This is a genomic window from Dietzia sp. NCCP-2495 (assembly GCF_026011735.1).
In the GTDB taxonomy this organism is placed as follows: domain Bacteria; phylum Actinomycetota; class Actinomycetes; order Mycobacteriales; family Mycobacteriaceae; genus Dietzia.
The window spans coordinates 1-50,082 of the sequence record NZ_BRVN01000023.1 but is presented as its reverse complement, the minus strand read 5'-3'; the positions used below and the strand labels follow the sequence as shown (position 1 = coordinate 50,082).

The 50,082-nt window shown below is 69.2% G+C and carries 39 protein-coding genes and 5 pseudogenes; 23 read left to right on the top strand and 21 right to left on the bottom strand.

Going from position 1 to position 50,082, the window contains the following annotated elements; translation table 11 throughout:
- Window positions 1–2,606, bottom strand: a 2,606-nt coding sequence (locus OPF83_RS14965) for an Ig-like domain-containing protein (protein ID WP_264888383.1), incomplete at its 3' end; no start/stop codon positions are given.
- Between the two features lie 490 nt (window positions 2,607–3,096).
- On the opposite strand from OPF83_RS14965, the gene OPF83_RS14960 reads away from it, so the two are divergent.
- From OPF83_RS14960 to OPF83_RS14935, 6 genes and pseudogenes are all read left to right on the top strand, one after another.
- Window positions 3,097–5,475: a hypothetical protein gene (locus OPF83_RS14960; RefSeq protein ID WP_264888382.1), complete on the top strand. Its 2,379-nt coding sequence runs from the start codon at window positions 3,097–3,099 to the stop codon at window positions 5,473–5,475.
- 577 nt (window positions 5,476–6,052) lie between these two features.
- Complete coding sequence (locus tag OPF83_RS14955; protein WP_264888380.1) at window positions 6,053–7,471, top strand: Ig-like domain-containing protein; 1,419 nt, start codon at window positions 6,053–6,055, stop codon at window positions 7,469–7,471.
- Window positions 7,472–7,484: 13 nt separating this feature from the next.
- Window positions 7,485–8,609: pseudogene (locus OPF83_RS14950) on the top strand (alpha-hydroxy-acid oxidizing protein).
- A gap of 345 nt (window positions 8,610–8,954) precedes the next feature.
- Complete coding sequence (locus OPF83_RS14945; protein WP_264888379.1) at window positions 8,955–10,574, top strand: Re/Si-specific NAD(P)(+) transhydrogenase subunit alpha; 1,620 nt, start codon at window positions 8,955–8,957, stop codon at window positions 10,572–10,574.
- A 4-nt stretch (window positions 10,575–10,578) separates the two neighbouring features.
- On the top strand, window positions 10,579–12,000 hold the full coding sequence (gene pntB / locus OPF83_RS14940; RefSeq protein WP_264888378.1) for a Re/Si-specific NAD(P)(+) transhydrogenase subunit beta: 1,422 nt from the start codon (window positions 10,579–10,581) through the stop codon (window positions 11,998–12,000).
- A gap of 207 nt (window positions 12,001–12,207) precedes the next feature.
- Window positions 12,208–12,986, top strand: a pseudogene (locus OPF83_RS14935) (aldehyde dehydrogenase family protein).
- Window positions 12,987–13,107: 121 nt separating this feature from the next.
- Here OPF83_RS14935 and OPF83_RS14930 read toward each other — a convergent pair.
- Window positions 13,108–14,430, bottom strand: a complete 1,323-nt coding sequence (locus tag OPF83_RS14930; RefSeq protein WP_264888376.1) for an ammonium transporter — start codon at window positions 14,428–14,430, stop codon at window positions 13,108–13,110.
- A 276-nt stretch (window positions 14,431–14,706) separates the two neighbouring features.
- On the opposite strand from OPF83_RS14930, the gene glnT reads away from it, so the two are divergent.
- From glnT to OPF83_RS14895, 7 genes are all read left to right on the top strand, one after another.
- Complete coding sequence (glnT, locus tag OPF83_RS14925; RefSeq protein ID WP_264888375.1) at window positions 14,707–16,119, top strand: type III glutamate--ammonia ligase; 1,413 nt, start codon at window positions 14,707–14,709, stop codon at window positions 16,117–16,119.
- A gap of 58 nt (window positions 16,120–16,177) precedes the next feature.
- Window positions 16,178–17,074 (top strand): glutamine amidotransferase, encoded by an 897-nt coding sequence (locus OPF83_RS14920; protein ID WP_264888374.1) that lies wholly within the window; start codon window positions 16,178–16,180, stop codon window positions 17,072–17,074.
- Between the two features lie 61 nt (window positions 17,075–17,135).
- The gene (locus OPF83_RS14915; RefSeq protein ID WP_264888372.1) at window positions 17,136–17,879 is read left to right on the top strand and encodes a protein glxC; all 744 of its coding nucleotides are present in this window, start codon (window positions 17,136–17,138) and stop codon (window positions 17,877–17,879) included.
- 88 nt (window positions 17,880–17,967) lie between these two features.
- Window positions 17,968–19,305 carry an FMN-binding glutamate synthase family protein gene (locus tag OPF83_RS14910; protein ID WP_264888387.1) on the top strand — a complete coding sequence of 446 codons (1,338 nt, stop codon included), beginning with the start codon at window positions 17,968–17,970 and terminating at the stop codon, window positions 19,303–19,305.
- 52 nt (window positions 19,306–19,357) lie between these two features.
- Window positions 19,358–20,014 carry an XRE family transcriptional regulator gene (locus OPF83_RS14905; protein WP_069389466.1) on the top strand — a complete coding sequence of 219 codons (657 nt, stop codon included), beginning with the start codon at window positions 19,358–19,360 and terminating at the stop codon, window positions 20,012–20,014.
- A 159-nt stretch (window positions 20,015–20,173) separates the two neighbouring features.
- The gene (locus OPF83_RS14900; RefSeq protein WP_264888371.1) at window positions 20,174–21,406 is read left to right on the top strand and encodes an allantoate amidohydrolase; all 1,233 of its coding nucleotides are present in this window, start codon (window positions 20,174–20,176) and stop codon (window positions 21,404–21,406) included.
- A 56-nt stretch (window positions 21,407–21,462) separates the two neighbouring features.
- Window positions 21,463–22,653 (top strand): FAD-binding oxidoreductase, encoded by a 1,191-nt coding sequence (locus OPF83_RS14895; RefSeq protein ID WP_264888370.1) that lies wholly within the window; start codon window positions 21,463–21,465, stop codon window positions 22,651–22,653.
- 95 nt (window positions 22,654–22,748) lie between these two features.
- Here the strand turns inward: OPF83_RS14895 and OPF83_RS14890 are convergent, their stop codons facing one another.
- From OPF83_RS14890 to OPF83_RS14860, 7 genes are all read right to left on the bottom strand, one after another.
- Entirely contained in the window at window positions 22,749–23,444 is a 696-nt protein-coding gene (locus tag OPF83_RS14890; protein ID WP_264888369.1) for a GntR family transcriptional regulator, read from the bottom strand.
- On the bottom strand, window positions 23,441–24,268 hold the full coding sequence (locus tag OPF83_RS14885; RefSeq protein ID WP_264888368.1) for an ABC transporter ATP-binding protein: 828 nt from the start codon (window positions 24,266–24,268) through the stop codon (window positions 23,441–23,443). Before OPF83_RS14885 ends, OPF83_RS14890 begins: the two co-directional genes overlap by 4 nt.
- 96 nt (window positions 24,269–24,364) lie before the next feature.
- The gene (locus tag OPF83_RS14880; protein WP_264888367.1) at window positions 24,365–25,246 is read right to left on the bottom strand and encodes an ABC transporter permease; all 882 of its coding nucleotides are present in this window, start codon (window positions 25,244–25,246) and stop codon (window positions 24,365–24,367) included.
- 44 nt (window positions 25,247–25,290) lie between these two features.
- Window positions 25,291–26,247: an ABC transporter substrate-binding protein gene (locus tag OPF83_RS14875; protein WP_264888365.1), complete on the bottom strand. Its 957-nt coding sequence runs from the start codon at window positions 26,245–26,247 to the stop codon at window positions 25,291–25,293.
- Window positions 26,241–27,965 (bottom strand): allophanate hydrolase, encoded by a 1,725-nt coding sequence (gene atzF, locus OPF83_RS14870; RefSeq protein ID WP_264888363.1) that lies wholly within the window; start codon window positions 27,963–27,965, stop codon window positions 26,241–26,243. Before atzF ends, OPF83_RS14875 begins: the two co-directional genes overlap by 7 nt.
- Before the next feature lie 450 nt (window positions 27,966–28,415).
- The gene (locus tag OPF83_RS14865) at window positions 28,416–28,892 is read right to left on the bottom strand and encodes a hypothetical protein (protein ID WP_264888362.1); all 477 of its coding nucleotides are present in this window, start codon (window positions 28,890–28,892) and stop codon (window positions 28,416–28,418) included.
- Between the two features lie 55 nt (window positions 28,893–28,947).
- Window positions 28,948–30,225: an acyl-CoA dehydrogenase family protein gene (locus tag OPF83_RS14860; protein WP_264888361.1), complete on the bottom strand. Its 1,278-nt coding sequence runs from the start codon at window positions 30,223–30,225 to the stop codon at window positions 28,948–28,950.
- Window positions 30,226–30,344: 119 nt separating this feature from the next.
- Here OPF83_RS14860 and OPF83_RS14855 point away from each other — a divergent pair, with 119 nt between their 5' ends.
- On the top strand, window positions 30,345–31,331 hold the full coding sequence (locus tag OPF83_RS14855) for a TIGR03620 family F420-dependent LLM class oxidoreductase (protein WP_264888360.1): 987 nt from the start codon (window positions 30,345–30,347) through the stop codon (window positions 31,329–31,331).
- Window positions 31,332–31,535: 204 nt separating this feature from the next.
- On the opposite strand, the gene OPF83_RS14850 is transcribed toward OPF83_RS14855, so the two are convergent.
- Complete coding sequence (locus OPF83_RS14850; RefSeq protein WP_264888359.1) at window positions 31,536–31,778, bottom strand: hypothetical protein; 243 nt, start codon at window positions 31,776–31,778, stop codon at window positions 31,536–31,538.
- Between the two features lie 9 nt (window positions 31,779–31,787).
- On the bottom strand, window positions 31,788–32,075 hold the full coding sequence (locus OPF83_RS14845) for a hypothetical protein (protein WP_264888358.1): 288 nt from the start codon (window positions 32,073–32,075) through the stop codon (window positions 31,788–31,790).
- Between the two features lie 176 nt (window positions 32,076–32,251).
- On the opposite strand from OPF83_RS14845, the gene OPF83_RS14840 reads away from it, so the two are divergent.
- The gene (locus OPF83_RS14840; RefSeq protein WP_264888356.1) at window positions 32,252–33,673 is read left to right on the top strand and encodes an MFS transporter; all 1,422 of its coding nucleotides are present in this window, start codon (window positions 32,252–32,254) and stop codon (window positions 33,671–33,673) included.
- A 65-nt stretch (window positions 33,674–33,738) separates the two neighbouring features.
- On the opposite strand, the gene OPF83_RS14835 is transcribed toward OPF83_RS14840, so the two are convergent.
- Entirely contained in the window at window positions 33,739–34,551 is an 813-nt protein-coding gene (locus OPF83_RS14835; protein WP_264888386.1) for an alpha/beta fold hydrolase, read from the bottom strand.
- Between the two features lie 1,245 nt (window positions 34,552–35,796).
- Window positions 35,797–36,408 carry a hypothetical protein gene (locus OPF83_RS14830; protein WP_264888355.1) on the bottom strand — a complete coding sequence of 204 codons (612 nt, stop codon included), beginning with the start codon at window positions 36,406–36,408 and terminating at the stop codon, window positions 35,797–35,799.
- Window positions 36,409–36,590: 182 nt separating this feature from the next.
- Between OPF83_RS14830 and OPF83_RS14825 the strand changes: the two genes are divergently transcribed.
- On the top strand, window positions 36,591–37,184 hold the full coding sequence (locus tag OPF83_RS14825; RefSeq protein WP_264888354.1) for a hypothetical protein: 594 nt from the start codon (window positions 36,591–36,593) through the stop codon (window positions 37,182–37,184).
- 239 nt (window positions 37,185–37,423) lie between these two features.
- On the opposite strand, the gene OPF83_RS14820 is transcribed toward OPF83_RS14825, so the two are convergent.
- From OPF83_RS14820 to OPF83_RS14805, 4 genes are all read right to left on the bottom strand, one after another.
- Window positions 37,424–37,975 carry a YceI family protein gene (locus OPF83_RS14820; protein WP_264888353.1) on the bottom strand — a complete coding sequence of 184 codons (552 nt, stop codon included), beginning with the start codon at window positions 37,973–37,975 and terminating at the stop codon, window positions 37,424–37,426.
- Window positions 37,976–38,089: 114 nt separating this feature from the next.
- Window positions 38,090–39,031, bottom strand: coding sequence for an alpha/beta hydrolase (locus OPF83_RS14815; protein WP_264888352.1), 942 nt, complete (start codon window positions 39,029–39,031; stop codon window positions 38,090–38,092).
- Window positions 39,028–39,681: a TetR/AcrR family transcriptional regulator gene (locus OPF83_RS14810; protein WP_264888350.1), complete on the bottom strand. Its 654-nt coding sequence runs from the start codon at window positions 39,679–39,681 to the stop codon at window positions 39,028–39,030. The genes OPF83_RS14815 and OPF83_RS14810 overlap by 4 nt, the downstream gene beginning before the upstream one ends.
- The gene (locus OPF83_RS14805; RefSeq protein ID WP_264888349.1) at window positions 39,678–41,066 is read right to left on the bottom strand and encodes an NAD(P)/FAD-dependent oxidoreductase; all 1,389 of its coding nucleotides are present in this window, start codon (window positions 41,064–41,066) and stop codon (window positions 39,678–39,680) included. Before OPF83_RS14805 ends, OPF83_RS14810 begins: the two co-directional genes overlap by 4 nt.
- 218 nt (window positions 41,067–41,284) lie before the next feature.
- Between OPF83_RS14805 and OPF83_RS14800 the strand changes: the two genes are divergently transcribed.
- The 3 genes and pseudogenes from OPF83_RS14800 to OPF83_RS14790 all read left to right on the top strand — a co-directional run.
- The gene (locus tag OPF83_RS14800) at window positions 41,285–42,040 is read left to right on the top strand and encodes an SDR family NAD(P)-dependent oxidoreductase (protein ID WP_264888385.1); all 756 of its coding nucleotides are present in this window, start codon (window positions 41,285–41,287) and stop codon (window positions 42,038–42,040) included.
- The gene (locus OPF83_RS14795; RefSeq protein WP_264888347.1) at window positions 42,037–42,933 is read left to right on the top strand and encodes an SDR family oxidoreductase; all 897 of its coding nucleotides are present in this window, start codon (window positions 42,037–42,039) and stop codon (window positions 42,931–42,933) included. The genes OPF83_RS14800 and OPF83_RS14795 overlap by 4 nt, the downstream gene beginning before the upstream one ends.
- Before the next feature lie 97 nt (window positions 42,934–43,030).
- Window positions 43,031–43,327 (top strand): annotated as a pseudogene (locus OPF83_RS14790) (LLM class flavin-dependent oxidoreductase); the annotation flags it as partial.
- On the opposite strand, the pseudogene OPF83_RS14785 reads toward OPF83_RS14790, so the two are convergent.
- Both OPF83_RS14785 and OPF83_RS14780 read right to left on the bottom strand, forming a co-directional pair.
- Window positions 43,316–43,723 (bottom strand): annotated as a pseudogene (locus OPF83_RS14785) (NAD(P)/FAD-dependent oxidoreductase); the annotation flags it as partial. The pseudogenes OPF83_RS14790 and OPF83_RS14785 overlap by 12 nt on opposite strands.
- Before the next feature lie 15 nt (window positions 43,724–43,738).
- Window positions 43,739–45,388, bottom strand: a complete 1,650-nt coding sequence (locus tag OPF83_RS14780; RefSeq protein ID WP_264888345.1) for an acyl-CoA synthetase — start codon at window positions 45,386–45,388, stop codon at window positions 43,739–43,741.
- A gap of 135 nt (window positions 45,389–45,523) precedes the next feature.
- On the opposite strand from OPF83_RS14780, the gene OPF83_RS14775 reads away from it, so the two are divergent.
- From OPF83_RS14775 to OPF83_RS17550, 4 genes and pseudogenes are all read left to right on the top strand, one after another.
- Window positions 45,524–46,372, top strand: a complete 849-nt coding sequence (locus OPF83_RS14775) for an LLM class F420-dependent oxidoreductase (protein WP_264888344.1) — start codon at window positions 45,524–45,526, stop codon at window positions 46,370–46,372.
- Between the two features lie 47 nt (window positions 46,373–46,419).
- The gene (locus OPF83_RS14770) at window positions 46,420–47,688 is read left to right on the top strand and encodes a hypothetical protein (protein ID WP_375546277.1); all 1,269 of its coding nucleotides are present in this window, start codon (window positions 46,420–46,422) and stop codon (window positions 47,686–47,688) included.
- A pseudogene (locus OPF83_RS17555) lies at window positions 47,688–48,014 on the top strand (acyl-CoA thioesterase domain-containing protein); the annotation flags it as partial. The gene OPF83_RS14770 and the pseudogene OPF83_RS17555, both read left to right, overlap by 1 nt.
- Before the next feature lie 117 nt (window positions 48,015–48,131).
- Window positions 48,132–48,524 carry a hypothetical protein gene (locus OPF83_RS17550; RefSeq protein ID WP_375546278.1) on the top strand — a complete coding sequence of 131 codons (393 nt, stop codon included), beginning with the start codon at window positions 48,132–48,134 and terminating at the stop codon, window positions 48,522–48,524.
- 54 nt (window positions 48,525–48,578) lie between these two features.
- On the opposite strand, the gene OPF83_RS14760 is transcribed toward OPF83_RS17550, so the two are convergent.
- Together OPF83_RS14760 and OPF83_RS14755 are read right to left on the bottom strand one after the other, a co-directional pair.
- On the bottom strand, window positions 48,579–49,448 hold the full coding sequence (locus OPF83_RS14760) for a TIGR03619 family F420-dependent LLM class oxidoreductase (RefSeq protein WP_264888342.1): 870 nt from the start codon (window positions 49,446–49,448) through the stop codon (window positions 48,579–48,581).
- 97 nt (window positions 49,449–49,545) lie between these two features.
- On the bottom strand, window positions 49,546–50,082 hold a 537-nt coding region (locus OPF83_RS14755; protein WP_264888340.1), incomplete at its 5' end, for a nuclear transport factor 2 family protein.

The following is a 50,082-nucleotide window of genomic DNA, read 5'->3' as shown; positions in this document are numbered from 1 at the left end:
TCGCCGATGGTGAACTCGACGGTGCCCGCGGCGCCAGCCGGGGTGACGGTGGCTGTCAGGGTGGTGGGCTCGTCGACCCTGATCGGGCCGGTCTCCACTGTGACCTCGGTCGTCGTGGCCTCGGCGTCGACGGTCACCGTCTTGCTGTCAGTGCTGCTGGTGTAGCGGTCCGGGTTGGCCGGGACGAATGTGGCCGTCACGGTGTCGGTGCCGGCGGTCGCCGCGTCGAACTCGGCGGTGGCCGAGCCGTTCTCGACGTCGACCGTGCGGGTCTGGTCGCCGTATTCGAACCGGACCTGGCCCTCGGCTTCGGCCGGGGTGATGGCGGCGGTGGCCTGGATGGTGCCGCCGGCGGTCACCTGGATCGGGTCGAGGGTCAGGTCGGTGGCGGTGGCCTCAGACTCCACGGTCACGGTGCCCTGGCCGGTGCTGCCGTCGTAGCGATCAGCGTTGGTCGGGGCGAACGCGGCCTCGACGGTGTGGTCGCCGGCGGTGGTGAAGGTGTGCTCGACCGTCGCGACGCCCCCTGAGACGTCGGCGGTGTAGGTCTGCCCGTCGACGGTGAACTCGACGGTGCCCGCCGCGGCCGCCGGGGTGACGGTGGCCGTCAGGGTGGTGGGCTCGTCGACCCGCGCCGGTCCGGACCCGGAGCTGACGCTGACGGAGGTGGCGATCTTGTCCAGCACGGTGACGCTCAGCGAATCCGTGCTGCCGCTGTAGCGGCCGGTGTCGGCCGGGAGGAAGGTGGCGGTGATCTCCATCTGGCCGGTTGTGGTGGCCTCGATGTCCGCGACGGCGATGCCCTCGGCGTTCACCGGGGCGCTGACCGTGGTCTCGCCGTTGCTGAACTCGACCGTGCCGGCGGCTCCGGCGGGGGAGACGGTGGCGGTGGCCCGGACCGAGTCGCCGGGGATCACCTCGTCCTGGTCGACGGTCAGCACCGTCTGGGTCGCCTCGGCGGTCACGTCCACGGACTTTGTGTCGGTGCTGGTGGTGTACCGGTCGGGGTTGGTGGGGTGGAACGTCGCGGTGACGGTCAACTCGCCGGCCGTGGCGGCGGTGAACTCGGCGCTGGCGGTGCCCTCGTCGGTCACGGGGACGCGGATGGTCTCGTCACCGGCCGCGAACTCGACCTCGCCCTCGGCGCCCGCCGGGGTGACCGTGGCGGTGGCCTGGACGGTGCCGCCGGCGGTGACCGTGAGCGGGTCGAGGGTCAGGTCGGTGGCCGTGGTCTCGGAGTCGACCGCGATGGTGGTCTGCCCGGAACTGGGCAGGTATCGGTCACCGTTGGTGGGGGTGAAGTCGACGACGACGACGTGGTCGCCCGCCTCCGGGAAGGTGTGCTCCAGCGTGGCGACGCCGCCCGAGACGGTCGCGGTGTAGTCCTGCCCGCCGATGGTGAACGTGGCGGTGCCGGCCGCGGCCGCCGGGGTGATGGTGGCGGTCAGCGTGGTGGGCGTGCCGGCTTCCACGGGCTCGGTGCCGGCGGTGACCTCGGTGGTGGTGGGGGTCTGCTCAAAGACGTCGATCGTCTCGCTGTCCGAGCTGCTGGTGTAGCGCTGCGGATCGGCGGGGATGAAGGTGGCGTTCACCGTGGTCTCGCCCGCGGTGTCGGCGGGGAGCTCTGCGGTCGCCTTGCCCTCGGCGTCCACGGGGACGCGGACGGGCTCGCCGCCGGCGCTGAATTCGATGTCGCCCTCGGCTCCGGCCGGGGTGACGGCGGCGCTGGCCTGGACGGTACCGCCCGCGAGGACCTCCACTTTGTCCAGGGAGAGATCGGTCCGGGTGGCCTCGCTCTGAATGTTGACCGTGCCGGATCGCGACGAGCTGACCCACTGGGCCGAATTCGTGGGCGTGTAGGAGGCGGTGACCGACTTGGAGCCGGTGGAGTCGAAGGTCGTGGTGGCCGTGGCGACGCCGTTCACGACGTTCGCGGTGAGCGTCTTGCCGTCCACCGCGAATCGCACGGTTCCGGTCGGGGTGTTGGTGCCGTGGTTGGCGGTCACGCGCGTGGAGAGGGTGACCGTCTCGCCGACCCGCCCGGTGCTCGGGCTCACGGTGACGGCCTGCGTGGTGGTAGCGACCGCAGGCATGTCGAACCAGATGCGGCTTGGATACTCAATCTGATTCCAGTCGTTCGTTACTTCGGCTCGGAGACCGAGGTTGAAGCGCTGCCCTCCTTGCGCGTCTGCGGGGATGCGCGCGCTCAATTGGTATCTCCGGGTCTCGCCGTTATCGATCCTTGTATCGGCTAGATTTCCTCCCACGAAGTTGCCAGATTCGGTGCGCATGTCCTGCATGGTTTCGCCCGAGTGGGATAAATACCCGAACCCGCCAGGGTTGGTGATGACGCCCCACTTGCGCAGGTTCGACCATCGGTAAACCAAGTTGCCGTTGAACTTTGCGGTGTTCTCGATCCACACATTGCCCCCGGGTACAAAGTTGCTCCCAGCAGTGCGAACGCCCATCGTGAACTCGAATCGATCGTGCGTGATGGTCGCCGGATTTGAGATGCTCAACTGCTGAGCCTGCGCTGCAGGAGCGAGTCCCAGCACCAGCGCGAGTGCTGCGAGGAGCGCGGTCGCGATGCGCGCAGGCCGTGACACCGATGGCACGAGGTGCGCGTGAGACGTGGGGGCGTGGGCAGACATCGAGAGACTCCAGAGGGTGCGCAGGGGTCGAGCACCGGTTTGTCCGTGGTTTCGGGCGCTGAATCCGATCAGCAGTGGCGGACAGCCGGGAGAAGGGGAACTGAGCTCATAGTAATGAATCCGTAATATAAGTAAAGCCCCAATCTGATGAATGGTGCCGCGCTCAGAGGTGAACGTCCTGTCGGCGATACAGCGGTGTGACGACGGTAACTCTTCGTGGTCCCGCGCCCCGGAAGACTAGCGCTGACGTCTGGATGAAGTGGAGGTTGAGAGCGCGTGACATTCGGGACAAATCCGCCCAACGTAGGTTTGGTCGGCTAAATGTGCACCTGAGAAGTGCTGTCGACCTGTTGCGCAACTGAGAATCCCCTATATAGTTTCGTCGTACTCCGACATGTGCCCATGTCCCCTCAGGGCGCACCCTTCAAGTTTTTCGAGGAAGCCCATGCGCCGCGTACTCGCGTGGTTCTCAGCCGTCGTCGTCACCCTCGGCGTGGCCACCGTTCCGTCGGTGGCCACGGCGCAGCCGACGCGGTCGACCACATCGTTCGACACCACCTGCCACATTTCCGCGCCCAAAGTCGCGGGCGTGGGCGGTCCGATGGACATCACCCCCAAGAACCCGGTGCAGATCCACGTCACCGCCCCGGAGTCGGTCAACGCGGGCGAGCGCTTCGACGTCACCTTCGAGATCGACCCGATCAACGTCGAACTGGACAGTCTGCCCAGCGCGATCAGTCTCAAGCGCGCCTCGCGATTGAAACTGGACCTGCAGCGGCCGGCTGGGACGAAGCTGGTCGACTACAGCTTCAGTGGCGGCAACATCCCGATCGCCGACGGCCGGGTCATCACCGTGAACGAGAACGGTGTCCCTGATGCGAACGGCACTGTCCTGCGTCTGACCGACAAGGGCCACAACACCATCGGCAACGGCGGGAACACCTCGACCACCAGCCACGCCGGACTGAACATGGACCTGAGCGGGAAGACGGCGCTGGACTTCCAGTTCCCCAAGGTCACTCTGACCTTCGAAGCCGAGCGCGCCGGAACCGCGAACATCGGCGTCCGGACCCAGGGAGCGGCCGCCACCTACGGTGCCAACCCGGCGTCGTATCTCACCCTCCTGGCCTCGGCGGGCGTTCCGCTTCTCGGCGATCAGTGGGTTCCCGGCTACTGCAGCCCCCGCTCGTCGGCCACCGCCCCGATCAACGGCGGCGCCGCGACGATGAAGTCCGTTGAGATCGTCGGCCTGCCGACCTCCAGCACCCTCACCGCCCCGGACCAGGTGCTCCTGCGGGCCCCGGCGGAGTTCGTCACCACGGTCGATCCGCGCATCGCCGGCGAGGTGACCTTCACCAGCGGCAACCAGCGGGTTACCGCCCAGGTCGACACCGCCACCGGTGAGGCCAGGGCGCGACTGACCTTCAACGACCCGGCTGAAGCCGTGGTCACCTCGCGGTTCACGCCCACTGATCCGCGGTACGCCACGGCCACCTCGGAAATCCGGGTCACCCCGGAGCGGCTCCCCACTCAGATGACGATCACCGCCCCCGCGTCGACCGAGGCCAACACCCGGACCCCGATCTCGGTCAGCCTCCCGGGTGACGCGCGGGGAACCGTCACCTTCACTTCTGGCGACCAGGTGCGCGAGGTGGCCGTCCGCGACGGCCAGGCCGCGACGAGCATAACGTTCTCCCAGCCGGGTGAGACCGAGGTGGAGGCGGTGTTCACGCCGTCCGCCACGTCCGCGTACGGCACGGCGACCGCCTCGGCGACGATCCTCGTCGAGGAGAGCACCAATACGTCACTCATCCTCAACGGGCTCGACGCCCCGGGCTACGTGGCCGAGCCGGCCCGACTCGAGGCCGTGATCAACCCGGCCGAGGGCACCACCGATCCGCAGGGCCGCGTGGAGTTCGTGGCCGGTGCGGAGACCCAGATCGTCGACGTGGTGGACGGCAAGGCCGCGGCCGAGTTCACGTTCGGTCGCCCCGGCGATGTCGAGGTGAGCGCGACCTTCCACCCCGCGGGGAGCGATCAGACCCGCGCCACGGACTCCGGCACGCTGGAGATTCTCGACGCCGAGGCCACCGGTTCGGACCTCGTTGGGCCCGCGACCGTGGAGCCGGGTCAGGCCACCGAGTACCGGATCGTCACGACCCCCGCCGGCGTCGAGGGCACCGCGGTGGTGCGGATCGATGGACGGGTCGTGGCCACCGACGTCGAGATCAACGACGGCGAGGGCCATGTCACCCTCACCTTCCCGCCGGCCGTTCAGGAGAGTCGCACCGTCACCGTCGAATTCACCCCGCAGGACCCGCGCATGCAGCGGCCCCACACGGTAGAGCACACGATTCGGGTCGCCTCGGCCGCGGTCGACGAGGACGCACTCACCGTGACCGTCGAGGGGCCGGCGGGTGACCTCGAAGCGGGTCAGGCCGGACGTTTCCGCGTGACGGTTCTCCCGACGGACGAGCTGGCCTCCCCGGCGACGCTCAACGGGTACCTCACGGTGACCAACAACGGTGAGCCCGTCCTGGACGAGGCCGGCGAGCCGGTCCGGATCCCGGTCACCCGCGGTGTCGCTGACACCGACATCACCTGGACCAGCGGCTACCCGCAGGCCAAGTTCCTCCAGTTCACGTACCACTCCCCAGGCGGCGCCGAGCGCGCGTCCGGCTCGATCACCGTCAATGTGATCGGGGAGGGCGACGGGGCCGACGGCGTGTCCGTCACCCCGGGCCAGGGCACCGGCGGCAGTGGCTCACTCGACCTCGGATCCCTCACCGGCTCCGGGAGCCTGTCCGGCTCCCTCGGTGGCTGACGGCCAGGAATAGGACTGACATCTCATGATTCGCAAACTTCTCGCCGTACTCGCGGCCCTCACCCTCATGATGGGGCTCGCCCCCGCCGCTACAGCCCAGACCACAGGGACGGTAACTCAGAATGACCTGCGGTTCACATACTCGATCAACGCCGGTGGAAGTGACTTGCGGCCGGGCGGACATGTGAGGCTGGACATCACGGCCAGGAACACTCTCCCGTCATCGCCTTGGTACAACCCGCTACAGAACAACAGAGTGCTCAATACTTTCGGTTTCACCGTTCCGGCCGGCTACACGTTGCGCTCCAGCGGTGGGAATGACATGCAGAATGTCGGCACTCACGATCAGTCCAACTACTTTGGTGGGCAGCCCGGCGATGTGATCAGCACGAACCGAGTCGTAGGACCTGGATCAACCCGCTCGGGCTGGTTGTCGTTCAATATTCCCGACGACGCGGCAGGGGGCAGCTCGCACAAATTCGGGTTCCGTGCGCATCTAGGATTAAACGGCGATTGGCATCCACTGGTGGAGAACGCACTCGGGTTCACCCTCGGGGCAGTCGCCACCACGACGACAGTGAGCGCCACCCCAACCACCGTCGAAGAGGGCGGCAAGACCACGCTGACCGCGTCGGTGGCGGCAACGGCCGGGTCGAACAAGGTCACCGCCGGCAACGTCGAATTCTTTGTCGGCGGCACCTCGATCGGCGTCATGCCGGTCGGCACCAACGGCCGCGCCGGCATCGAGCACAGCGTGCCCCTGCTCGACAATCGCACCCCGATCACCCAGCAGGTGACCGCCCGCTACCTCGGGGATTCACCCCGGTTCGCGGCGTCGAACTCCGGGACTACGACCATCACGGTGAACCCCGAGCCCAAGGCCGAGGTGACGAGCACCGTCGGGCTGACGGCCACCCGCGGCCTGGCCGAGGACGGGCAGTTGCCCGTCACCCTCGACGTGTCCGTCGACACGAGCAACGGACAGGACCTCCCCGCCGGGGCACAGGTGGAGATCCTGCGGGACGACGTCGTCGTCGCCACTATCCCCGTCGCCGGTGTCACGGCCACCTACACCGACCACCTCGACGCGGAGGTCGCCGAGTCGACCTCCTACCGCTACACCGCGAGGCTCTTGAAGTCCGAGAGCGACGACACGATCTACCTGGGCGCCGAGTCCGAGCCGGTGACCGTGACGCTCGCCGCCGAAGTGACCCCCGAGGTCACCGTGGCTGTGGATCCGACCAGCGTGCTCGTCGGCCGCGCTGTGGACATGACCGCCACCCTCACCGCGGACGGGAACCCGCTGCCCGCAGGAGCCGAGGTGACCATCAGAGCCAACGGCCGCGACATCGGGACCGTCACGACCGGCGACGACGGCACCGCGGTCCTGGCCGGGCACGAGTTCACCACCCCCGGTGACAAGACCATCGAGGCCGTGTTCGGCGGCGCGGTGATCGGCGGCAAGAACTACCGGCCCGTCACCTCCGCCCCGGCCACCCTCACCGTGGAGGCGCTGCCGGAAGCCGACTCCGCGACCGTGATCGAGCTGCAGACCGAGGCCACCGCCGGCGACGAGGTGACCATCACCGCCGTGGTCTCCCGCCCCGACGGCGGCGAGCTCACCGACGCCGCGGCCACGGACCTCGGCTCGGTGTGGTTCTTCTCCGACGGCGAGGTGATCGGCTCCGCCCCGGTCACCATGGACCCCGCCACCGGCGAGGCTACCGCGGTCTTCACCCACCGGTTCGCCGAGCGCGGCGAGTACCGCGTGACCGCGGAGTACTCGGGGATCTCCGGTAACGATGAGGTGATCTCCCCGTCCGAGACCGCGGAGGCCACCGTGGTGACCGTCTCCGCCTCCGGGATCGAGATCGAGGAGCCGGGTCCGCCCGCGCCGGACCCGATCATGATCGGCTCGCTCGACATGGGCAGCATCGAGGGTGTCCTCGGTGAGGAGGGGCTGAGCAGCCTCACGGGGATGTTCGGCGGGAACTGACCCCTGCCGAACGATCCGGCCACGGCACAGGCGGCCCGTCCCCGGGGAGGGGGCGGGTCGCCTGTGCCGTCCGGGCGGGCGCAATGCGTGGGCGTATATATACGGGGCGCCGGGGCCGGGCGCACGATGGACGCCAACCGCGAGGCGTTCGACCGGCGACGGATCATCCCCCGGATGCTGCGCGACACGACCGACCGCGACCTGACGGTGGAGCTGCTGGGCCGGCGGCTGCCCGCCCCGGTGCTGGTGGCGCCGATCGGCGCGGCCGGGCTCATCACCCGGGACGCCGACCTGGACGTGGGTGCCGCCGCCGCGGTGGTTCCAGTTGTACTGGAGCAGCGACGAGGAGCTCGTGGACAGCTTCCTCTCCCGGGCCGAGGAGATCGACGCCGACGCCGTCGTCGTCACCCTCGACACCACCCAGCTCGGCTGGCGCCCGTGGGACCTCGACCTCGGCTCCCTCCCGTTCACGCGGGGCGTCGGGATCGCGCAGTACACCTCCGACCCCCGGTTCTCCGAGCTCGTCGCCGAGCGGATCGCCGCCGACGAGCCCGAGGACCCGGTGAAGGTCACGCCGCAGGCGGTGCGAACCCTGCTCGAGATGGCGCGCAACCACCCCGGCGGCCTACTGGACAACCTCCGCGCGCCCGAGCCCCGCGCCGCCGTGCAGACCTTCCTCGACACCTTCTCCAACCCGGCGCTGAGCTGGGACCACATCACCACGCTGCGGGAGCGCACCCGCCTGCCCGTCGTCCTCAAGGGCGTGCTCCACCCCGACGACGCCCGCCGCGCGGTGGACCTCGGCGTGGACGCGGTGATGGTCTCCAACCACGGCGGCCGCCAGGTCGACGGCTCGATCGGCAGCCTCGACGCGCTCGTCGCGGTCCGCGAGGCGGTGGGGCCGGAGCCGACGGTCCTCCTGGACTCCGGGATCCGCAGTGGCGCAGACGTGGTCAAGGCGATGGCCTGCGGCGCCGACGCGGTGACGCTCGGCCGCCCGCACCTGTAAGGACTGGCGATCGACGGCCGCCGCGGCGTCGGCGAGGTGCTGGACAACCTGCTGGCCGAGATCGACCTGACGATGGGGCTGGCCGGGGTGCGCTCGTGGGACGAGGTCGACGGCGGGCTACTGACCTGAGGCCCACCTCACCTCTATGTGGGATACCTCACAGAACCGCCGGCGGGGGCATTCCCGGGTTCTTTCCCGGCCACATCATCCCGTAAGGTCACACAGAAGTTCTTCCGGCGGTCAAGGCGACACCCCCGTCCGACCCCCGGGAGAGACGCCACAACGGCGGACGATGCACGGGCCACCCTCTTGCCCACGATTGCGTCGCGAGACCTGCGCGAACGACCGTCGACGGGCCCCTCGCGACACTGCGACGCGAGTCGTCGACACAAATGGATACGTCTCGCAGACATTACGGACTGAACCGGCGCGTGCGTGCCGGTTCTCATAACAACGCTGTCAAAGGAAACCCTTATGGCCTCGAGCCTTGAAGAGATCCCCGAAGTGACGCCTGATTCCGAAGTCCGGGAGACGGCCGAGGGGCCGTCGGTGATCGGTGTGGTCGCGGAGTCGAACCCCGCGGAGAATCGCGTGGCGGCGACGCCGGCGACGGTCGAGAAGCTGATCGGGCTGGGTTACAAGGTCGTGGTGGAGTCGGGCGCGGGCGCGCGCTCCGAGTTCGCGGATGCCGCCTACACCGAGGCCGGTGCCGAGGTGGTCGACGGCGACACCGCGTGGTCGTCGGACATCGTCATGAAGGTCGCGGTGCCCACCGAGGCCGAAGTCGGCCGGATGCGCCGCGGCGCCACCCTGGCGGGCCTGCTCGCGCCGGCGCAGAACGAGAAGATGATCGAGCTGTTCGCCGAGCGCGGCGTGACCGCGCTGGCCATGGACGCGGTGCCGCGCATCTCGCGCGCCCAATCCATGGACGTGCTGTCGTCGATGGCCAACATCGCCGGCTACCGCGCCGTGATCGAGGCCGCCCACCACTTCGGTCGATTCTTCACCGGCCAGGTCACCGCCGCCGGCAAGGTCCCGCCGGCGAAGGTCCTCGTCGCGGGCGCCGGTGTCGCCGGCCTGGCTGCCATCGGTGCGGCCTCGAGCCTCGGCGCGATCGTGCGTGCGACCGACCCGCGGCCCGAGGTGGCCGACCAGGTCAAGTCCATCGGCGGCGAGTACCTGCCCGTCGAGGTGCCGGACGAGGAGAAGGAGGTCTCCTCCGACGGCTACGCCAAGGCCACTAGTGAGGCCTACGACAAGGCCGCCGCGGATCTGTACACCGCGCAGGCCGAGGACGTCGACATCATCATCACCACGGCCCTGATCCCGGGCCGTGCGGCCCCGCGCCTGATCACCGCTGCCGACGTGGCGCTGATGAAGCGTGGATCGGTCATCGTCGACATGGCTGCCGCACAGGGTGGCAACGTCGAGGGCAGCGTCGCCGACCAGGTCGTGGTGACCGACAACGGCGTCACGATCATCGGCTACACCGACCTCGCCGGTCGTCTGCCCGCCCAGGCATCGCAGCTCTACGGCACCAACCTGGTGAACCTCACCAAGCTGGTCACGCCGGAGAAGGACGGCCAGTTCACGCTCGACATGGACGATGTCGTCCAGCGCGGCGTGACCGTGGCCCGGGCCGGGGAGATCCTGTGGCCCCCGCCGCCGGTCCAGGTCAGCGCCGCCCCGGCGCCCGCCGCGGCCGCCGCCGCCCCTGCTGAGGAGCCGGAGGAGAAGAAGGCGATGTCGCCCGGGCTGAAGTTCGGCCTCATCGGGCTGGGCATGCTGGCACTGCTGGTGCTGGTGGCCATCGCGCCGGGCGAGATCCCGCAGCACCTGACCGTGTTCGTGCTGGCCATCGTGATCGGCTACTACGTGATCGGCAACGTGCACCACGCGCTCCACACCCCCCTGATGTCGGTGACCAACGCGATCTCCGGCGTCGTGGTGGTGGGCGCCCTCCTGCAAATCGGCATCGACAACACCGTCGGCCTGATCCTGGCCGCCGTGGCGATCCTCGTCGCCTCCATCAACGTCTTCGGCGGATTCGCCGTGACCCGACGCATGCTCGGCATGTTCTCGAAGGGAGCCTGAGACCATGTCACTCGTGACCGCCGCCAACGCGGCCTACCTGGTTGCCGCGCTGCTGTTCATTCTGTCGCTGGCCGGACTGTCCAAGCACGAGACCGCCCGCCGCGGCTTGAGCTTCGGCATATTCGGCATGGGGATCGCGCTGATCGCGACCGTCGTGCTGGTACTCGACCACCAGCCCGCCCCGATCGGCATCATCCTCATGGTGGTCGCCGTGGGCGTGGGCGCCGGGATCGGCCTCATGCGCGCCCGCAGCGTGCAGATGACCGAGATGCCCGAGCTGATCGCGCTGCTGCACTCGTTCGTCGGCCTGGCCGCCGTGCTGGTCGGCTGGAACGGCTACCTCGATCCCGAGCTTCACGGTGAGCTCGAGGGCTCCCTGCTGGGCATCCACTACGCCGAGGTGTTCATCGGCGTGTTCATCGGCGCCGTGACACTGACCGGCTCGATTGTGGCCTACCTCAAGCTGTCGGCCAAGATGAAGTCGGCGCCGCTGGTCCTGCCGGGCAAGAACCTGATCAATGTCGCGATCCTCGTCGCGTTTGTGGTGCTGACGGTCTGGTTCATCATCAGCCCGGCCCTGTGGATGCTCGTCGTCGTCACCATCCTGGCCCTGGTGCTGGGCTGGCACCTCGTGGCCTCCATCGGCGGCGGCGACATGCCCGTCGTGGTGTCGATGCTCAACTCGTACTCCGGCTGGGCCGCCGCCGCGACCGGCTTCCTGCTCGGCAACGACCTGCTGATCGTGACCGGCGCGCTCGTCGGCTCCTCGGGCGCCTACCTGTCCTACATCATGTGCAAGGCGATGAACCGCTCGTTCATCTCCGTCATCATGGGCGGCTTCGGTATCGAGGCCTCCTCCGGCGAGGGCAAGGACCACGGCGAGCACACCGAGATCGACGTGGACGCCGCCGCCGAGATACTGGCGAACGCCAGCTCCGTGATCATCGCCCCCGGATACGGCATGGCCGTGGCCCAGGCCCAGTACCCGGTCGCCGACCTCACGCAGACCCTGCGCGACCGCGGCGTCGACGTGCGGTTCGCCGTGCACCCGGTGGCCGGCCGCCTGCCCGGCCACATGAACGTACTGCTGGCCGAGGCCAAGGTCCCGTACGACATCGTGCTGGAGCTCGACGAGATCAACGACGACTTCGCCGACACCGACGTAGTGCTGGTCATCGGCGCCAACGACACGGTCAACCCGGACGCCGCCGAGGACCCGGGCAGCCCGATCGCCGGCATGCCCGTGCTGCACGTGTGGGAGGCCGAGAACGTGATCGTGTTCAAGCGGTCCATGGCCGCCGGCTACGCGGGCGTGCAGAACCCGCTGTTCTTCCGCGCGAACTCGGACATGCTCTTCGGCGACGCCAAGGACCGCGTCGGCGAGATCCTGACCGCGGTCCGGGAGAGGCAGGGCGCGAACGCCTGACCTGCTGGCCGGCCGGCTCATCGTCCAGAGGGTTCGGACCACATCGCTCGAGTAGATGTGATCCGAACCCTCTGCTCGATGGTGGGGCCGCGTGCCAGGTGCCCCGCCCGCCCGTCGCGGAGGGCACCGCGGGCGGGGGTCGGGTAGAAACGGGGCCATGACCGCTACCCCTCGAAGCGACGCCCCCGGCGGCACAGCCGCCACCCCGTGATCCGGAAGATCACGTTCACCGGCTCGACGGTCGTCGGCAAGCAGTTGGCCGCGATGGAAGGACAGCACATGAAGCGCAGTTCGATGGAGCTCGGCGGCCACGCGCCGGTCATCGTCTGTGACGACGCCGACCTCCGGCTGGTCCTCGACGCCATGGGCCCCATGACGTTCCGCAACGCCGGCCAGGTGTGCATCTCTCCGACGCGGTTCCTGGTGCAGAACGGCATCCGCGACGAGTTCGCCCGCGAACTGGCCCGGCACGCCGGGCAGATACGGGTCGGCAGCGGACTCGAGGACGGCACCACCATGGGTCCCCTCGCCAACGATCGTCGACTCGCAGCGATGAGTCAGTTCCACTCCGACGCCGTCGAACGGGTGCGGAGGTTCTCACCGGCGGTCACCGGATCGGCGAGGCAGGCAACTACTGGGCTCCCACCGTGTTCAACGAGGTGCCGACCGAGGCGCGGTTGTTCAACGACGAGCCGTTCGGGCCCGTCGCCGCCATCCGGGGGTTCGATCACTTCGACGAGGCGATCGCCGAGGCCAACCGCCTGCCCTACGGGTTGGCCGGTTACGCGTTCACAGGGTCGCTCGCGGCCGCGGACCTCCTCACCCGCAGGGTCGAGGTGGGGATGCTGTGGGTCAACATGCCGTCGATGCCGTCCGCCGAGCTGCCGTTCGGCGGGGTGAAGGACTCGGGTTACGGCTCCGAGGGCGGTCCCGAGGCCATGGAGTGCTACCTCAACACCCGATCGATCGCGATCCGGAACGTCTGACCCGCCGTCAGGGCACGACGAATCGGGCCACGACGAACCGGGACACGACGAACCCCGGGGCCCGCAGCCGAGTCGGATCGAACCGGCGGCAGACCCCGGGGTCATGCAGTCGCGTGAGGTGTCAGTTCTTCGTCGTGTTCGCCATCTCCTCCGGTGAGTCCTCCGCGGCGGCGGCGGTTCCGAGACCGTCCTGGAAGTACGCCATCTCGCGGTGATAGGCCTTGTCGAGGCCTTCGAGTTCGGCCTCCTCGGTGACGCGCAGTCCCATCGTCTTGTCGAGAACGACCGCGATGAGCAGCGTGACCAGGAACGAGTAGGCGACCACGGCCACGGTGGCCAGGGTCTGCGCCCCGATCTGCCCGAACCCGCCGCCGTAGAGCAACCCCGCCTCACCGACGGGGGAGGCGGGATCGGCGATGACGCCGATGAGCAGCGTGCCGACGACGCCGGCGACGAGGTGCAGTCCGGCCACGTCGAGCGAGTCGTCGTATCCCAGGCGGAACTTCAGGCCGACCGCATAGTGGCACACCACGCCGCAGATCAGGCCGATCGCGATGGCGCCGAGCGGGCTCACCGACGAGGCGGCCGGGGTGATTCCGACCATGCCGGCGACCAGCCCGGACGCCACACCCAGGGTGGTGGGGTGCTTGGCCCGGACCTGTTCGGTGATCATCCACGCCAGGGCCCCGCACAGGGCCGCGACGACGGTGTTCAGGGCGGCGACGCCGGCCGTGTTGCCCGCGGCGACCGCCGAGCCGGCGTTGAAGCCGATCCAGCCCGCGAACAGCATCCCGGCGCCGAGGAAGGTCAGGGGGACGCTGTGTGGCCGGCTCACCGTGGGGAACCCGGCGCGGCGACCCAGTACGAGCACCAGGGCGAGTGTGGCGATGCCGGCGTTGATGTGGATGGCGGTACCGCCGGCGAGATCGATCGCGCCCAAGCCGTTGGCGATCCACCCGCCCACGACCGAACCGTCCTCGGAATCGAACGCAAACACCCAGTGGGCGACGGGGAAGAAGACGAGCAGAGGCCACACCAGGGCGAAGACCAGCCAGGTGGAGAACTTCATTCGATCGGCGACGCCGCCGGCCACCAGTGCGACCGTGATACCGGCGAACAGCAGGAGGAATCCCGCGAAGAGGGCGGGCGGCAGTCCCGGTGTCGCCGGCTCGGCCATGATCCCCCTCAGCCCCAGGTACTCCAGGGGGTCCCCGAGGAGTCCGAGCCCGCCGAGCGAGTTGCCGAAGGTGAGGGAGTACCCGACGACGACCCACAGAACTGCCATCACCGCGACCGCGCCGATCGTCATCATCATCATGTTGAGTGTGCTGCGGATGCTGACCATGCCGCCGTAGAACAGGGCGAGACCGGGCACCATCAGCGCCACGGCGACCATGGCCGCGAGCACCCAGGCGGTGTCCGCCGCCGCGATGGCTACGTCCATCTGTCTCTCTTTTCTCTGCAGGCCGCCGGGGGCGGCTATGGGGATAAACGAACGTTTCACAGTGTGATCCTGTGGTGCTCACCGCCGCGTATCGCGATGGTTTCCATCTGGTTACCGGATTCCCCGGAGGATCACCCCGCTACAGCGGCTCGTCCCATCGCCGCAGGTGAGCGCTGCGCACGATGCTCCGGGAAGCCGTAACGCGGCGGTAACCACCACGGGGTTTCCGCGCAGTAGGTTAGGGACACCACGCAGAAACAAGCGCCAGGAGGGCCCATGACAGTGACCGCAGATCCCACCGTCGGGGTCGCCGCTTCCCGGAACGGCTCGGCCGTCCACCCTCCGGTCGCGCCGATCAGCACGGGGGCCGACCAGGGGCCGGGCCCCCTCGCCAGGGTCGTTGCCGAGACCGGGACGCGATTCATCCTCGCCGTCTTCACCAACCTCCGTGGCAAACCCTGCGCCAAGCTCGTGCCGGCCTCGGCCGTGGACCAACTCGAGGCCCGAGAGCTCGGCTTCGCCGGTTACGCGGCCGACGCGATGGGCCAACAACCGGAGGACCCCGACCTCGTCGTCGTCCCCGACGCGCGGTCCTTCACCTCGTTGGACTTCATCAAGCCCGGGTTGGCCCTCGTGCACTGTGACCCCTGGGTGGCCGGTCGACCGTGGCGCTTCGCGCCACGCGTCATCCTCGGCCGGGTGCTCGCCGACGCCGCCACCGACGGCCTCGAGCTCAAGGTGGGCGCCGAGGTCGAGTACTTCCTGGTCCGCCGGAACGCCGACGGCACGCTCCGCACCGCCGACCCGAAGGACGACGAGTCCCACCCCTGCTACGACGCCCGCGGCGTCACCCGCATGTACGAGCACCTCGCCGGGGTCTCGGAGGCGATGAACACCCTCGGGTGGTCCAACTACGCCAACGACCACGAGGACGGCAACGGACAGTTCGAGCAGAACTTCGCCTACGACGAGGCCATGGTCACCGCCGACCGGGTCATGACCCTGCGCTACATCATCTCGATGCTGGCCGAACAACGCGACATGATCGCCACCTTCATGCCCAAGCCGTTCTCCGACCGGACCGGCTCGGGGATGCACCTGCACATGTCGCTCTGGCGCGGGGGCGACGCGGTGTTCCCCTCCGAGAGCCCGGACCGGTACGGGCTGGCGCTCTCCCCCACTGCCTACGCCTTCATCGGCGGCATCCTCACCCACGCCTCCGGTATGCACGCGGTCCTGTGTCCGACGATCAACTCCTACAAGCGCATCGGTGCACGCACAACGACCTCCGGTGCTACCTGGTCGCCGACCAATGCGACCTACGGCGGCAACGACCGGACCCACTACCTCCGCGTCCCCGACGCGAACCGGATCGAGCTGCGCGGCGGGGACGGATCCGCGAACCCCTACCTCGCGATGGCGGTCCAGTTGGCAGCCGGACTCGACGGCATCCGACGCGACCTCGACCCGGGACCGCCCGCCACCGTCACCGACACCACCCACACCCTGCCGCCGACGCTCCTGCACGCCGTGGAGGCGATGGTCGCCGACGACGTAGTGCGCGCGGCCCTCGACAGCTGTGGAGACGGGGTCGCCGACTACTACGCCAGCCTCAAGCGCGACGAGTTCACCGCCTGGCACAACACCGTCACCCAGTGGGAGATCGACGAGTACCTCACGGCGTTGTGAGCCGCCGACCACCCTGCGTCACCCACCCACCCGCTCTCACTACACCTCAGGAGAAACCATGTGCGGCATCGTCGGACTCCACCTCCGCGACCCCGGCCTCGAGCCCCGGCTCGGCGAACTGCTCACCACCATGCTCGGCGAGATGACCGACCGGGGCCCCGACTCCGCAGGGGTCGCCGTGTACGGCAACCGGGACTGGACCCCGGCCGGATCCGCGACGGTCACCGTGCTCGCCGACGGCGTCGGCGTCGACGCTCTCACCCAGCGAGTGGGCGCCGAACTCGGCCGCCCGGTCGAGGGACGAGAACTCGGCGCCACCACGTTGCTCAGCGCCGTCACCGACGTCGACTCTCTGGCCGCCGCCGTCCGCATCGCCGCCCCCGAGGTGGTCCTGGTGGGCATGGGGCGCGAGCTGGCCGTGCTCAAGGGGACCGGCCTGCCGCTTGACCTGGCCGCCGGTTTCGGCCTGGCCGGAGCCGGCGGCTGGCAGGGGGTCGGCCACACCCGGATGGCCACCGAGTCGGCGGTGACACCCGCCGGGTCGCACCCCTTCTCCGTCGGACCGGACCAGTGCATCGTCCACAACGGGTCCTTCTCCAACCACGCCTCGGTCCGACGGCAGCTCGCCCGACGCGACATCCGCTGCGACACGCTCAACGACACCGAGGTCGCCGCCAGGTTCGTCGCCGCCCAGATCGCGCAGGGCGCCGGCATCGACCAGGCGCTCGAGGAGATGGCCGGAGTGCTGGACGGCTTCTACACACTGCTGGTCTCCACCGCGGACGACTTCGCCGTGGTGCGCGACCCCATCGCCTGCAAACCCGCGTTGATAGCCGAGACCGACCAGTACGTGGCGATGGCGTCAGAATACCGGGCGATGGCGCACCTGCCGGGTATCGAGAGCGCCCACCTCTACGAGCCCGAACCCGGCCGCATCTACCACTGGCACCGCTGAGCGCGCACCGCCCACAGTCGGACCCCGTCACCGCCCTGGCCCCGTACCCGAAGGACCCACCATGACCGTCATCGCCGATCAGGCTCTCACTTCCGACCAGACCTCCGCGGCCGAGCCCATGACCGCATCCCGCGTGATCAACCTGCACGACGCCTCCCTGCGCGAGGCCAACCGGATGCTGCAGGAGTCCGACGGGACCGGCCGGTTCCTCGTCACGGAACCGAGGGGGGCGCACGCCCTGGCCGTCGGCCTCGACAGCCCCGACGAGGTGATCATCGACGGTCCGACCGGGTACTACACGGCCGGGATGAACGACGGCGCCCACGTGACCGTCAACGGCAACGTGGGCGTCGGCGTCGCGGAGAACATGATGTCCGGGACGGTCCGCGTCCACGGTTCGGCCTCCCAGTCGGCCGGCGCCACCGCGCACGGCGGCCTGCTCGTGATCACCGGCGATGCCGGCGCCCGGTGCGGCATCTCGATGAAGGGCGTCGACATCGTCGTGGGCGGGTCGATCGGGCACATGAGCTGCTTCATGGGTCAGGCCGGTCGCCTGGTCGTGCTCGGTGACGCCGGGGACGCCCTGGGGGACTCCCTCTACGAGGTCCACATCTACGTCCGGGGGTCGGTCGCCTCCCTCGGCGCCGACTGCGTGGAGAAACCGATGCGGTCAGAGCACCACGACGAGCTCGCCGACCTACTCGACCGTGCGGGGTACGCCGACGTCCCGACCGGCGAGTTCCGCCGGTACGGGTCCGCCCGCACGCTCTACAACTTCGACGTCGACAACGCCTCGGCGTACTGAACCAGCCCATCCGCTCGCCCCCGGCGACCCGCACCACAGGAGTCCACCCATGCCCTTCGACGGACCGACCCGAAATGCCACCACCGCCATGCGGCCGCCGGGCACCGACGCCCCGACCCTTCGCGAATCCGCGACCTTCCCGCGGGCGGTCATCCACGAGATCCAGCGAGCTGCCGACACAGGGATCTACGACATCCGCGGCTGGGGCGCCAAGCGTCGACTGCCCCACTTCGACGACCTGCTGTTCCTCGGCGCATCGATGTCCCGGTACCCGCTCGAGGGATACAGGGAGCGCTGCGACACCGACATCACCCTGGGTGCCCGGCACGCCTCGAAGCCCATCCATCTGGACATCCCGGTGACGATCGCGGGGATGAGCTTCGGCGCCCTGTCCGCGCAGGCGAAGGAGGCGCTCGGCCGGGGCGCCAGCGCCGCCGGGACCTCCACGACCACCGGCGACGGGGGGATGACGGCCGAGGAGCGCGGGCAGAGCTCGAAGCTCGTCTACCAGTACCTGCCGTCGCGATACGGCATGAACCCGGTCGACCTGCGCAAGGCGGATGCCATCGAGGTGGTGTTGGGGCAGGGGGCCAAACCCGGTGGGGGAGGGATGCTGCTCGGGCAGAAGATCTCCGACCGGGTCGCGCAGATGCGCACGCTGCCCAGGGGCATCGACCAGCGCTCGGCATGCCGGCACCCGGACTGGACGGGGCCGGACGATCTGGCCATCAAGATCCTCGAGCTGCGGGAGATCACCGGGTGGGAGAAGCCGATCTACGTCAAGGTGGGCGCCACCCGCACCTACTACGACGTGAAGCTGGCGGTGAAGGCCGGCGCCGACGTCGTGGTGGTGGACGGTATGCAGGGGGGCACGGCCGCGACCCAGGACGTGTTCATCGAGCACGTCGGCATCCCCACCCTCGCGGCCATCCCGCAGGCGGTGCAGGCGTTGCAGGAGATGGACCTGCACCGCGAGGTGCAGCTCATCGTCTCCGGCGGAATCCGGTCGGGTGCGGACGTGGCCAAGGCGATGGCGCTCGGGGCGGATGCGGTCGCGATAGGGACCGCCGCGCTCATCGCCCTGGGCGACAACCACCCCCGCTACGAGCAGGAGTACCGCGAGCTGGACTCGGCGGCCGGCTTCTACGACGACTTCCAGGAGGGGCGGGACCCGGCCGGCATCTCCACCCAGGACCCGGAGCTGGCCGCCAGGCTGGACCCGGTCGCCGCGGGAAGGCGCCTGGCCAACTACCTGCACGTGCTCACGATGGAAGCGCAGACCATCGCCCGGGCCTGCGGCAAGTCCCACCTCACACACCTGGAGCCCGACGATCTGGTGGCGCTGACGATGGAGGCCGCCGCGATGGCCCGGGTGCCCCTCGCCGGGACCGACTGGATCCCCGGCCATGCCGGGCAGGGCCTGTGAGATGACCGCCGCGCCGGAGGCCGCCGCCGCATCGGAGACTATCGTCGACGCCATGGGGACCGAGCCGGAGGCCGCGCGCAGGATCGTCCACCAGGCCGCCCCCCGCGAGCTGCCGGTGGACGTCCCCACCGGCGGCGATCTCGAGCGGATCATCGGGTTCCACGTCCGCCGACTCCGTCTCTCCGAGGGACTGGGGGTGGCGGAGATGGCGCAGCGGATCGGCATCTCCAAGGCGATGCTGTCCAAGATCGAGAACGCCCAGACCTCGTGCTCGCTGAGCATGCTGGCGAAGCTCGCCTCGGGGCTCGACGTCCCTGTCACCTCGCTGCTGCGTGGCGCGGACACCCGGAGGGACGCGGTGTTCACCGCCGACGGTCAGGGCGCCACGATCGTGGGCCGCGGCACGGCGGCCGGTCACGTTTACGAGCTGCTCGGCGCGCTGCGGGGCCCGAACAAGCGCATCGAGCCGGTCCTGGTCACCCTGACCGCCGAGTCGGAGGCGCATCCCCGCTTCCAGCACCCGGGCACCGAGCTGCTGTACATGCTGGCCGGCGACATGATTTATCACCACGCAGAGTCGGAGTACCGGCTCCGGCCCGGGGACTCGTTGCTTCTCGACGGCGAGGGGGTCCACGGCCCGGTGGCGATGCTCGAGCTGCCCATCCGATTCCTCTCGGTGACCGCCTACCCGGACGGTGTCGAGGGCTGATCCGGACCCCCGGACCGCCCGCCTGTCGCGTCCACCGCTGACTGCTCGGGCGCTCGCGCGCCGATGCGCCTTCTCCCACCCCACCCGGGCCGCTGCATGCCCGCACCTACCGCCCGTTCCCGGGACGCCCCGTCGTCCCCGAATCCCGAGGATCCCGCCATGACGGCCCCGACCGCTCCCACCGTCACCTCGCTGATGTCCGCGATCCGCGACGTCGGCACCGACCCCACCCGCGGCGGGTACAGCCGGCCCGTGTTCTCCACCGCCGAGCTGGACCTGCGCGAGTGGTTCCTCGCCGAGGCCGCCGCCCGGGGGCTGGACTGCGAGACGGACCGCAACGGCGTCATCTGGGCCTGGTGGAACCCGGCCGACCATCCACTCACCGACGCGGTGGTGACCGGCAGTCACCTGGATTCCGTGCCCGGGGGAGGGGCGTTCGACGGGCCGCTCGGGGTGGCCTCCGCGCTCGTGGCCGTCGACCACCTGGCCGCCCGCGGTATCCATCCGCGCCGGGCGCTGGCACTGACCGTCTTCCCGGAGGAGGAGGGTTCGCGTTTCGGCCGCGCCTGTCTGGGCTCGTTGCTGCTCACCGGGGCCATGGACCCGGCGGTCGCCGCCGCCCTGACCGACGACGACGGCACGACGTTCGGGGAGTTGTGCGCCCTGCACGGACTCGATCCCGCCCGCATGGGTCGCGACGAGGAGGCACTGGGGAGGATCGGTCGGTTCGTGGAACTGCACGTCGAGCAGGGGCGGGGCCTGATCGACCTGGGCAGCCCGGTCGCCGTCGCCTCGTCGATCATCGGTCACGGTCGCTGGCGGGTGACCTTCACCGGTCAGGGCAACCACGCGGGCACCACCGTGCTCGCCGACCGCCGCGACCCCATGATCCCGGCCTCGCGGACCGTCCTCGACGTCCGCCGGATCGCGGGCCAGCACCGGGGGGCACGGGCCACGGTCGGGCGTCTGGTGCCCACGCCCGGCGGGACCAACGTGATCGCCTCCCGGGTGGACCTGTGGCTCGACGTCCGCCATCCCGATGACGCGGTCACCGCGCGGATCGTCCATGAGATCTCCGAGGTGGCGTCGGCAGCAGCGCTTCTCGAGGGCTGCGAGGTCGCCGTCGTGCAGGAGTCGCTGAGCGGGTCGGTCGACTTCGACCCCGTCCTGCGTGACCGATTGTGCGCCGACCTGCCCGGGGTGCCGATCCTGCCAACCGGTGCCGGTCACGACGCCGGTGTCCTGGCCGCGCACGTGCCCACCGCGATGCTCTTCGTCCGCAATCCCTCGGGGGTCTCGCACTCGCCGGCGGAGTACGTCGAGGACGCCGACGCCGAGCGCGGCGCCGAGGCGCTGGCCGACGTCCTGGCCGACCTGCTCACCACCGACTGACCCCGGCCGATCGACCCCGGCCGACCGACCACCCTCACGACAGAAGGAGAACCCCCGTGACCGAGACGGCGCAGTACCTCATCATCGGCGGCGGCCTGGAGGGCCTGTCGATCGCCTGGAACCTCGCCGAGCGCGGTGAGACCGACGTGCTCGTGGTCGAGAAGGACACGCTCTGCTCCGGCATGACCGGCAAGTCCAGCGGTATCGTGCGCTGCCACTACGGTTCGCCGACCATGGCGGCGCTGAGCTGGCACAGCATCCCCGTGTTCGAGAACGCCCGCGAGTTGCTCGGCGACGACATGGGCTTCCGTCAGTGCGGATACGCGGTGATCGTCGGCGAGGAGAACGTGGTCCCGCTGCGCGCGAACGTGGTGATGCAGCAGAGCCTGGGGATCGACACCGAGCTCATCGCGCCGGACCGGATGGCGGAGCTGTGGCCGGGACTCAACGTCGAGGACGTCGCGGCCGCCGCCTGGGAGCCGCGGGGCGGCAGGGGCGAGGCGTACATGACGGGGATGGCGTTCGCGGCCGCCGCGCGTGCCCGTGGGGTGCGCGTCCGTCAGAGCACCCGCGTGGTCTCGCTCCTCCGCGGTTGCGGGGACCGGGTCGTGGGCGCGGAGTTCTCCGACGGCACGGAGGTCTTCGCCGAGCACGTGATCCTCGCGACCGGCGTGTGGGCCCCGCAGCTCGGCACCACGGTCGGGATCGACATCCCGGTCCGTGCGCAGCGCGCGCAGCTCGTGATGGTGGACCAGGGCGAGCCGCTCGGGCAGGTCCCCACGCTGTCCGACCTGGTGGGCCTGCAGTACCTGTGCCGCGAACCCAACGGGGAGATCCTGGCCGGCAACTCGGACCACGCCGCGCCGCAGTACATCGACCCCGACGCCTACGCCAACCGGGCCGATTCCTCGACCGTGGAGAAGGTCGTCGAGCGGCTCATGCACCGCCTGCCGGACATGCCCGATCCGTCGATCACAGGCAGCTATGTGGGGGCGTATGACACGACGCCGGACTACAACCCGATCATCGGCCCGTCGCCGATCGAGGGGCTGTTCCTCGCGGTGGGCTTCTCCGGCCACGGGTTCAAGATGGCGCCCGCGGTCGGTCGGCTGGTCGCCGAGTTGCTCACGGAGGGGACGACGACGATGTCGGGCGTCGATCCGGCCGACTGTCGGTTCTCCCGGTTCGCGGAAGGGCGGCCCACGACGAGCCTCCACCCGTACGTGGGCGCCGGCGAGATGCGCTGACGCGGCGGGCCGGGCACGCCCCCGCCCCCGCGGGTGGCCGTCGTACCCGGTGGCCCGGCACGGGACTACCCGGCGCGGGGCGCCCCGGCACCGGACTACCCGGCGGCGTGGAGTGCACGGTTGGTCAGCGAGCGTCGAGCTTTGTCCTCGACCTCGGCGAGCGAGGATCCGACGTGGCCGCGCAGGAGGTCGACGGCGGTGGTGACGTCGCCGTCGAGGACGCGGTCGAGTACTTCCAGATGTTCGGAGACCGTCGCGTGCACCCGCTCCTCCGTCGAGTAGTCGTACATCCTCATGGGGCGGACACGGACGTTGACGGCGCGGAGCTGATCGGTCACGGCCGCGTTCCCGCAGGCCGAGGAGAGTGTCACGTGGAACGCCTCGTCCCGCTCCACCAGATCCGGTCCCGGGGTGGGGGGTGTCGAGAGGAGCGACGACCAGACCCGGCGCAGTTCGCTCAGCGACCGGAGGTCCGGGCGTAGGTCGGGGTTCTCCGCGATTCGCCGCAGCCCGCTGAGTTCCAACAGAACCCGCAGCTCGTAGAGGTCCCGCAGAGCGGGGAGGTCGTAACGGGCCAGAAAGTAACCGTCATCCCGGCGCTCGAGCAGGCCGTCGGCGTCCAACCTGATGAGCGCCTCGCGAAGCGGCGTGCGGGACACCTCCAGTTGGTCGCACAGGCGGCCCTCGACCAGTCTCTCCCCGGGCGCGAAGCGGCCCGTCGTCACGAGCTCGCGGAGACCGTGCAGCGCACGAGCGGACTGCGAGAGGCCCGCCTCGCCCCGCGAGGTCACGACCCGTCCCCGTGGATGAGGCCGGAGATGGCCCGTTCGTACCTGTTGAACTCCGTGTCGTTGACGTCTCGGGGGCGCGGGAGTTCGATGTCGACGTCGGCGATCACGTGGCCGCACAGGCCCGATCCGGCGCCCCCCGCCATCACGATGACCCTGTCGGAGAGGTTCACCGCCTCTTCGACGCTGTGCGTGATGAACACGGTCGTCGTCCCGGTCTCCCGGTGGATGCGGGAGAGTTCCTCCTGCAGCGAGCTGCGTGTCATGGCGTCCAATGCGCCGAACGGCTCGTCCATGAGGAGCACGCTCGGCCGGTTGGCGAGGGCCCGGGCGATCGCGACGCGCTGCTGCATACCGCCGGACAACTGACCCGGGAAGCGGCCGGCCGCGGTCTCCAACCCGACGAGCGCGAGCGCGTCACCGGCCACCGCCCTGGCCTCCTTCCGCGACATGCCGTTGCGGCGGGGGCCGTACGCCACGTTCTCCAGGGATGTCCTCCACGGGAACAGCCCGTAGTCCTGGAAGACGACCCCGCGGTGGGGACCGGGGCCACGGACGGGGACGCCACCGAGTTCGATGACACCGTCGGTGGCCGTCTCGAAACCGGCGAGGAGCCGAAGCAGGGTCGACTTCCCGCAGCCGCTGGCACCTACGATGCTGACGAACTGACCCGCCTCGATGTGGAGGTCGAGGCCCGAGAGCGCGAGGACGTCGGAGTCCTTGCCGGGGAATCGCATCTCCACCCCTCGCACGGAGATCGCGGCGCCGGGGGCCGAGGTGGTCGATGACGAGGCGGGGACGGGACGGGATTCGAGTGTGGTGGTCATGGGAGGTCCTTTCGGGAGTCGGGGAGCGGGTGGCACGGGGGGTGCGTCGCAGCGGCGGGCGGGCCGCCGCCCGACCGGGTGTCGTGCCCGGGGAGGTCAGGTGAGCCCGGGGCGGCCCCGGGTGACCGTGCACAGCGCGCGGCGCAACAGCGCGTCCGAGAGCAGGCCGGCCACGCCGATGGTGAGCATCCCGGCGATGATCACGTCGGTGCGGCTCATGTCGCGGGCCTGGGTGATCAGCGCCCCGAGGCCGGTGGTGATGCCGACGGTCTCGCCCACCACCAGGACCACCCAGGACAGGCCGAGCGCCACCCGCAGGCCCGAGGTGATCGAGGGCATCGCCGACGGGAGAACCACGTCCACCAGCACCCGGAGGCGGTCGGCGCCCAGCATCTGGGAGGCCTCGAGGAGGCGCGGCGGCACGGCGTGGGCGCCGGCAATGGTGTTGAGGAGGATGGGGAAGAACGCGGCGAGGAAGACCAGGAAGATGGTGGATCGGTCCCCGTACCCGATCAGCAGCAGACTCAGCGGGGCCCATGCGGTGACGGGGATCGGGCGCAGGATGCCGATGGTGGAATCGAGGAGTTCGCGGATCACACGGAGGCGGCCCATGAGGATGCCGAGGGGGATCGCCACGGCCGCGGCGAGCAGGAACCCGTTGAGTACTCGGAGCGCGCTAGCCGCGGTGTGCCGCCACAGCGAACCGGACAGGGCGTCGGAGCCGGTTCCCACCGCCAACCCGATCCAGGTCTGCGCCACCGTCAGGGGATCGCTGAGGAACCGCATGTCGATGCCGAACGGCAGCTGCCACTGCTGACGGACCGCGATCCACCACAGGGCGAGGATGACGAGCGGGATCGGCAGGGCGAGCAGGATGCGGCGGGTCCGGCCCCGGCCGCGCCTGACGGCGGTGGCGGGCACGACGTGGGGTGTCGAGGTGGTCCGGCGCTCGATCGCCGGGGGAGCGAGAGTGGTCATGTCCTGGTCTCCTTCTCGAAAAGCCTGGCTGGGATCGGGGTGCGTCAGTCGGAGTGGACGAACGTGTTGACGTCCGGTGCCGAGGGGATGTGGCCGACGCGGACCATCTGCTCGATCAGGGCGGCGAGCTGGGCGCGGAACTCGTCGTCGATGTCCGATCTGGGCCATGTGTTGGCCACGGCGAGGGCGGTGATCTCCGGGTCGAGGGAGAACTGCTCGACCACCCTGTCCCGCCACTCGGTGCGGTGGGCGTCCATGTACTCGACCGCCTGACGGTGGACGTCGGCGATCCTTCCGACCTTGTCCGGGTCCGCGTCGATGGTCCGTTGGGTGACCCCGAGGCCGATGTTGACCTTGCCGACCGGCGTGTCGTACGGGGAGGCGATCTCCACCGCCCCGGAGTTCTGCCGGGCCGTCGACGGACCGAGCTCCGCGGAGAGGAAGGCGTCGATCCGACCACCGCCGAACGATGTCGCCATCTCGGAGAAGGGCAGATTGACCAGGGTGACGTCGCGGTCGGCATCGAGTCCGTGTCGGGCGAGCGTCAGGCGCAGGAGGATCTCCTGTGACGATCCCCGCGGGTACCCGACGGTCCGGCCCCGGAGGTCCTCGACACTGCGGATGTCGGGTGTGCCGACCAGCCCGGACCCGCCGTCCGCGGCGACGGACAGCAGTCTCAGGTCCTCGCCCGCCGCCGCGCCGGCGAGCAGAGCGGGAATGCCCACCACACCGAAGTCGATCTGTCCGCTGACGAGAGCGTTCTTGATGTCGGGAGAGGAGTCGAACGTGGCGATCTCGATGGCCAGGTCGGGAGCGAACTGCTGGTAGAAGTACGGCGCGAACAGGTGTGGTTGGCCCCGCAGGGTGCCGACGGTGATCCGCTCGAGGTCGCTCTCGCTACCGAGCGTGGTGAACGTGGAATCGATGGTGGAGCAGGCGGTCGTGGACAGCGAGAACACGGCGACCAGCGCCAGGAGTACACGGCGAAACGGGGTCAGCATCGGGCGTCGTCCTTACTGGTGTCGAGGGTGGTGGCGAGGTAGAGACGCCAGTCGGTGTGGTCGGTGATGTCCTCGGCGCCGCCCAGGGCGTCGGCCGTGCAGCCGAACCCGACGACCGACTCACCGCCGTCGAGCGAGACGCGTGTCAAGCTCATCGGGGCCGGGAGCTCGGCGAGCAGGCGCCCGAGAGCGGAGTGCGGGAGGCGGTACAGCTCACCGTTGATCGACCGGCCCGTCTCCTCCGGGCGGGCCGGGACGAGGCCGGGCTTCGGGGGCACCGTCGGCAGGGAGAACAGTCTGTAGTCGGCCGAGGTACGGATGTCGCCCACGAACCGTGCCCCGAGCGACTCGAGTTGATGGTGCAGCGGCTGGCCACGGAGGTGGGCGCCGAAGACCGCGAGCCTCGTGTCCGATCCGGGCCAGATCTCGGGGACCGGCCCCCGGTCCTCCGCAGCGCTGGTGCCGAGCAGGGTGGAGTGGACGCGGGCGGCGAGGTCCGCGGCCACCTGGTCGTGGTCCCGGGGGGCCAGCACCATCACGCCGAAACGTCCCGGGCCGATCGACCGTCCCGGGACGGCGACACCGCACATGTCCAGGAGGTTGCAGAAGTTGGTGAACGTGCCCAGACGTCTGCTCACCTCGAACGGTGCCGCGGCGACCTCCGCGAGGGTGGGGTGGTCGGTGGTCGTCGGCAGGAGCAGACCGTCGATGCCCGTCATGAGGCGGCGAGCGTGGGCTCCGGCGTGGGCGAGGCATTCCAGGTCCCCGACGAACTCCACGGCGCCGGCGTCACGGCCACCGAGGATGATGGCGGCGACGGTCGGGTCCAGGTCCTCCGAGCCCCGGGACACGGCGTCACCGACGGCCGCATAGCGCTCGGCGACAAGGGCGCTGTCGTAGAGCAGCCTCGCAGCGTCCAGGAGCGGGGAGATGTCCACTGTGACGATCTCGACGCCCGACCGCTTCAGCTCGCGTACCGCGTGGTCGAAGGCCTCACGGTACTCCGCATTCAGGGCGGACAGGTCCCGTTCCCGCGGGACGGCGAGTACCGCTCGCGACGGGGCCGCCAGCGGGACATCGTCCCGTCTGGGGCCGCAGCGCGGATCCGCGCCGTCCGGCCCGGCGATGATGGCCATCACCCGGGTGGCCTCGGGCACCGTTCGCGCGAACACGCTCACGCAGTCGAAATCGGCGCACGCGGGCACGACGCCGGTGGCGGGAACGAGCCCGGGGCTGGGTTTGAGGCCGACGATCCCGTTGAAGGCCGCGGGAACGCGGCCGGAACCGGCGGTGTCGGTGCCGAGTGCGAAGTCGACCTCGCCGTCAGCCACGACCACGGCCGAGCCCGAACTCGACCCGCCCGCGATGCGTTCCGGCATCCCCGAGGCGTGCACCGCGCCGTACGGGCTACGGGTGCCGACCAGGCCGGTTGCGAACTGGTCCATGTTCGTCTTGCCGACGAACGTCGCACCGGCGTCGACCAACCGCTGCACCACCGTCGCGTTCCGGGGTGGAGTGGTGGCGAAGGAGGGGCAGCCAGCGGTTGTGGGAACGCCGGCGACGTCGATGTTGTCCTTGACCGCGAACGTCAGGCCCGCGAGCGGAAGGTCCTCGCCGTTCGCGGCACGCGCCAGGGAATTGTCCACTGATCGGGCGATCTCGTCAGCGGCGCGGCGGTGGATCCACGTGGGGTTGCTCCGGGGCGGGGTGGTGAGCATCGGGAATCCTCTTCTGAACTGGGGGGATACGATGCTGTATACGGTGCGGTGTACGAGTTACCGCTCTGGCAGCGGCGTGTGACGGCGGTGTTGCGGCGGGGGCTTCCGCGTTAACAACCGGTGGCAGACCCGGCCTCCTGCAGCGCGGGGAGCAGTTCGCGCTCGGCCAGCTCGAGGAACGGCGACTGGTCCCGCGCGACGTGGTGCAGGTAGATCCGCTCGAACCCGAGTTCCTCGAACTCGCGCAGGCGGCCGACGAATTCGTCGACGGAGTCGGTGACGATAACCTCTCGGCGAGCTTCTCATCGGGGATATGCCGCCCGGCGACGTCGAGCTCCTCCGGGGTGGCCAGGTTCGCGTCGAGGGGCGCGCCGACGGCGTTGTTCTGCCACTGGGCCCGTGCGAGCGGTGGGGGCGGGGCGGCACGGCGTCCCGGGCCGCCCCGCCGGGTCACTTCTTCTTCAGCGCCTCCGTGCAACGCAGACGGAGCTTCTCCAGTTCGCGTCCGTGCTGATCCGCACGCTCGACCAGCTTCTCCAGCGTGGGCCGGGGAAGCCGGGGGTCGTCGATGTCGAGCAGAGCCTTTAAGCCGAGCGTCTTGCCCGTCACGGCGAGGGTCAGTGCCTCGAGCTCGACGAGGTCACTCAGCGGGGAACGCTCGGCGGCCCGGCGGTTGGGCTTGAGCTGTCCGAACTTCTCGGCGGCCTTGGCGGGCAGGTCCTTGAGCATCGAGGGTGACGTCCCCGCCAGCGTCATCAGCTCCTCGAGGATCTTCAGGTCGTCCTCGGTATCGTCGCCGATGCGGGAGACGATCTTCCTGGTCTCCGGATCCCCGTGGTCCTCGGCCACGCGGCGGAACAGGTCGATCCCGGCGGCGGCACCGGCGTGGTGGTCCTGCATGTACGTGTGCAACATCTCGGTGGCCATGACACGACGGTACGAGAGCCGGACGCAGGAGCAACCGTTCGGACGGACCAGAACCTCAGTGCGCGAGGAGCCCCTTGGCGATGTGGGTCACCTGGATCTCGTTGCTGCCCGCGTAGATCATGAGCGACTTGGCATCGCGCGCGAGCTGCTCCACCCGGTACTCGGCCATGTAGCCGTTCCCGCCGAACAGCTGCACGGCCTCCATCGCCACCTCGGTGGCGGTCTCGGAGGAGTACAGCTTCATGGCCGAGGCCTCCGCCAGCGACAGGGGCTTGCCGGCCCGGGCCCGCTCGATGGACATGAAGACCATGTTCTGCACGTTGATGCGGGCGACCTCCATCTTCGCCAACTTGAGCTGGATCAGTTGGAACCGACCGATCTCCTGGCCCCACAGCGTCCGCTCGCGGGCGTAGTCGATGCACAGCCGGCGGCACTCGTTGATGATCCCCAGCGCCATGGTGGCGATCCCGATCCGCTCCGCCGCGAAACTCGCGCGCGCCGACTCCCGGCCGTCCCCGCCGCGGGGCTCTTCGGACTCGCCGAGCAGGCGGTCGCGCCCCAGCCGCACGTCGTTGAAGAACAGCTCGCCGGTGGGGGATGAGGCCAGCCCCATCTTCTTGAAAGGCGCCCCCTGCGTGAGCCCCTCCATGCCCTTGTCGAGCACAAAGGTGAGCACCTTGCGATTCCGCTTGTCCTCGTCCGTCGCGGCGCCGCCCTCGTCGAGCTTGGCGTAGACGATGATCACGTCCGCGTACGGCCCGTTGGTGATGAACGTCTTCTGACCGTTGAGGATGTAGTCCTCGCCGTCGCGCCGCACATAGGTGCGCATCCCGCCGAACGCGTCCGAGCCCGAGTCCGGCTCGGTGATCGCCCAGGAGGCGATCTTCTCCATGCTCGCGATCCCGGAGAGCCACCGCTCCTTCTGCGCGAGCGTGCCCCGCGACCGGATGGTCCCCGCGCCGAGCCCCATGCTCACCCCGAGCGCCGTCACCAGCCCCAGGCTCACGGCGGACAGCTCGCTGGTGACCACGGCCATCATCGAGTCCTGCCCACCGCCGCCGGAGTCTGCGGCGCTGGCGTTGTCGTCGTCGTCCTTCCCGGTGGCTTTCCCTGCGGCATTCCCGTCCGCCTCCGCCCGCTCCCTGGCCAGGGCCTTCTCGGTGCTCTCGCGCGCCATCGTGTCCATGCCGAACTCGGCGAACAGCTTCCGGATGATCGGGTACGGCGTGATCTCGCCGCTCTCCAACGCGTCGATCTGCGGGCGGATCTCCTTGTCGATGAAGCCGCGCACCGCGTCGCGCACCATCAGATCGGTCTCGGACCACTCGAACATCGGCGTCTCGTCTCCTCGATACTGTTCTGCAACACGTTCCAGGCCAGTCTGGACCGGCTCCGGGGGCGGGCGCGGGCGTTTGGCCCAGACAGCTGTCCATGTCCGGCACACTCGGCGCTATGAGTGATCACGTCGACCCGACCGCCAGCACCACCGCGAGCTCCGCCGACCGCGCCCACGCCGACCGCGAAACCCCCGCCGGCCGCGCCCATCTCGGCCGGGTCGGCCTGTGGACCGGCTCGCTCGAAGGGCTGGCGCCCGCGCAGTTGCCCGACGTCCTCGGTGAGCTCGACGACCAGGGCTGGGGCTCCCTCTGGTTCGGCGAGGCCGTGGGCCGCGAGGCGTTCACCGCCGCGCAGATGTACCTCGGCGCGACGCGGCGAATGGCGATCGGCACGGGCATCGCCAACATCTACGGCCGCGACGCCTCCGCCGCCGGCGCCGCCGCCCGGACCCTCGAGGCGCTGCACCCGGGCCGGTTCGTGCTCGGCCTGGGCGTGTCGCACGCGCCGCTGGTCGAGCGGCATCGCGGGCACAACTACGGTCGGCCGCTGTCGGCGATGCGCGAGTACCTCGATGCTCTCGACGGCACGCGCGCCCTCGCCGCCGGGGAGGACACGATGCCGCCGGTCGTGCTCGCCGCGCTCGGCCCCAAGATGCTGGAGCTGGCGCGCGACCGCACCGCCGGCGCCCACCCCTACCTCACGCTTCCGGAGCACACCGCGCAGGCGCGCGAGATCCTCGGCGGGACCGGGGAGTCGGGGCCGGCCCTGGTCGTGGAACACGCCGCGGTGGTTGCTGACGGGGTCGACGACGACGAGCTCTGGCGTTCCCGCGCCCACGACCACCTGAACGTCTATACGGGTCTGCCGAACTACCGGAACTCGTGGACCCGGCAGGGCTTCGACGAGTCGGACTACGTGCGCGGCGGCAGCGACCGCCTAAAGTCGGCCCTGGTCACGCGCGGTCTCGAGGCGACGCGGGCCCGCGTGCAGGAGCACCTCGATGCGGGCGCCTCGACCGTGCTCGTGCAGGTGTTGGGCGAGAACGTGCTGGTCCCGCCGGTGGCCGACTGGCGGTTGGCCGCGCAGGCGCTGCTCGACTGAGTCCCACGCCCACGCCCACGCCCATGCCCGCGCAAGCGCACGCGTGAGCCGTCACTCCGGTACGGACTCCGCTTTGGCGACCTGGGGAAACGCTGATCGGAGTGACGGCTCAGGTCAGACCTGCCGCCTGCCGCCTGCCGCGCGCCGCGCGCCGCCCGCCGCGAGTCCGTGGGACCTGTCCGGGCGCAGACCCGGCGGCGCCGGTTACTCCTCGTACGCGGGGGTCTCCACGGTGATCGGGTCCGCCGAGGCGCCGCCGTTGGTGGTGAGCGTGTACTCGACCTGTCCGGGCCCGGTGGGGATGAGCGTGTCCTTCGGGTGGGCGATGTTGCCAATGGGCAGGAATGCCGGGCTGGGCACCTCCATGACCTTCTCGCCGCTCTCGCCGGTGTCGAGGTTCCTCCACGACACCGTGGCGGTGAGATCGCAGGAGCCCACGCCGACCACGCCGGCGGCCTACGCGACCTGGGAGCTGTGCGGGTAGCCGTCTGGGTCGATCGTCGCGGACATCGCACCGAAGCATGTGCCGGTGGGGGAGCCGCCGGTGGCCACCATTCGGTCCTCGGCGGGGGTCAGCGAGGGCATGGTCTCCGCCGAGCCGCCGACCGACCCCGTATCGGGCATGGTCTGGGCGCCCGCTGTCGCGGGAACGGCGACCGTGGTCGCGAGGGCGAGCCCGGCCACACCGAGAACGGAACGAACACTGCGCTTATCAATCCTTCTGGCACTGGTTCGAATGCTCATGTGCCACATGGTGATACCGGACGTCGTCGCCCACAAGGGTGCCCGCCCGACCGGCCACGCCCGGCCCGGGGCGAGAAGTGCCGATCCCGCAGGTGGGCGCATTAGCGACATGACGATGAGACTGAATCGACACCTGTCTGTAGTGTCCGACGAAGGGCTTCGTGAAGGGATGCGGGATGAGTGCACCAATAACGAACGGCGACGCCATGCCCCGCGACGACCGTGGCCTCGTCTGGGTACTGGCGTTCGGCGGGATCGTCGTGTCGCTCAGTCAGACCCTTGTCATCCCGCTCCTCGCGGTCCTGCCGTCGATTCTCGGCACCAGTGCGGTCAACGCCTCCTGGGTGGTCACCGTGACCCTTCTTGCCGGGGCCGTGGCGGGCCCGGTCATGGGGCGGCTCGGCGATCTGTACTCCAAAAAGAACGTGGTCATCGGAAGCGCGCTGGTCATGGTGCTCGGCTCGGTCGTCTGCGCGCTGTCGGACTCGCTGTGGCCGATGATCATCGGGCGTGCGCTCCAGGGCGTGGGGATCGGCGTGATCCCGATCGGGATCGCCACCATGCGGGAGGTCTTGCCGCCGGCCCGCCTCGGCTCCGCGATCGCCCTGATGAGCTCCTCCCTCGGCGTGGGCGGTGCGCTCGGACTCCCGGCTGCCGCCGCGTTGGCCCAGTACGGGTCGTGGCAGTGGATGTTCTGGGGCTCGGCCGTCCTGGGCGTGGTGGCCGCCGTGGCGATGGGACTGTCGATCCCGCAGCGACCCGCGGCGAAGCCCGACGGCACACTGGACCTGGTCGGCGCGCTCGGCCTGGGAGTCGGACTGGTGGCATTGCTGCTCGCGATCTCCAAAGGCGCCGACTGGGGGTGGGCCTCCGCGACGACACTGGGACTGCTCGCCCTGGCGCTCGCCGCGTTCGCCCTGTGGGCGCGGTGGGTCCTGCGGCATCGATCGCCGATCGTCGACCTCCGTGTGGCCGCCCGACGGCCGGTGCTGCTCACCAACATCGCGTCGGTGACGGTCGGCATGGGGCTGTACGCGCAGCTGCTCATCTTCCCGCAGGTCCTGCAACTCCCGGTCGCGACCGGTCACGGACTGGGCCAGTCAATGGTGGCCATGGGCCTGTGGTCCGCGCCGGCGGGCCTGGCGATGATGGCGGTCTCGCCGATCAGCGGCCGTCTCATCAGTGGCCGCGGACCCAAGACGACGCTGGTCCTGGGCTCGATCGTGATCGCGGTCGGCTACTTCTCCGGACTGTTTCTCATGGGCAGCACCTGGGGCGTCATGATCGCGGGGGTCATCACCAGTGGCGGAGTGGGACTGGCCTACGGTGCCATGCCGGCGCTGATCATGGAGTCGGTCCCCACCACGGAGATGGGCTCGGCCAACAGCGTCAACACCCTCATGCGCTCCATCGGCACCACCACCTCCGCAGCGGTGCTCGGCGTGATCCTCACCCAGATGTCGACCGACTTCCAGGGGCTGTTCGTGCCCACCGAACTCGGCCTGCGGACGGGGCTGGTGTTCGGCGGGGCCATGGCGCTGGTCGCCGCGGGCGTGGCCGCGACCATCCCGCCGCCGTGGGTGTCCGACGAGGAGTGACGACGACGAGCTTCTGCCCGAGCCGTGACGAGTGCGTCGGCGCGGTCGAGCTCTGTCGGCAGAGCTCAGTCGGCCGAGCCCAGGACCCGCCGGGAGATCGCGCTGGCCAGCTCGACTGGCCGCTCCTCGGGAATCCAGTGACTCACGCCGGATAGCTCGACGAACCGGTAGTCGCCGTCGACGAAACGCTCGGTCAGGGCCGCACCGCCGCGTCCGAGCGCTGGGTCGTCGTCGCTCCACACGAACGTCGTGGGCACGGTGACGCGCGCGGTCGCGCCCCGGGGTGAGGCGAAGGGCAGGGCGCGATACCAGCCCAGTCCGCCGCGCACGGCGCCGGCTCCGACCATCTCCTCGCGGTAGCGCTCGATCATTTCGCTCGTCATCCCCATCCCGGCGAGCGCCTTGACGGGCAGCGGGCCCGCCGAGTTCAGGACCAGTTCGGGGATGAACGGCAGCTGGAAAAAGCCCATGTACCAGGACCGCAGCAGCTGATCGGAGGTCACCATCGCCTTGAGGAACGCCGTCGGGTGCGGCACGGAGACGGCGGTCAGCGAGCGGACGCGCTCGGGGTGGTTGCCGGCGATGCCCCACGCGACGGCCGCGCCCCAGTCATGACCGACGATATGGGCGCTGGACAGGCCGGAGTGGTCGAGCAGAGCCAGGACGTCGCCCACGAGCTCGGTCAGACGGTACGGTCGGCGCCCGCGCGGCCGCGCCGAGGCGCAGTATCCGCGCTGGTCGAGGGCGATTGTGCGCAATCCATCGGCGTGCAGCATCGGCACGACGAGGTCCCAGCTTGAGGCGCGCTGCGGAAAACCGTGCAGGAGTACCACCGGCTCGCCGCCGGGCGGGCCCGAATCGATGGCACGCAGCTCCATGCCGTCGCGGGGGATCCAGATCTCGCGGACGGCGGGCGCGGCGGGGCCGGCCGGGCCGGTGGGGTCGGCGGGGTCGGCGGGTGCGGCCGGGCCGGTGGGGTCGCTCATGCCGGGGACGCTACCTGGGTGAGTGCCGCCTGGGCGTTGCTTCCCGAGCGTCTGCGCCGGGGGCGCCGGGGCTTCTCGGCGGGCGTGACTGGTGCCTCTCGCCGGTCGCGTGTGCTGGCGCCGGTTGTTGCCGAGGCCTACCGCCTCTCCTCGCCGGCGCTTAGGCTCGGAAGGCATGAGCCAGGGCAGACGGCGCTACGTCGAGGTGGTGCGGTCGAGCGCGGTCCAGGCGACGCGCGAGCAAGTGTGGGCACGCGTCGTGACCGCGCAGGGGGTCGCCGATGAGTTCGGGCCCCTGCTGACCATGCGGTTCCCGCAGCGATTGGACGGGAAGTCGATCGCCGACCTGCCGCTGGGTGAACCGGCCGGTCGCGCGTGGATCCTGCTGGGTGGGCTGGTCCCGGTGGAGTTCGACGACCTGGTGATCACCGAGATCGACGCGCCCCGTCACTCCAGGAGCGATCCCGGTTGGGGTCGGCGCGGGTCTGGGAACACCGGCGCGAGCTCGACGCGCTGCCGGACGGCATCACGCGCGTCACCGACACCCTGCGCGCGCAGCCACGGGCGCTGGTTTCGACGCCGCTGGTCCGCGCAGTGGTCGGGGCGCTCTTCGATCACCGTCACAGGCGTTTGGCCAGGGCTTTTCGGGGCGAGGTTTAGCCGGGCGTGGCGTTGGCCCGGGTTCCAGACGTGGCGTTGGCCCGGGTTCTCGGTGGGTTTGTTGACACCACTGCGAAAGTGGGGCCCGATTCCCGCAGTGGCGGCGACAAGGATCGCAGTGGTGTCGACAAGGTCGACGTCAGCGCAGTATCGAGCCGGTGCGAGGCTGAGCAGAGGCAGGGGAGGGGCTAAGCAGAGGCTGGGGTGAGGCCGATTCGCGTCCGAGCCGGGGCCAGCGCGCTGCGGGGTTGGGCGCTCATGGGCTCGACGCTCACACCTGCCCTATAAATGAACTCCCGCGTCCGCCGGAGCGGGCGCGGGAGTTCACGGAGCGGAGCGCCTAGTCGGTGACCAGTCGGGCTCCAGCATCAGGCTGCGGCCTTTAGCCAGGCTGCAGCCATGACCAGGCTGCGGCCAGTGTCAGACCGGCGGGCGCGGGGTCCGCTCAGAGTCGCGGGCCCCGCTCAGGCGGTGCAATCAGGAGCCGAACGCGGGCTGCTCGGGCGCGGTCTCGCCGGCCTCGGTGTCGTCGCCCTCGGTGTCATCAGCGGCGTTGTCACCGGTCAGCGAGCCGAGCATGCCAGCGGAGCCGGCGTCCTCGGCGTCATCGCCCTCGTCGGGAGTCTCGGCCTCGATGCCCTTGAGGATGTCGAGCGCGCCGGCGATGTCACCGGTCATCGCGGCCTGGACGGCGGCGTCAGCGTTGGCCTCGCACTCCTCGCCCGACAGGCCGGGCACGGTGCCCTCAGCGGAGCCGAGGAAGTCATACGCCGAGATGGAGCCGCAGAGCTGCTGGGCGATCGCGGAGACCTCCTCCGGGGTGTCCACGTCGTCCGTCGCGCCGTCCTCCGTCGCGTCGTCGCCGGTGGTGGCGTCGGCGGCGTCGTCGCCCTCGGTCGTCTCACCGGCAGTCGTGTCGACCTCGGTGGTCTCGGGGGTCTGGGCCTGGTCGTCGGTGGCGACGTCCTCGGCGGCGGCCAGGCCTGCGCCGGCGAAGGACAGGGCGGCGGCGGAGCCGATTACGGCAATGGTCTTCTTCATCGTGATGTCACCTTCCGTCGAGATGCCCGTGGGAAATCCGCGGGTCACGGCGGCGACCGTAATTGCCGTGAACGCCAGTTTGCAGTGATGACTGTCACAGCACAGGCGACTGACGGGAAACGCTTAACCCACTGCGCAGGACGAATGCTCCCGCGGGGAATTCTTCTTCACTGAGCCCGCCGGCGGAGCTGTCGTTTGCCGGACCGCACTCCGTGGGGGATTCTTAGCGCATGAGTGGAACCGCTGAGATCTATGACGCCGTCCTCGCTCCGGGGAAGCTCGATCTTCTCCGGTCGTGGGTCGGCGAGCAGGTGTGGTTCGACGGCGCCGTCGAGTCCCTCGAGCAGGTGACGGCGTACCGGTTCGTCGATCCGGCCGGCGAGGTCGGCATCGAGTGCTTTCTCCTCTCCGACGGGACGCGCACCTTCCACGTGCCGGTCACCTATCGCGGTGCCGAGCTCGAGGGCGGGGAGGACGCGCTGGTCGGAACCATGGAGCATTCGGTTCTCGGCCGCCGCTGGGTCTACGACGCCCCGGCAGATCCCGTCTACCAGGCCGAGGTCCGTCGTGTCATCAGCCACCGCGACACCGCTGCCGACCATCTGCAGGTCGAGGAGGGCAGCGTCACGCCGTCCCCGGTCAACATCCGCGGTGGCGGCGACGGCCCGGCGGTCGGAGTGGACGCCCCGCAGGTGATCCGCGTGATCTCCGAGGAGAACGACGCGGAGGCCGACCATCCGCTCATCGGTTCGCCCGGGACCCTCAGTGGAACCTGGGAGGATGCCGACGGATCGCACACGGCGGTCCTCGTCGTCGTCGACTGATCCGTCTCTCCGCGCGGGGCGCAAGGGCTTCGCGCGCGGCGCTGGGCCGGCTCGCGCGGCACGGAGAACACAGAACACCGCCCTCACCTGGCTCGCAGGTGAGGGCGGTGTCGTTGAGGGGTCAGCGCGCGGCGGTGGGAAGTGGACCGCCGCGCGCCGGAGGGGCGCCGAAGCGCTGTCGGGGTGCCTGAGAGGTCACCGCGCGTCCGAGGGGTGGCGTGAGACGCCGGGAACGCGGGTCAGGCGCTCTTGATGGCCGAGACCTCGATCTCGAGGGTGACCTTCTCCGAGACCAGCACGCCGCCGGTCTCGAGCGCGGCGTTCCAGGAGAGGCCGAAGTCGCTGCGGTTGATGACCGTGGTGCCCTCGAAGCCGGCGCGGAGGTTGCCGAACGGGTCGGTGGCGGTGCCCTCGTAGGAGAACGGGATGGTGATGGACTTGGTCTGGCCCTTGATGGTGAGGTCGCCGGTCACGTCCACGCCGCCGTCGCCGTTCGGCTCGATCTTGGTGGAGGTGAAGGTGATCTCGGGGTAGTTCTCCATGTCGAAGAAGTCGTTGGACTTGAGGTGGCCGTCGCGGTCGGCGTTGCGGGTGTCGATCGACGAGGCGTTGATGGTGACCTTGGCTTCGGCGCCGGAGATGCCCGACTCGGGGACGGTGACGGTGCCGGTGAAGTCGTTGAACGAGCCGCGGACCTTGGTGACCATGGCGTGGCGGGTGACGAAGCCCAGGCGGGTGTGGGTGTCGTCGAGGGTCCAGGTGCCGGTCAGGTCGTTGAGCTGGGTGGTCATGGTGACTCCTTGGTGGTTGTTCCCGGCTGCGGGGCCGGAGGACTTCTTGTTGTTGTGTCACCAACATTAAGCCCGTGTCCGTGATATGTCAACAAGAAGAGTTAGTGATGTACGTCACGGTATGTGGCGGCGCAAGAAGTGGAGGGCGTGCCGCACGGCGCGATCGTGGCACGGCCGGCCCGAGAACAGGTCGAAGTGGTCGCCCGGGTAGTGCCGGACCTCCGCGCGCGCCGCGAAGGCCGCCGTCGCCGCGGCGTGCGGTGGTGCGGCCCGGTCCAGGTCGGCGATCTGGAACAGCGTGGGGACGACGACGAGGTCGGCCGCATTCTTGGCGGGCCGGAACGAGCCCAGCTCCGCCCCGATCGAGGCGCCCACCTCGTTTCGCCAGGTGGGGCCCGCCACGGACGTGTAGGCCTCCTCGTAGCCTTCGAGCGAGAGCAGGGCGGTCGAGCCGGGCGGGCCGGCCAGCGGGACCATCGGCTCGGGCCGGCCGGCCACGGCCACGGCTCTGGCCAGCACCGCGGTGCCCGTCGCGCGCAGCAGTGCGGTGGGCTTGTGCTGGCGGGCCGCGGTCAGGGCGGCGGCGCGCCCGTCGACCAGCGGGACCACCGCGATCACCGCGGCCACGTCCCGCCGGCCCCGGGCCACCTCGAGCACGTGCCCGCCGGACAGCGAGCAGCCCCACAGCACGATCCGGTCCGGGTCCACGCCGGGCTGTGCGGCCGCGGCGGCGATGGCGGCCCGGTAGTCGTCCTGCTGGCGGGCGGGGGAGACGACCTGGCGGGGCTGGCCGTCGGAGCGCCCGAAGCCGCGGTAGTCGAAGACGAGCGCGGCGTACCCGGCGGCAGCGAACGCCTCCGCGAACGGCATGAGGCCGGAGTCCGCGGTGCCGCCCAGTCCGTGGGCGAGCACAACGCAGGGGCTGCCCGCCTCGCCGGCGCGGGCGGCGTCACCGGCGCTCTCCGCCCCGCCGGCGGCGGGCAGGAACCAGCCCCGACACTCGGCAGCGTCCGGCCCCGACCCGGAGCGGAAGGCGATGTCGACGGGGCTGGTCATGAGGTTCTCCCTGCATCTGACGCGGCGTCCACCGCGGGGTCGGGTCGGCCGAACACCGAGCGGACCCACATGTCGGTGGCGACGGTGAGCAACGGCTCGCGGGGGGCGTCGATCTCGTAGGCCAGCTGCTCGAGCACGGTCTCGTTGATGTGGATCAGTCCCACGGCGAGCGCCTCGGGGTCCACGCCGTCCGGCGCCCGACCGGCGGTGCGCTCGTCGCGCAGGAACGCGGCGATCGGGGCGGCCAGGGCGTGACGGCCCTCGTTCCACAGCGCCCGGGTCTGTTCGTGCTTGCTGCGGGCGGTGAGCAGGGCCCGGTAGATGTGGGCGTTCTCCAACACACGGTCGGTGAGTTTCTCGAGGGCCCCGGCCACGCGTGTGCGGAAGTCCCCCTCGCCGCCCACGATCGTCTCGACCGCCGCCCGGGCCTCGTACTGGACCGCGGCCAGCAGGACGCCCACCGCGGCGGCCTTGGAGTCGAAGTAGAAGTAGAACGCGGACCTGGTGATCCCCGCGGACACCGTGAGGTCGGCCACCGAGATGTCGTCCAGCGCCGTGGTGCGGAGCCGCTCGTCGAGTGCGGCGAGCAGCGCCTCGCGCCGTCGGTCGCCGCGCGGCGAGGTGTTCGCCGGCGGCGCGGCCGGGGTCACGCCGTCGCCCGGGAGGGCAGGGCGGCGCCGAGCGCGCGGGCGCGGGCCAGGCCGCGGGGGATCTCGCGGGTGCGCAGATCCCGTTCGTAGAGGAAGTAGTCGACCTGCTGCTGGTGGCGGGGCGTGTCGAGCATGTGGCCGATGTACTTCTTCTCGTCCTCCACGATCACCCGCTCCATCTCCGGCACCGGCGGGGTGCGGTACAGCCCGGCCGCCCACGCCGCCACCAGCCGGGCCTGGGCCTCGACGAACGGGAAGAGGGTGGGGGTGGACTGGGCGAAGCCGACAAAGGCGAGGTCGTCGATGCCGGGGGAGAACATCCGCTTGTAGAGGGGGATGTGGTTGTGGGCGTCGGCGGACAGGAAGTCCCGGTCGAAGAACGGGAAAGTGGTGTTGTACCCGGTGGCCTGGATGATCACGTCGAACTCGCCGCTGGTGCCGTCGGTGAAGTGCACGGTCCGGCCGTCCAGCCGGGCGATGTCCCCCTTGGCCACCACGTCCCCGGAGCCCAGCCGCAGCGGCAGTTCGACGGACTGCGTGGGGTGGGCCTCGAAGAACTTGTGGTTGGGGGTGGGCAGTCCGTATTCCTCCGGCCGGCCCGCCGACATCGGCTGCATCGCCTGGGTGGCCTTCCGCTGCCACGAGTACGGGATGTACGGGAAGGTCGCGAAGTACTTGTCGGCCGGTTTGCCGGCGATGTACTTGGGCACGATCCACGCTCCCGACCGGGTGGACAGCGTCACCTCGTTGCGCATGACCTTGGACGACAGCTCCACGACGATGTCCGCAGCGCTGTTGCCGAGGCCCACCACGAGGATCTTCTTGTCCATGAGGTGCAGCGGATCCCACGGGTCGACGTAGGCGTGGGAGTGGATCATCTCCCCGGTGAACTCGCCGGGGAAGTCGGCGAAGCGCGGGTCCCAGTGGTGCCCGTTGCCCACCACGAGCCCGTCGAAGTGGAGGGTCGCGACCCCGCCGGCCCCGGGCTGTACGGCCGACCCGGTGCGCGACGTGGTCAGTTCCCACCCGCCGTCCGGCAGGCGCTCGGCATGGTCGACCCGCGTCTCGAACTCGATGGACGGCAGCAGGCCGAACGCCTCGGCGTAGTCGTCCAGGTACTGCTTGATCTGGCTGTGGTGGGGGAAGTCCGGGAACTCCTCCGGCATCGGGAAGTCCCGGAAGCTCAGCTGGTGCTTGGAGGTGTCGATGTGCAGCGAGCGGTAGGCGCTTGAGCTCCCGTTGGGATTGTCGAACGCCCAGTTTCCGCCGATCCGGTCCGACGCCTCGAAGCACACCGCGTCAATCCCGTAGTCGCGGAGCATCTTCAGCGTCGTCAGGCCGCTGATGCCCGCGCCGATCACGGCGATGGTGCAGGTCGATTTCATGCGAACCCCTTCGGCGGATCCCTCGGCGAGGCAGACTCGCCGACAGAAGCTATGGCGCGGATCACACTATGGCCCGTGTTGACGGTCGTCAACAGCTTCCTCCGGCCCGGCGAACCGCCCCGCCGAGGCCGGCCGTCAACCCTACTGGAGGCCCCGTGGACACGGATCGCACACACGTCCCCACCCCTGACCGCGAAAGCAATTCGGACGGTTCCGATGTGGCCGCCCGCGGCCGGTCCGCCGTCGTGGTGGGCGCGGCGTCGGGGATCGGGTGGGCCACCGCCCGCGCTCTCGCCGCCGGGGGGTGGCAGGTCACGATCGGTGACCTCGACGCGGAGTCGACCGCCGCCCGCGCCGCCGAACTCGGCCCGGCGCACCGGGCGTGCGCCGTCGACGTGACCGACGAGGCGTCGGTCGAGGCGCTGTTCGCCGGGAGCGCCCCGGACCTGGTGGTCACGACCGCCGGCGTCAGCACGCTGGGCCTGGTCACGGACCACGACACCGAGGAATTCCGTCGGGTCGTCGACGTGTGTCTGACCGGCGCGTTCCTGGTGTTCAAGCACGGTGGCCGGGCGGTCCGGGACGGCGGGTCGATGGTCGCGATCGCCTCGCTCAACGCGCGGCAGCCCGGTCGGGGGATGGCGGCCTACTGTGCCGCCAAGGCGGGCCTGGTGATGCTCGCCCAGGTCGCGGCCCTCGAGCTGGGAGAGCGGGGGGTGCGGGTCAACACCGTCTCGCCGGGCTTCCTCGTCACCCCGCTCACCGAGCCCGTCCTGCAGATCCCCGGCCTGGCCGAGGAGTACGCCGAGAACTCCGCGATCGCCCACCGCGGGACCGCGGAGGACGTCGCCCGCGCCGTGCTCCACCTCGCCGCGGCGGACTGGATGACGGGGGAGGACCTGGCGATCGACGGTGGCGCCCAGCTGCGCCGCTACCCGGATGTGCTCGGACTGGCGACCAGGGCGTTCGCATGAAATCGCCCAGGTCGGTGACCGCCCTCCGCGGCCCGCGGCTGGCCGGGGCGTCGGCCGTCGTCACCGGCGGCGGGTCCGGGATCGGCGCGGCCCTCTGCCGCGCCCTCGTGGCGGCCGGTGCGCACGTGGTGGTGGCCGACATCGACCTCGCCGCCGCGCGGCGGGTCGCCGAGGGGGTGACGACGACGAGGTCCGGCCCCGGCGCCGGGTCGGCAGCGGCGGGGAGTGCCGAACCGGCGCACCTCGACGTCACCGATGCCGCCGCCGTCTCGGCCCTCGTCGAGGAGATGGTCGCCACCCGGGGCGGGCTGGACCTGATGTTCGCCAACGCCGGCATCACCTGGGGCGGCGACACCGAGAAGCTCACCCTGGAGCAGTGGAACGCGATCATCGACGTCAACGTCCGTGGCGTGGTCCACTGCGTGCACGCCGCGTACCCGCACATGATCGACCGCGGGGCCGGGGCGATCGTGTTCACCGCGTCGATGGGCGGGTTGTGCCCGGCGGGGCTCATCACCAGCTACGCGATGACCAAGCACGCGGTCGTCGGGCTCGGGCTGTCCCTGCGCGCCGAGGCCGCCGGTCACGGGGTCGGCGTGACCGTGGTGTGCCCGGCGGCGGTCGACACCGCGATCCTCGACAAGGGTGAACTCGACGGCTTCGACGGTCGGCATTTCTACCTCGACGGCCAGGGGGTGCGTCGGCCGCTGGACCCCGACCGGTTGGCGGCGAGCGTGCTCGACGGCGTCGCCCGCAACCGCGCTCTCGTGATCGAGCCCGCCCGCGCCCGGGCCACGTGGCGACTGCAGCGACTCGCGCCCGGGGTGATGGACCGGATGATCGCCCGGTACGTCCGCGCCTCCCGCGCCCGGGTGGCACACCCCACCATGTAGATGACGGATCAACTATGCTGCCAGCAGGACCTCATCCGCCGCTGCCCACGATCCCGCGACGCCGACCTCGTCGTCGTCACCCACCCCACCGCACGACGTGGCCTTTGGCCTCGACACCTTCGGCGACGTCACCGTCGACCGCGCCGGCCGCCCCGTCCACCAGGCGCAGGTCCTGCGTGACCTCGTGGAGCAGGGCGTGCTCGCCGACGAGGTGGGTGTCGACGCGTTCGGCATCGGCGAGCTCCGCCGTCCTGACTTCGCCGTCTCCGCCCCCGACGTCGTGCTGGCCGGCCTTGCCACCCGCACCAGTCGCATCACGCTCGCTCCGCCGTGACCGTCCTGTCCAGCGACGACCCCGTCCGCGTCTTCCAGCGCTTCTCCACCATCGCGGATCCCAGTGGTGCCCGTTGCCCACCACCAGCAGGTCGAACTGGCGGGTCTCGCGGCCCGCCCCGTCCGGACTCGCCTCTGACGACTCCCCGTCCGCTGCCTCTGCTGCCGCGCCTGTGCGCTCGGTGGTCAGCTCCCAGCCGCCGTCGGGCAGTCGCTGCGCATGCACCACGCGGGTCTCGAACTCGATGGATCGGAGTAGGTCAAACGCGTCCGCGTAGGAGTCCAGGTACTGCTTGATCTGGGTGTGGTGTGGAAAGTTCGGGAACTCCTCCGGCATCGGGAAATCCCGGAAGCTCAACTGATGCTTGGAGGTGTCGATGTGCAGCGAGCGGTACGCGCTCGAGCTGCCGTTGGGATTGTCGAACGCCCAGTTCCCACCGATCCGGTCCGAGGCCTCGCCTCCAAGTGGGGCCTACTGCTGTGACTGTGCTGCCACTTTGTGGGCCCACCGGTAGTCGGCTTTGCCCGAGGGCGAGCGCTGGATCCGGTCGACGATGACCCAGTCTTTAGGGACTTTGTAACCGGCGATGTGCAGAGCAGCATGTTCGGTCAGATCGGCTTTGGAGACTGTTTGGCCTTCGGCCAGCTCAACAACCGCAACGATCTCGTTTCCCCACCTGTCGTGTGGGCGGCTGCAAACGTTGACGTCCCGAACCGAAGGGTGGGTGCTGATGGCCTTCTCGACTTCCTCCGCGAAGACCTTTTCGCCGCCGGTGTTGATGGAAACGGAGTCTCTTCCCAGAACCTCGACTTCTCCGTCCGCCAGGAGACGGGCCCTGTCTCCAGGTACCGCATACCGTCGGCCGTCGACAACCGGGAAGGTGCGGGCCGTCTTGTCAGGATCGTTGAGATAACCCAAGGGCACCCATCCCGACTGCGCTAGCCATCCCAACGCATGGTGTCCGGGCTCATGAAGGCGTTCCAGATCTTCGTCTAGGACTACGGCCCCTGGCCCGGGCCCGAAGCGGCCTGTGGCGGCTGCCCCGCGGGCAGACAGATGTGATCCTTGCGCCCCGGTCTCGGACGAGCCAACGGAGTCGTTGATCAGTGCATTGGGCAACAGGTCGAGTACCTGCTCTTTGAGCTCTGCCGACAGCACAGCGCTGCCGTTGCCGATGATCGACAGACTCGAGAGGTCATAAGCACCGGTCCGCATCTCCTCCAGGAGCGGGCGCATCACCGCATTGCCGGTGACCGTGATGGTGCTGGTCTTTTCCCGCTCCAAGGTCCTCAAGACGTCGGCGGGGTCCATCCGGCGGTTCTCATCCGGGATGACGATCTTCGCCCCTTGGTGCATGAGGATGAATGCCGACCACTGGGCCGCTCCGTGCATGAACGGCGGAATCATGAGCATCGCGCCTCCCATGCCGTTCACCGCGCGATCGACCACTTCTTCGTAGCTCGTCACCGGGTCCCATACTCCCGGGGTTCGGCCCCCCATCGCCGACATGAAGATGTCGTGCTGTCGCCACAGCACTCCCTTGGGCATGCCGGTGGTTCCGCCCGTGTAGATCATGTAAAGATCATCCGGCGAATGGCCGACATCCGGCAGCTCTGCCGGGACCGACGCTAGTGCTTCTTCATAGTCCACCGCGCCGGGAAGCAGAGGCTCATCGGAGTCGTCCGCGACCTGGAGCCACAGTGTGATGTCTTGTAGCTCGTCTCGGATCTCGGCAAGTAGCGGGGCGAATCTGGCGTGGTAGATGATCGCCTTCGACTCCGAGTTCAAGAGAAGGTAGCGAAGCTCGTCTGCAACGTACCGGTAGTTGACATTGACCGAGGCGCACCGTGATTTGAACGCTCCGAGCATCCCCTCCAGGTACTCGTTGCCGTTGTAGAGGTAGAGCGCCACGTGGTCCTGGCCGGACTCGTGGGAGGCGAGGGCGCCGCGTTCCCGACGGAGGCCTAGCCCTGCCTGGTGGAGGTAGGTGGCCAGGCGGCGGCTGCGGTCGGTCAACTCCGCGAACGTCAGTCTGCGGTCTCGCCAGACGATCGCTTCGCGGTCCGGGAGGGCTTCACTGATCGCCTCATGGGCCAGCCCGATGTTGAATTCTTCGGTCATTTCGTACTCCCTCGAGAAGATTTCATGGACTGTCGGGTCGCCTGTGCCGTGATCCGGGCGCGAATACAAGACAGTCGTCTAGACAATTGTCTGAACACCTCTCCATTAGAGTAGTTCAGCGCCTAGGGTGTATGTATGCGAAATGGCGTCGTTCTCTTCACCTCGGACCGGGGCATTGCTCCCGCTCGGCTGGCCGTAGCTGCTGAAGAGCGGGGGTTTGACACGTTGTATGTGCCCGAGCACACCCATATCCCGGTACGGAGGGACGCACTTCACCCCACGGGCGGTGAGGATCTTCCCGACGACAGGTACATGCGCACCTTGGACCCGTGGGTCTCTCTAGCGTCGTGCCTTTCTGTCACAACACGGATCGGCCTGGCGACAGCGGTGGCACTGCCCGTGGAATCTGATCCGATCACTCTCGCCAAGACCCTGGCCACGCTCGACCACCTCTCCGGCGGGCGGGTCACTCTCGGGGCGGGCTTCGGCTGGAATACCGACGAACTGTCTGACCACAACGTTCCAGCCGCCCGGCGCCGGGGCGTTCTGAAGGAATATCTGGAAGCAATGCGCGCTTTGTGGACCGAAGAAGAGGCGTCCTACGACGGGGAGTTCGTGTCCTTCGGGCCGAGTTGGGCACATCCCAAACCTCCGCAAGGGCGGATTCCGGTGATCATCGGTGCCGGCGCGGGACCCAAGACCTTCGCCTGGATCGCCGCGCATGCCGACGGGTGGATGACCACCCCGACCAGCACCAACGTTTCGGAGAACGCCGGAAGGCTTCGTGCCTCTTGGGCGGAGGAGGGAAGAAGTGGCGAACCGGATATCCGCGTTCTCGTGGCGAAGAAGCCCGACCAGCAGGACTTCCAGGACTGGGCCGACGCCCGAGCTACTGAACTCATCTGGGGCGTACCGGACGCAGATGAGAAGGCGGTCCTGACCTATCTGGACAAGCTCGCGGACCGTTTGGGCCTGTCGCCGTGAGTGCGAATAAGAAGCAGTGGACCACCAGCATGTCGAGGAGCAGCCCAGTGAATCAAACCAGCCGATACGCCGACTTCACACGCGAGGAACTTGCGGTGATCGTGCCAGAGTTACTCCTGATCGGGCAGCTCATCGACCGAGCGGGAATGCCCTGGTGCATCTCCGCTTTCGGTCGCGAGGAGATGCTCCAGATCGCGATTGAGGAATGGGCTGCAGCAAGTCCGATCTATACACGACGCATGCAGAAGGCACTCGATTTTTCCCCTGAAGAGCCGGGTCGCGGAGACGTCCCGACGATTTTCAAGGGGCTGCAACTGGACATCGGTGCTCCCCCTCAGTTCATGGACTTCCGGTACATCGTGCACGACCGGTGGTCCGGCGAGTTCCACCTCGATCACTGTGGTGCGCTCATGGATGTCGAACCCATGGGAGAGGACTATGTCCGTGGGATGTGCCATGACATCGAGGACCCCACGTTCGACGCCACGGCGATAGCGACCAATCCGCACGCTCAGGTCCGTCCGATTCACCGGCCGCCGCGTGTCCCTGCGGACCGGGCACCGCATTGCGCGTGGACGGTGAAGATCGACGACTCTTTTCCGGAGCCGGAGCCTGTATCCGCCCTCGCCGTCAACGAACGGTCCCGAGCGGCGACGGTCGAGTTGACACCGATCGACCCGCGCGACGAGGGGCTGTCCGATTACAGCGGCGCACTCATGTCCGATGTTGATTTCTTGGCCTTCTCGCATTCCGGCCTGGTCCGGATTGCGGATGAAATCTGTGTGCAGATGGCACTTCTGGATAATGCGTTCGCAATCGCGGTCGATGCGCGCACCGACTCAGCGGACGACACGGTCAAGATCCGTCGCAAGCAACTCGTGGGTATCGCCGGGGTCGCCGGTGAGAGGCTGACACGGGCGCTCGCACTAGCAGAGCAGGACGACGCGGTGAATGCCGCAGCCCGGCTGCTGGCTGCGCACCCGATGCTCAACCCGGCCGCCTACGTGAACGCCGAAATAGACGGCGCTTGCCTGCTCGTCCGCCCCTCCCTTGTCCACCAAGACAATGGCTGGATCGCCTTGTGCGGGCCCGAGTGGTTCACACCACTTCGCGCTGCCGTCCGTGCCGTGGATCCCCATCTGGACATCGAGGTGACGACCGGAGCTGCCGTCGGCGAATGGCAAGGCACAATTGTGCGACGGGATGAACCGATTTCCGAGTCCGACGAGGTGGCGGTGACCAAGTTCAGCACCGGCTCGGAGTTTACCTTTGAACCCAGACGATCCTTGCCGCTCTTTATTGTCGGGGAGGCGTGATGGCGGCCTTGGTCCGCGACGATATGATCCCGGCGTACTTCCGCCGTACTGACGAGGTGTTCGAGCCACTGGATTTGAGCCGTAGTGAGTGGAATGTGGACCACCTACACGGTGTGGCTGTGAGCGGACTCCTGGCCTGTGGGGCAGAAGAGGCGATAGGCCGCCTAGGACGGGCCGAATTCGTTCCCTCCCGATTTCATGTCGATCTCTTTAGACCGAGTCGGATGAGTCCGACCAGGCTACGCACGGAAGTCGTCCGCAGTAGCACACGCCTGACCCTGATCGACGTATCCCTGATTCAAGGGCAGCAACAGACAGCACGCGCGAGTTGCCTGTTCCTCAGGCCTTCGCAATCTCCGCCGGGCGCGATATGGGGGCTCGAGGACAGGCCCGTTCCACCGAGCCGTGATCTCGCGAAAGAACTGATGGGGGGACCTCCGTGCATGGCCAGTTCGGAGCCCTGGTCGAACCGGTTCGAGGACCACCAGAACGAGGGGCGACACCAGATGTGGCATCAGTTGGTGCCGATCGTGCTCGATGAGCCCGGCACGACGTTTCAAGCGACCGCGGGAATAGCCGATACGGCCAACATGGTCTGCAACTGGGGCAGCGGAGGCGTTCCATACATCAACTCCGATCTCAGTCTGATGCTGGCTCGCCGACCGGGAAGCATGGAGGTCGGATTGCGCGCCCTCGACCACGTTCAGAGGGATGGGGTCTCGGTAGCTACTGCGGAAGTGTTCGATCGCGAGGGCCCATTGGGCACGGTGTCCGTGACGGCCGTGGCCAACCCCATGGACACGCTGGATTTCGGCGGTAAGGCGAAAGGAAACTAAACCACTACGGCCAGCTCGCCTGCTGCGGGGACAAAACGTTTGCAGGACTGCTGGTCAGTCGTGTGCGAGGGGGCTTATGACGTCGTCAGAGAACCGCGCCATTCCGTCGAGCTTTTGTTCGAGCGTGGCGTCGAGTTCGTAGTAGTAGGCCCACGGTGCGGTCATCGTCTCGGTCATTCCGAGTTGTCGCGCCCGACGGAAATCGTCCGGCGTGATCGCATCGGTAAGGGCAACGATCACTTGGAACTCCCCAGTCGCACCGATTTTATCCCGCTCGGCGCGAAGCGCGGCCGCCCATCGGGCTCCTTCGTCTATCGTGCAGAGGTCACCGACCCACCCGTCGTACCGGGCGGCTCTAGCGAATCCGGCATCCGAGATCCCGCCGACATAGATCGGCACCCGCTCTGAGGGCGTCGGTTCCATCGTCAGCTTCGGCGTATTCCAGAACTGGCCCTCGTACTCGACATCCCCGGGCGCCCACAGGCGACGGATCAGTTCGAGTGCTTCGTCAGTTCTCCGGCCACGTGTACCAAAGGGCTGCTCGAGTAGGTCAAATTCTTCACGGCACCAGCCGACTCCCACGCCGAGAGTGACCCGGTTACCGGACAGTACGGCCGCAGTGCCGACCGTCTTGGCCACCTGGTAGGGCGATCGCATCGCGGCAATGTACACAGAAGTGAAGAACCGCACTCTGGAGGTCACGGCAGCGAGGTGTCCGACGGTCACCCAAGGGTCGGGCCACTCCGCGCCTGTCGCCCAACGCCGACTGCCGTCCTCGGTGTAGGGATACGGAGTTTGAATGTCTGCGATGTCGACGACATGGTCGGGTAGCGCGAGTGAGGAGTAGCCGAGCTCATCGGCTGCCTTGGCAATCGGGGCCAATTGTTCATGCGGGATCCAGGCGGTAGAGACGGCGAATTTCATGGCTTCCTTTCGACTGGGGCCGAAACGACGCCGTCGCCGTGACCGGTGGCGGACCTACGACGCTGGCAGAAGCCGGTAACGGCGACGGCTGTTCGCATCAGACTTCCGTCGGTCCGGTGACCGGCCATAGGGTCGCCGGGCTGTCCTCGATCCGATACCAGCCGGCGGGCTTGCCGCCGGCAGCCTCGAAGCGAGCCTTCATCGACGGGGTCAAGGCGTCGGCCTCATACATGCGCATGAACAGGTCCACGACGTTGCCGAAGTCGAAGAAGTCCCGCTGCCACGCCCACTGCTGATTCCCGTTGTAGAGGAACCACGAGCCGCCCAGGCCGTGCACCTCGTACGGCCGGCCCGTCCGCGGATCGACGGTGTCGCGGGCGATCTGCTTCCACAGGCACAGCACATCGCCGGTCTCTGGGTCGATGATCGTCCGGATGTAGGGGTACTGCCATCCCCCGAGGCCGGCCATCTCCTGACCAAAGGCGAGGTCACGCAACTCGTCACGGCCAACGGCCATGAAGTCGTCCTTGGTGCCGTAGTTCCAGCCGTAGGTGGCGTCCTCGGTGAAGAAGTCCGCCAGCGGTGTCCAGTCCTTGTTGCGCTCGCACTCGGCGTTGGCATCCACCCATTTCTG

Coding starts and splice junctions, on each gene's coding strand:
- OPF83_RS14960 (WP_264888382.1), top strand. CDS start 3,097: ATGCGCCGCGTACTCGCGTGGTTCTCAGCCGTCGTCGTCACCCTCGGC.
- OPF83_RS14945 (WP_264888379.1), top strand. CDS start 8,955: ATGGCCTCGAGCCTTGAAGAGATCCCCGAAGTGACGCCTGATTCCGAA.
- pntB (WP_264888378.1), top strand. CDS start 10,579: ATGTCACTCGTGACCGCCGCCAACGCGGCCTACCTGGTTGCCGCGCTG.
- OPF83_RS14930 (WP_264888376.1), bottom strand. CDS start 14,430: ATGGACGTAGCCATCGCGGCGGCGGACACCGCCTGGGTGCTCGCGGCC.
- glnT (WP_264888375.1), top strand. CDS start 14,707: ATGACAGTGACCGCAGATCCCACCGTCGGGGTCGCCGCTTCCCGGAAC.
- OPF83_RS14920 (WP_264888374.1), top strand. CDS start 16,178: ATGTGCGGCATCGTCGGACTCCACCTCCGCGACCCCGGCCTCGAGCCC.
- OPF83_RS14915 (WP_264888372.1), top strand. CDS start 17,136: ATGACCGTCATCGCCGATCAGGCTCTCACTTCCGACCAGACCTCCGCG.
- OPF83_RS14910 (WP_264888387.1), top strand. CDS start 17,968: ATGCGGCCGCCGGGCACCGACGCCCCGACCCTTCGCGAATCCGCGACC.
- OPF83_RS14905 (WP_069389466.1), top strand. CDS start 19,358: ATGGGGACCGAGCCGGAGGCCGCGCGCAGGATCGTCCACCAGGCCGCC.
- OPF83_RS14900 (WP_264888371.1), top strand. CDS start 20,174: ATGACGGCCCCGACCGCTCCCACCGTCACCTCGCTGATGTCCGCGATC.
- OPF83_RS14885 (WP_264888368.1), bottom strand. CDS start 24,268: ATGACCACCACACTCGAATCCCGTCCCGTCCCCGCCTCGTCATCGACC.
- OPF83_RS14880 (WP_264888367.1), bottom strand. CDS start 25,246: ATGACCACTCTCGCTCCCCCGGCGATCGAGCGCCGGACCACCTCGACA.
- OPF83_RS14875 (WP_264888365.1), bottom strand. CDS start 26,247: ATGCTGACCCCGTTTCGCCGTGTACTCCTGGCGCTGGTCGCCGTGTTC.
- atzF (WP_264888363.1), bottom strand. CDS start 27,965: ATGCTCACCACCCCGCCCCGGAGCAACCCCACGTGGATCCACCGCCGC.
- OPF83_RS14865 (WP_264888362.1), bottom strand. CDS start 28,892: ATGGCCACCGAGATGTTGCACACGTACATGCAGGACCACCACGCCGGT.
- OPF83_RS14860 (WP_264888361.1), bottom strand. CDS start 30,225: ATGTTCGAGTGGTCCGAGACCGATCTGATGGTGCGCGACGCGGTGCGC.
- OPF83_RS14855 (WP_264888360.1), top strand. CDS start 30,345: ATGAGTGATCACGTCGACCCGACCGCCAGCACCACCGCGAGCTCCGCC.
- OPF83_RS14845 (WP_264888358.1), bottom strand. CDS start 32,075: ATGAGCATTCGAACCAGTGCCAGAAGGATTGATAAGCGCAGTGTTCGT.
- OPF83_RS14840 (WP_264888356.1), top strand. CDS start 32,252: ATGAGTGCACCAATAACGAACGGCGACGCCATGCCCCGCGACGACCGT.
- OPF83_RS14835 (WP_264888386.1), bottom strand. CDS start 34,551: ATGGAGCTGCGTGCCATCGATTCGGGCCCGCCCGGCGGCGAGCCGGTG.
- OPF83_RS14825 (WP_264888354.1), top strand. CDS start 36,591: ATGAGTGGAACCGCTGAGATCTATGACGCCGTCCTCGCTCCGGGGAAG.
- OPF83_RS14820 (WP_264888353.1), bottom strand. CDS start 37,975: ATGACCACCCAGCTCAACGACCTGACCGGCACCTGGACCCTCGACGAC.
- OPF83_RS14815 (WP_264888352.1), bottom strand. CDS start 39,031: ATGACCAGCCCCGTCGACATCGCCTTCCGCTCCGGGTCGGGGCCGGAC.
- OPF83_RS14805 (WP_264888349.1), bottom strand. CDS start 41,066: ATGAAATCGACCTGCACCATCGCCGTGATCGGCGCGGGCATCAGCGGC.
- OPF83_RS14795 (WP_264888347.1), top strand. CDS start 42,037: ATGAAATCGCCCAGGTCGGTGACCGCCCTCCGCGGCCCGCGGCTGGCC.
- OPF83_RS14780 (WP_264888345.1), bottom strand. CDS start 45,388: ATGACCGAAGAATTCAACATCGGGCTGGCCCATGAGGCGATCAGTGAA.
- OPF83_RS14775 (WP_264888344.1), top strand. CDS start 45,524: ATGCGAAATGGCGTCGTTCTCTTCACCTCGGACCGGGGCATTGCTCCC.
- OPF83_RS17550 (WP_375546278.1), top strand. CDS start 48,132: ATGGCCAGTTCGGAGCCCTGGTCGAACCGGTTCGAGGACCACCAGAAC.
- OPF83_RS14760 (WP_264888342.1), bottom strand. CDS start 49,448: ATGAAATTCGCCGTCTCTACCGCCTGGATCCCGCATGAACAATTGGCC.